The organism is Bacteroides timonensis, from assembly GCF_000513195.1.
Classification (GTDB): domain Bacteria; phylum Bacteroidota; class Bacteroidia; order Bacteroidales; family Bacteroidaceae; genus Bacteroides; species Bacteroides timonensis.
Map to the genome: position 1 here is coordinate 1 of NZ_CBVI010000023.1, position 57,671 is coordinate 57,671.

Annotated in this window: 33 protein-coding genes and 2 pseudogenes (1 of these 35 running past the window's edge); 13 read left to right on the forward strand and 22 right to left on the reverse strand. The window is 42.9% G+C overall.

Annotation, left to right across the window (positions count from 1 at the left end; genetic code table 11):
* On the forward strand, positions 1-538 hold a 538-nt coding region (locus BN161_RS06325), incomplete at its 5' end, for an OmpA family protein (protein ID WP_044264022.1).
* 91 nt (positions 539-629) lie between these two features.
* On the opposite strand, the gene BN161_RS06330 is transcribed toward BN161_RS06325, so the two are convergent.
* The 17 genes and pseudogenes from BN161_RS06330 to BN161_RS06410 all read right to left on the reverse strand — a co-directional run bounded on the left by BN161_RS06330 (position 630) and on the right by BN161_RS06410 (position 33,106).
* A complete protein-coding gene (locus BN161_RS06330) occupies positions 630-1,601 on the reverse strand; it encodes a PCMD domain-containing protein (protein ID WP_044264024.1) in 972 nt (323 codons plus the stop codon).
* Positions 1,602-1,620: 19 nt separating this feature from the next.
* Positions 1,621-2,727, reverse strand: coding sequence for a sulfotransferase family protein (locus tag BN161_RS06335; protein ID WP_044264026.1), 1,107 nt, complete (start codon positions 2,725-2,727; stop codon positions 1,621-1,623).
* A 12-nt stretch (positions 2,728-2,739) separates the two neighbouring features.
* Positions 2,740-4,203 carry a sulfate adenylyltransferase subunit CysN gene (cysN, locus tag BN161_RS06340; protein ID WP_044264029.1) on the reverse strand — a complete coding sequence of 488 codons (1,464 nt, stop codon included), beginning with the start codon at positions 4,201-4,203 and terminating at the stop codon, positions 2,740-2,742.
* A 111-nt stretch (positions 4,204-4,314) separates the two neighbouring features.
* Entirely contained in the window at positions 4,315-5,223 is a 909-nt protein-coding gene (cysD, locus tag BN161_RS06345) for a sulfate adenylyltransferase subunit CysD (RefSeq protein ID WP_044264031.1), read from the reverse strand.
* Between the two features lie 11 nt (positions 5,224-5,234).
* Positions 5,235-5,840: an adenylyl-sulfate kinase gene (gene cysC / locus BN161_RS06350; RefSeq protein ID WP_044264033.1), complete on the reverse strand. Its 606-nt coding sequence runs from the start codon at positions 5,838-5,840 to the stop codon at positions 5,235-5,237.
* Positions 5,841-5,850: 10 nt separating this feature from the next.
* Entirely contained in the window at positions 5,851-7,404 is a 1,554-nt protein-coding gene (locus BN161_RS06355; protein WP_044264036.1) for an SLC13 family permease, read from the reverse strand.
* 21 nt (positions 7,405-7,425) lie between these two features.
* Positions 7,426-8,244, reverse strand: coding sequence for a 3'(2'),5'-bisphosphate nucleotidase CysQ (gene cysQ / locus BN161_RS06360; protein WP_044264039.1), 819 nt, complete (start codon positions 8,242-8,244; stop codon positions 7,426-7,428).
* Between the two features lie 243 nt (positions 8,245-8,487).
* Positions 8,488-10,047 (reverse strand): Gfo/Idh/MocA family protein, encoded by a 1,560-nt coding sequence (locus tag BN161_RS06365; RefSeq protein ID WP_044264041.1) that lies wholly within the window; start codon positions 10,045-10,047, stop codon positions 8,488-8,490.
* Positions 10,048-10,107: 60 nt separating this feature from the next.
* Entirely contained in the window at positions 10,108-13,476 is a 3,369-nt protein-coding gene (locus tag BN161_RS06370) for a glycoside hydrolase family 2 TIM barrel-domain containing protein (protein WP_044264044.1), read from the reverse strand.
* Between the two features lie 79 nt (positions 13,477-13,555).
* Positions 13,556-16,234: pseudogene (locus BN161_RS31005) on the reverse strand (glycoside hydrolase family 2 TIM barrel-domain containing protein).
* A gap of 17 nt (positions 16,235-16,251) precedes the next feature.
* Complete coding sequence (locus BN161_RS06380; RefSeq protein WP_044264183.1) at positions 16,252-17,742, reverse strand: sulfatase family protein; 1,491 nt, start codon at positions 17,740-17,742, stop codon at positions 16,252-16,254.
* Between the two features lie 33 nt (positions 17,743-17,775).
* Positions 17,776-19,002 carry a glycoside hydrolase family 88 protein gene (locus tag BN161_RS06385; protein ID WP_044264047.1) on the reverse strand — a complete coding sequence of 409 codons (1,227 nt, stop codon included), beginning with the start codon at positions 19,000-19,002 and terminating at the stop codon, positions 17,776-17,778.
* Positions 19,003-19,127: 125 nt separating this feature from the next.
* Entirely contained in the window at positions 19,128-20,807 is a 1,680-nt protein-coding gene (locus tag BN161_RS06390) for a RagB/SusD family nutrient uptake outer membrane protein (RefSeq protein ID WP_044264048.1), read from the reverse strand.
* A gap of 14 nt (positions 20,808-20,821) precedes the next feature.
* Positions 20,822-23,596: a SusC/RagA family TonB-linked outer membrane protein gene (locus BN161_RS06395; protein ID WP_044264052.1), complete on the reverse strand. Its 2,775-nt coding sequence runs from the start codon at positions 23,594-23,596 to the stop codon at positions 20,822-20,824.
* Positions 23,597-23,626: 30 nt separating this feature from the next.
* Positions 23,627-25,489, reverse strand: coding sequence for a RagB/SusD family nutrient uptake outer membrane protein (locus tag BN161_RS06400; RefSeq protein WP_044264055.1), 1,863 nt, complete (start codon positions 25,487-25,489; stop codon positions 23,627-23,629).
* 21 nt (positions 25,490-25,510) lie between these two features.
* A complete protein-coding gene (locus tag BN161_RS06405; protein WP_052356191.1) occupies positions 25,511-28,654 on the reverse strand; it encodes a SusC/RagA family TonB-linked outer membrane protein in 3,144 nt (1,047 codons plus the stop codon).
* Positions 28,655-29,071: 417 nt separating this feature from the next.
* On the reverse strand, positions 29,072-33,106 hold the full coding sequence (locus BN161_RS06410; protein ID WP_052356192.1) for a hybrid sensor histidine kinase/response regulator transcription factor: 4,035 nt from the start codon (positions 33,104-33,106) through the stop codon (positions 29,072-29,074).
* 245 nt (positions 33,107-33,351) lie between these two features.
* On the opposite strand from BN161_RS06410, the gene BN161_RS06415 reads away from it, so the two are divergent.
* The 4 genes from BN161_RS06415 (at position 33,352) to BN161_RS06430 (ending at position 40,250) form a co-directional block, all read left to right on the forward strand.
* On the forward strand, positions 33,352-34,791 hold the full coding sequence (locus BN161_RS06415; protein ID WP_081743646.1) for an alpha-L-fucosidase: 1,440 nt from the start codon (positions 33,352-33,354) through the stop codon (positions 34,789-34,791).
* An 11-nt stretch (positions 34,792-34,802) separates the two neighbouring features.
* Positions 34,803-35,912 (forward strand): glycoside hydrolase family 88/105 protein, encoded by a 1,110-nt coding sequence (locus tag BN161_RS06420; RefSeq protein WP_044264061.1) that lies wholly within the window; start codon positions 34,803-34,805, stop codon positions 35,910-35,912.
* Positions 35,913-35,914: 2 nt separating this feature from the next.
* Positions 35,915-37,984 carry a glycoside hydrolase family 2 protein gene (locus BN161_RS06425; protein WP_044264063.1) on the forward strand — a complete coding sequence of 690 codons (2,070 nt, stop codon included), beginning with the start codon at positions 35,915-35,917 and terminating at the stop codon, positions 37,982-37,984.
* A gap of 115 nt (positions 37,985-38,099) precedes the next feature.
* The gene (locus BN161_RS06430) at positions 38,100-40,250 is read left to right on the forward strand and encodes a polysaccharide lyase 8 family protein (protein ID WP_044264065.1); all 2,151 of its coding nucleotides are present in this window, start codon (positions 38,100-38,102) and stop codon (positions 40,248-40,250) included.
* 194 nt (positions 40,251-40,444) lie between these two features.
* Here the strand turns inward: BN161_RS06430 and BN161_RS06435 are convergent, their stop codons facing one another.
* The gene (locus BN161_RS06435) at positions 40,445-40,951 is read right to left on the reverse strand and encodes an SPOR domain-containing protein (protein ID WP_044264190.1); all 507 of its coding nucleotides are present in this window, start codon (positions 40,949-40,951) and stop codon (positions 40,445-40,447) included.
* Positions 40,952-40,994: 43 nt separating this feature from the next.
* A complete protein-coding gene (locus tag BN161_RS06440; protein WP_044264068.1) occupies positions 40,995-41,405 on the reverse strand; it encodes a lipocalin-like domain-containing protein in 411 nt (136 codons plus the stop codon).
* Positions 41,406-41,781: 376 nt separating this feature from the next.
* Here BN161_RS06440 and BN161_RS06445 point away from each other — a divergent pair, with 376 nt between their 5' ends.
* The 3 genes from BN161_RS06445 to BN161_RS06455 are packed head-to-tail and all read left to right on the forward strand — an operon-like array spanning position 41,782 to position 42,657.
* Complete coding sequence (locus BN161_RS06445) at positions 41,782-41,991, forward strand: YtxH domain-containing protein (RefSeq protein ID WP_007214520.1); 210 nt, start codon at positions 41,782-41,784, stop codon at positions 41,989-41,991.
* 32 nt (positions 41,992-42,023) lie between these two features.
* A complete protein-coding gene (locus BN161_RS06450; protein ID WP_025726505.1) occupies positions 42,024-42,389 on the forward strand; it encodes a phage holin family protein in 366 nt (121 codons plus the stop codon).
* A 7-nt stretch (positions 42,390-42,396) separates the two neighbouring features.
* Entirely contained in the window at positions 42,397-42,657 is a 261-nt protein-coding gene (locus tag BN161_RS06455) for a hypothetical protein (protein WP_167332505.1), read from the forward strand.
* 76 nt (positions 42,658-42,733) lie between these two features.
* On the opposite strand, the gene BN161_RS06460 is transcribed toward BN161_RS06455, so the two are convergent.
* Positions 42,734-43,708 (reverse strand): type I phosphomannose isomerase catalytic subunit, encoded by a 975-nt coding sequence (locus BN161_RS06460; protein WP_044264072.1) that lies wholly within the window; start codon positions 43,706-43,708, stop codon positions 42,734-42,736.
* A gap of 200 nt (positions 43,709-43,908) precedes the next feature.
* Here BN161_RS06460 and BN161_RS06465 point away from each other — a divergent pair, with 200 nt between their 5' ends.
* The 3 genes from BN161_RS06465 to galK are packed head-to-tail and all read left to right on the forward strand — an operon-like array spanning position 43,909 to position 47,605.
* Complete coding sequence (locus tag BN161_RS06465) at positions 43,909-45,006, forward strand: aldose epimerase family protein (protein WP_044264193.1); 1,098 nt, start codon at positions 43,909-43,911, stop codon at positions 45,004-45,006.
* Between the two features lie 46 nt (positions 45,007-45,052).
* Positions 45,053-46,396, forward strand: a complete 1,344-nt coding sequence (locus BN161_RS06470) for an MFS transporter (RefSeq protein WP_044264075.1) — start codon at positions 45,053-45,055, stop codon at positions 46,394-46,396.
* A gap of 54 nt (positions 46,397-46,450) precedes the next feature.
* Positions 46,451-47,605, forward strand: coding sequence for a galactokinase (galK, locus tag BN161_RS06475; protein ID WP_044264078.1), 1,155 nt, complete (start codon positions 46,451-46,453; stop codon positions 47,603-47,605).
* Positions 47,606-47,727: 122 nt separating this feature from the next.
* On the opposite strand, the gene BN161_RS06480 is transcribed toward galK, so the two are convergent.
* Both BN161_RS06480 and BN161_RS06485 read right to left on the reverse strand, forming a co-directional pair.
* Positions 47,728-49,710: an alpha-L-arabinofuranosidase C-terminal domain-containing protein gene (locus BN161_RS06480; protein ID WP_044264081.1), complete on the reverse strand. Its 1,983-nt coding sequence runs from the start codon at positions 49,708-49,710 to the stop codon at positions 47,728-47,730.
* 26 nt (positions 49,711-49,736) lie between these two features.
* Positions 49,737-51,224, reverse strand: coding sequence for an arabinan endo-1,5-alpha-L-arabinosidase (locus BN161_RS06485; RefSeq protein WP_044264084.1), 1,488 nt, complete (start codon positions 51,222-51,224; stop codon positions 49,737-49,739).
* Between the two features lie 191 nt (positions 51,225-51,415).
* Here BN161_RS06485 and BN161_RS06490 point away from each other — a divergent pair.
* Positions 51,416-55,670 (forward strand): annotated as a pseudogene (locus BN161_RS06490) (two-component regulator propeller domain-containing protein).
* 468 nt (positions 55,671-56,138) lie between these two features.
* Positions 56,139-57,671: the 5' portion of a LamG-like jellyroll fold domain-containing protein gene (locus BN161_RS06495; protein ID WP_052356193.1), read on the forward strand. It continues 306 nt past the right edge of the window; only the first 1,533 of its 1,839 coding nucleotides appear in the window; its start codon is at positions 56,139-56,141; its stop codon lies off the right edge, out of view.

The window sequence follows — 57,671 nt, forward strand, 5'->3', positions numbered from 1 at the left end:
TGCTAAGACTGAAGGTATTGTAGGCTTAACTGTAGGTGCAACCTATACTTTCGGTGGCAAGAAGTTCGTAGCTTGTGGCTCGAAAGTTGATCAGAATGCTATCAACAACGAAATCAATAAGTACAGAAGTGAACTGGCACAAGCTCAGGCTGACCTGGCTAACGCTAAGAACGCTTTGGCTAACGCTAAGCCTGTAACTAAGGAAGTAGTGAAGGAAATTGAAGTTGCCGGTCCTCGTGCCATCTTCTTCAAGATTGGTAGCGCTCGCATCGATGATTACGGTATGGTTAACATCCAGTTGGCTGCTAAGATTCTGAAGGCTAACCCGGATAAGAAGTACAAAGTTGCCGGTTATGCTGACAAGGCTACGGGTAGCGCTTCCTGGAACCAGAAGTTGTCTGAAAAACGTGCTCAGGCTGTTTACGACGCATTGATTAAGGAAGGCGTTGATAAGGATCAGCTCGAACTCGTTGGATTCGGTGGTACTGCTAACATGTTCGGTAAGAACTATTTGAACCGAGTAGTAATTCTGGAATAAGATATAGGGACAAAGAGTTGTAAACTCTAAACGAAGAGAGGGCGGCTAACTGATGTTAGCCGCCCTCTTCATTTTATACTGAAATAATATTTTAATATACCAGTTTCACATTATCGATCCAGAGTGAATTACCGGGAGAACCTATGTATGCTCCTCCATGGCTGGAAGTAAACTGCAATAATAAATGTGTAGGAGCATCTTCTTCTGTTCCCCATGCTACTTCTTTGACCGGAACACTTTCACCTTTACTATTAATTGCGTAACGTTCTTCTACTTGCAAACGCATCATATGAGGCTTATAAGCAGGATCACCGGTAATATCTCCATACATGACTGAATAAGTAGCATTATTATGCCAATCAGTGGTATTATAGTAACGAACCACCATAGTCCCTACCCGCTTAGCAAAAATATTGCCATCTTTGTCTTCCCAACGCTTCTGCAAAAACAAATTCACCTCCGGGAAGTCTTTACCTTCTACGTCCGTTATCCGGCTAAAACCGGTAGCACGAATACGCTTTTCCCTATCAGACATATTAACTTTATAGTCAAACTGCACAGCGATAGGTTTCTTGGTAAAGGGAATACCGGAATTCAGCATCTTTTGCGGATTCTTTGTGCCCTTAATCGGCTCATTCACTTCCCCCAAAAACATAGAACCTGCGGCAAGTACTGTGATATCAACAATACCCAATACTTTTACGCTTTCCATACGGGTATCCATACGGGCACAGTAGCCATCACCACGCTTCTCGGGAAACACTGAAGTATTGGTTTTAGTAATACCCGTTACACGCGCCATAACATTCGAAGTAGCCCATGGCGAACCACCCATATTCTTATAGGCCTTATTCTCACGAATAGTTGCAGTCGGTCCGATAGCATATACATTCTTCAACGCACCACCGATAATGCCCGACTCTTTAATCTGACGGTCTATCCATTGATCCATGTCTCCGAACGGAATCATTTCCACAGTATGCTGTTGCTGCTGTGCAAGTGCCGTTCCGCAACATAAAAAAGCGGATAGCAAACCGTACATACAAATTTTCTTCTGCATCATCTCATTAGCTTTTTTTTAATTAAAGTTCATATTTCCACTGCTCCAATGCAAAGTTCCAGTTATCCTGAACCAATTGCACGGTGCGATCATCATATCTATATTTATTCTTCTTATATCCCTTCTTTCCACCTACATACTTTTCTATATCATTGCGTGCTTCAGCAAATCCGGGAATAGACAAATCGCGATAAATCTGCTCAGTCATCCCCATAGCATCCGCTTCGAAGTCTTCGAACTTCACTTCCACCAGATTACCGGCAGGAATACAAGATTTATCAGCCTCGTATTTATGATACAGTTTGGCATAAATAGAAAGAATATTCTTTTCAATTTCGTCATTACTGATGTCCTGCAACTTCAACGGCTGGATTGTATTCGTGAAGAAACTTCGGGTACTCTCGAACACCGTATAAGGATTACGCATCAGATAGATAAATTTAGCATTAGGGAACATTTTGACCAGCTCTTTCACACGTCCCGTATGGGGCGGATTCTTACTCAAGAACTGTGTTCCGTTAGTATTCCACAATGATATCTTAATCAATTTGGTAAATACTTCTTCAAAAACCTTCAGTTCCTTTTCCGTTATATCATCGAACAGCAAATATTTATCTGCATATTCCTGCTGATACTTTGGGAGGAACCAAAAGTTATAATAGGTATAAGGCATCATATTGGCAAGTGCAAACTCTTCTTCCTGTGGCAGATCTACAGCAAGTTCCATGTTATCTGTAGGACGCTTATCAGGCATCAGCCAGCTCATGTTCTTCTTGAAGAAAGGCTGTCCCCACATCATCAGATGCGGAAATACAGTTTGGTAAGTAGTATTATAGCCAAAATGCTTGTCGCATGAGAAGACATTATGCACAAAGGTCGTTCCGCTGCGCCAATGGCCAAGAATGAATACCGGATCATGCTCTAGCGGTTGGGATGCCAACCGTTTCTCATAACGTCCGTTCTGTAAAGGAGCCAGTGTAGAAAGCAGACGACATACCGCCTTAGTCAAACGGTATTTGCCTTTGTATGCCGCATCAATTTCCCGTCCTTTCGTAATAGCATTAAATGTTTTCCAATCGGCTCCCACCAAAGTATTTATAGGGAGTTTGTTAAATTCCAGTAAACCCATAATTATGGTACATTATTTGATTATTTTCACTTCAATACCTTGGCGCTTCAAATCTTTCACCGCTTTTTCTATAGCTTCATAGTGTTCGGGAGCAATTTCTAACTTCGGTAAGTTCAAAACCGGAAGATCTTCAGAAAGATGCATATCCTTATCCTCTACCCTATCGATAATCATACCGACAGCACTGGTATTATTGGTAATCGGATCAATCAGAATGAATGCACCTGTTGCCTTATTTTTTTGATAAGGATCAAAGAATAATTCTTTGGCAGTAGTAAGAACAACACGGGCTATCTGATTTAACTGCATAGGCAGATCATCAGGCGTCAATTGTCCATTATCAACGGACAACTGCTCCATCGTATTAACATCTACTTTATATTTAATGTTACTGATGCGTGAACGACTCAAATTAGTAGTCTGCTTGATGAAGAAGGATTTATTGAGATCCATCGGTTCTTCATCCATCCACACCAACATCGCTTCAAAGTTGCGGTCCACAACCGGCAAATTATCAGGATGTACCAACATCTCTCCTCTCGATACGTCAATCTCATCTTCCAGCGTTAAAGTTACAGATTGAGGCGGAAAAGCGTAATCCAGTTCACCGTCATACGTAACAATGCTCTTAACACGTGATTTTTTGCCTGAAGGTAACGCTATCACTTCATCCCCTTTACGTACTATCCCTGATGCAACTTTACCGCAAAAACCACGGAAATCAAGATTAGGGCGCAATACATACTGTACCGGGAAACGGAAGTCCGACAGGTTATGATCGTTATCAATATGGACAGTCTCCAAGAAATCGAGCAAAGAAATGCCATTGTACCATGGAGTGCGTTCAGACCTCTCCACTACATTATCGCCATCCAAAGCGGAGAGCGGAATACAAGTCACATCAGGAATACCCAATGGTGCAATAAACTGTTTATACTCTTTAACGATTTCATTAAAGCGCTCCTCAGAGAAGTCTACCAAGTCCATTTTATTAACAGCCAGCACCACATGCTTAATGCCCAACAAAGACACCAGAAAAGAATGACGACGCGTCTGTGTAATGACACCGGTACGGGCATCTACAAGAATGATAGCCAGATTAGCCGTTGAACCGCCGGTAATCATATTACGCGTATATTGCTCGTGTCCCGGAGTATCAGCAATGATGAATTTACGATTATTAGTAGAGAAATATCGATATGCCACATCAATCGTAATACCTTGTTCACGTTCTGCTTTCAGACCATCCAGCAGTAATGCGTAATCAATGTGATCACCGGCATTTCCCATACGCTTACTATCACGTTCCAATGCATCTAACTGGTCTTCATACAATTTCTTGCTATCAAACAACAAACGCCCGATCAGCGTAGATTTTCCATCATCCACCGAACCGGCAGTCAGAAAGCGGAGTAAGTCTTTCTGTTCGTCTTTATCCAGAAACTCCTTGATATTTAGTTTAGAGTTGTTCTCCATCACTTTTTACTTTTTAATTGTCACCTTTATCTTCTTAAACCTAAGCATTAAAGTTCTAAAGGTCAGGTTTAAGATTCCAATCCTCAGGTTTTAATTTTTAATTCTTAATTCTTAAAAGTATCCCTCACGCTTTTTCTGCTCCATACTGGCATCCTGATCAAAATCGATTACACGGGTGGTACGCTCACTCTTGGTGGTAGTCATCATCTCCTCTACAATTGTCTCAATCGTATCCGCATAGCTCTCTACCGCACCAGTCAACGGCCAACAGCCCAATGTACGGAAACGTACCATTTTCATCTTTATCTGATCACGATATTTTTCAGGCAGGCGGTCATCATCTGCCATAATCAAATTACCATCAATTTCTACGCACGGACGCTCCTTGGCATAATACAACGGAACAATAGGAATATTTTCCAAACGAATGTATTGCCAGATATCCAGCTCCGTCCAGTTACTCAACGGGAACACACGAATGCTTTCTCCCTTATGCACACGGGCATTGTAGATATCCCACAATTCCGGACGTTGGTTCTTCGGGTCCCATTGGTGGAACTTATCACGAAAAGAAAAAATACGTTCTTTCGCACGTGATTTCTCTTCGTCACGACGAGCACCCCCAAAAGCTGCGTCAAATTTATATTTATCCAGAGCACTCAGAAGAGCCTTAGTTTTCATCAAGTCTGTGTGTACTTTACTTCCATGAGTAAACGGTCCTACACCTGCATGAAAAGCTTCCATATTACTTTCTACGATCAGATTCCAGCCATGCTTTTTGGCATACTCATCGCGGAATTGAATCATTTCCTTAAATTTCCACTTCGAATCGATATGCATCAACGGGAAGGGTACTTTACCCGGATAAAAGGCTTTTTCGGCAAGGCGAACCATTACCGAAGAGTCTTTTCCAATACTATAAAGCATCACCGGATTTTCAAATTCCGCTGCCACTTCACGGATGATATGAATAGACTCTGCTTCGAGTTCTTTCAGATGGCTCAATTTATATTCTTCCATTTTTTATATAATCACTTTTTAATCTGTATTTTCGGTAAAATGAGGTCGAGCAGTTGGTTGACTGACTCTTCCAGGCTGAGTTTTGAGGTATCTAACGTCAATGCCGGATGAAGAGGTGCTTCAAACGGAGCGGAAATCCCCGTAAAATTTTTAATCTCTCCCCGGCGTGCCTTTGCGTACAGCCCCTTTACATCCCTACGCTCACACTCAGCCAAAGGGGTACTGACATACACTTCATAGAAGTCCTCCTGCCCGATGATATTAGCCGCCATTTCTCGGATATCATTGTTAGGACTGATAAAAGCAGCAATAGTTATAATGCCTGAATCAATAAAAAGTTTGGAAACTTCTGCAATACGGCGGATATTTTCTACACGATCAGCTTCACTAAAGCCCAAATTATTATTGATGCCGCTACGGATATTATCCCCGTCCAGAATGCGGCAAAGTAAACCTCGCTTATGCAATTCGCGCTCCAAAGCAATAGCTATCGTACTTTTACCGGAACCGCTCAATCCGGTAAACCATATCATCACACTATGCTGACCGAGAAGTTCTTCTTTATCCTCTCTCGACAACATCCTATCAAAAATCGGATATATATTATTGTCTGTCATAATCTAATTATTAAAAGGGCCAAATTAATGGAATAAGGAATATGGATATCAAGAAAGCTATAATATTCAGCGGCAATCCGATACGGACAAAATCAGTGAACTTATAGTTTCCAATACCTTGCACAATCAAATTTGTCTGATAACCGATAGGTGTAGAGAAACTGGCAGAGGCAGCCATACAGATCACTACAAAGAAAGGCATAGGGCTGACACCCATCTGCGAAGAAATGGAGAGCGCCAAAGGGAAAGCTAATGCAGCAGCGGCATTATTGGTTATCAATTCGGTAAACAAGTTCGTAATGATAAATACAGCTGCCAGCAACACCTGAGGACCGTAATGTTCAGTCATACCAATGATATAACTTGCCACTACATCTGCCACACCGGAATTAACCATTGCTTTACTGATGGCAAAAGCACACGCAATTGTTATCAGGATATCCCATGAAATGTATTTAGTGTACTTACGGGCCGGAAAAATTTTAGTCCATGCCATAATGATAGTAGTCACAGAAACAAAGAAAAACATATCCAACTTGATATTCGGGAATGCCTCCTTCACAACCGGCAGCTCGCCTACCGTAGCCCCGGTAATCATCAATATCAGTAATAAAAGGGCAAACCAACGTTTCCCCTTTCCGGGAACCGGTTCGTTATCTTTGCCATTGGCCAACAAAACGAACACGGAAGACTCTCCCCAAGTTTGAACAAAAGAATCATCCGCCATCACCACTAATGTATCACCCTCACGCAAAACCTCATTATCCAGATTCTCAGTAATACTTTGTCCGCTCCGCTTTATTTCCTTAACAGCTGCTCCATAGTGACGCTGAAAATTAAACTCTCCCAACTTCTTGTTAATACCAGGAAAACGAGGACCAAGTACAGCCTCAACCCGATGCAAACCAACATCTTCTTCCGGTTCGTCATCTTGCTTCACAGCATCCGTACGAACATCCGGCAAGAGTTTAGAAGAAAATAGAAATAAATAAATAATTCCTGCTATAGCTATGAAAATACCCACTTTGCCTAATTCAAACATAGTAAATCCTTCATAACCTGCCTCTAATATCATGCCGTGTACTACCAGGTTAGTAGAAGTCCCGATAAGAGTACATATACCCCCCAAAATAGTCACATAAGAAAGAGGTATCAAAAACTTGGTAGCAGGTAATTTTACCGACTCTGCCCAACGCTTGATTATCGGAGAAAATATTACAACAACAGGAGTATTATTAAGAAAGGCAGAAATAAAAGAGATAGTGGGAAGCATACGAAATTGGGCTTTAAACACAGTCGTCTTGCCCTGAGGAAGCAACTTTTTGATAACCTGTCCCAATGCTCCGGACTGACGAATACCCTCACTGACCAAAAACAGCATAGCTACGGTAATCATTCCTTTATTACTAAAACCTTCCAGCATCTCTTTGGGTGTCAGGATGCCAGCACATAAGAACAAAACTACAACGGAAAATAGCACCATGCCGGGACGCATTTTATCCAATGCCAATGCCACCACCATGCCCAAAAGTGCCAATAGCACAAATATTATCTCAAATGTCATACATTATACTGTATCTTGTTACTATTTCATTTGCTTAGGTTCCACCACAAACCACGGATTCAGTAAATTCTCTTTATTGTAACAAAGCGGCTCTTCTTTTCCAGCCTGATAAACTTCCAATCCGGCAGCACGTGCAATAGCATGTCCTGCTGCCGTATCCCATTCCATGGTAGGTGCAAAACGAGGATATACATCCGCCTTTCCTTCGGCTACAAGGCAGATTTTAATGGAACTACCACTAGATATAAGTTCTACTTCCGAGTGTTGGCGCTTCATTTCTTCGATATAAGCCTCCGTCTCCGGAGTTAGATGCGAACGGGAAGCCACGATTACAAATTTACCTCTTTCGATAACAGAAGGCAGACGGGTAGCGGATGCAATCAATTCATCCAGTGAAGCATTTCCGCGAGAAGTTACATTGGAGAGTTTGTATGCCCCAATGCTTTCTTCTGCAAAATAAAGTTCCTGTTTCACAGGAAGATAAATAACTCCCATTACGGGTACTGAATGATTAACCCATGCGATATTTACAGTAAACTCTCCATTTCGTTTAATAAACTCCTTGGTACCGTCCAGAGGGTCTACAATCCACAAAGCATCCCATCCACAGCGTTCTGCATAGGGTAAATGTTTCCCTTCTTCACTCAGAATGGGAAAAGGAGTATCGCACAGAAAACCGGTAATCGTTTCATGTGCCTTGCGATCCGCAATGGTTAAAGGGGAGTTATCCGCTTTTTTTTCTATTTCAAAGTCCGATGCCGGGTCATTATAGATGGAAAGAATGTCTGCACCGGCTTGCAGAGCAGCATCTATTGCGCTTAATATATATTTTTGTTCCATATATGGTATCTATACTTACACATAGTGTGCAAAATTAAAAACTTTTTCATCCTCAAAAGTTTCCGAGCTTCGTTTTATAACTTCTTTTAAACTACCTAATACATTTATAAGCACTTTTCACAATCAATAAATCGAAAAAGGAACTCCAAACGTTGAAGTTCCTTTTTCGATTCAAAAACAGCTTCTTCTCCAGACTGTTTTTATTTTAGATTTGCGCTACTTTTACCTAATCTCTACTTACATCTACTTTTTATTTTCCATAGCTTCACCCGCCCATTCTACGGCACCTTTTTCTTTCAGCTTTGCCGTGATTTTTTTGGCTTTCTCCATGGCAACACTTTCATCTTCAGGGGAAGCATAAGCATGCTTATACCCCTTCACTTTATTCCATTCGCCACGGGTAAAGTCCGGGAAAGCAACGGCTGCACAATTGTTGTCCATAGACAATTCGCCTAACTCGGCCAGACAACACCATTCTGCCAAATCATAGACATCCATATCTAAAGGAAGTCCATTTTGCAGGCAATACACCAAACGGCTATCCATAATAAAGTCCATGCCACCATGACCACCAACCTCTTTTGCCATTTCACCATATTTCTTCAGGATGGGATGCTGATATTTCTGCACTAGAGCTTCCATATCTTTTTTAGGCATAAAACTATGGGAATTCAAGTTATCTACCTCAGGTGCAACTCCCGACGCATTCAGTTGTTTTGCATCCAATGCATAACCTTCTATCGGATATTTATTTGCGAACCCCTTGGTACCGGTCAACTGATATAGACGGTTATAGGGTTGCGGAGTCATCACATCATGTTGTATCTCAATCACCTTTCCATTCTCCGTACGGATCAACGTAGTTGTATGGTCACCGTTACGGAAATTCTCACAAGGCTGTCCCGTTCTTTCTTCTACCAACGACTTACCTACTACCGATTTGGTGTCCATAGCAACGAGTGTCTTCATACGGTCACCACGATGTATATCCAACGCTTGCGCTACAGGGCCAAGACCATGAGTGGCATATACATCTCCCCGATGCTTCATATTATATTCCAAACGCCAACCCAGTTTGCCATTTTCACCATTCTTCCAGTAATGATCCCAAAAAGGTTCCAGATTATGAATATAAGCTCCCTGGGCACGAACGACCTCACCAAACACACCCTGTTGCGCCATATTCAGAGTATTCATTTCAAACCAGTCATAACAGCAGTTCTCAAGGATCATACAATGTTTGCGAGTCTTCTCGCTCATATTTACCAATGCCCAACACTCTTTCAAGTCCATAGCAGAAGGAACTTCGATGGCAACATTTTTATTATTCTCCATCGCACACATAGCGACAGGGAAATGATGCAGCCAATCCGTAGCGATATACACCAGATCTATATCATCCCGTTTACACAATTCTTCGTATCCTTTTTCACCTGAATATATAGCGGCTTTAGGCATAGAAGCTCTCTGTAGATACTTCTGACATTTCTCTGCCCGTTCCTTTTCATAGTCACATAAAGCAACGATTTCTACACCCGGAATATACGTAAAACGTTCTACGGCTCCGGGACCACGCATTCCCAAACCTACAAATCCCACACGAACCACTTCCATTTTAGGTATGGTCAGCCCTATTACACTTGTTTGTCCGGCCGGACGCTCGGGAGTTTCTACAACAATCGTTCCCTTGTCCCAACTCCATTTTGTCCCTTTGTCTGAAACTTGTTGTTCAGACGATGTTTTAGCTGTGCACGCAACCAGCGCAATACATGCGCTCAGCAATAAAAATTTAAATTTCTTCATACATAAATTATTATTGTATTCCCTTAATAAGAGGAATATGTTATTCATAACATTACAAAACTAATAATTATAACGTAGTGACTTGTCTACATCACCCTTTGCCCTCACTGGTACAAATGTAAATCCCCATTCGTAATTTTGATTGGCAGGTATCGTATATCCAGGCTGCACTTTTGCTCCCCAACTGTCATAGCCAGCTACTCCTTGTTGCCTCATATCTACACAAACCTCCACAAAATCCCGAGGAACAATATCATTAATATGAGTCATTTTCCGTATCAGATTTCTGGCTTCATCCACATTATGCTGATTAATTTCCTCCGGAGAACGATTCCTCCATTGATATGGACGCGATGATTCTTCCGAATCAAAATCCTCCACCGTATTTCTCAAAGCATTAAAGCCTATAGTCTGTTTAGCCTGAACCAACAGGCCCCGACCATTTTTATCAGTCAAAGCTACCCAGCGTGTATCCGTACGATGACCGTTTTCTTGTGGACGAACATAATCTACATACATGAAATCAGCAGTAGTCTTGTAACGTCCTACCATACTTCCCGCATTACGGTCAATGTAATTTTCTTCGGGACCACGCCCAAAGTATTCTACTACATTCATATTTTGCGGTATACGGAAACGCACACCAATACGAGGTACTTCGAGCTGATCTTTATTCTCTTTCTTTTTACCGGGAGTATAAGTGGCAAGATGAGTATCTTCTTGAACTTCAGTTCGTATAGCTTCCTGATCAGTTGCAGTAAATTTCACATTCACATTTATTATTCCATCCGGATATATTCTATAATCCATCAAGTATTGGTTGCCAGCCGGTAAATTATATACTACACTCAGAACTGCATTTTGTCCTTCCATACTTATGGAAGCATTACTAATATTAAAATTATGACTTGAAGTTTTCCAAATCAACAAACGTTTCGGATTTGTATTCCCATAATCATTATCATTAGGTGCCCGCCAGAAGTTGGGTTGTACTCCAAATCCACGGTCAAAATACTCAGTTCCATCCACTTTATATGAAGTAACCAGACCTGAATCACGATTAAACTCAAAATAAACCTTAGATGAAGAAACAATCAGATTATTTCCTTCTTCTTTAAAGCTCAAGGCAGGTCCCGCAGCTTTATGTGCCGCTTTATCAACTGTTACCGGAAGTCTGAATTGTTCATATGCTATTTCGTGTCCAACCGGTATCAGGGGTTCCGGCTGAATAGTGACTACACTGAAATGCACAAAATACTCTACTCCAGCTTTTCCCTGCACATTCTTCACCGGAATAGTAAATTCCTTTTCTGCCTGAGGAGCGACATCCAATAATAACTTCCCTTTTTTCAGCACCATACCATTAGCACGTAATTCATATTGGATGGTATACTTTCTCAAATTAGTAAAATAAAATCGGTTGAACACTCGATACTTACCGGAAGTTGCATCAACAACACTAAACATCACATTCTGATGCACATATTTCACTTCCGCCATGGCAGGATGCGGTTTGCGGTCAGGACCGACAAGTCCATTACAGCAGAAATTACCATCACTCGGCATATTTACACCATAATCGCCCCCATACGTCCAATACTTACGTCCATTCTCATCTGTTCTTAATAATCCCTGATCTACCCAGTCCCATATATATCCACCTTGAAGATTAGGATATTTATAAATCTCTTTCCATTGATCCCACAGATTACCATTTGAATTTCCCATTGCATGAGAATACTCCGACGGAACCACTGGCCGGTCAGACCCAGTTTCACCAATATACTTCAGCCATTCTGCGCTGGGATATTGGGGTACATACATATCCGTATTCCATTCCCACTGTGCACGTTCATAATTCACGGGCCTGTCCATGAGTTCCTTATCCTGTCCTTTTATCCATAAATATGTCTGATAGAAATTGTAGCCATTACCAGCCTCATTTCCCAAAGACCAGAATGTAACAGAAGGATAGTTCTTGTTCCGTTCGTACATATTTGCAGTACGATACATATGTGGCTTCAACCATTCCGGATTATTGCCCAATGATCCACCTTTGCGCAAATCGTAATACATTCCATGTGATTCAATATTGGCTTCATCGTATACATAGAGCCCGAACTCATCGCACAATTCATAAAACCGACGGTCTTGCGGATAATGACAAAGACGAACCGTGTTCAAATTATTACGTTTCATCAATTCAAAATCCTTGCGCATCAGTTCTTCCGTTACATAATGCCCCGTTTCTTCATTATGCTCATGAATATTGACACCTTTCAACTTCAAAGGCTGACCATTAATAAGTAATACAACATACGGTTTCCCATTTTTAGCAATCTGATCAATCGCCTTGATTTCAATACGCCGAAAACCAACATTGAAAGGAATAATCTCCGTCACTTCACTTCCTTCTTTCAACGTAATCAACAATTTATAGAGATTAGGAGCTTCTGAAGTCCAAGTTTTTACTCCAGGCAAACTTGCATTAAAAGCAACCGTTTGAGTTTCTGCGCTCTTTACCTCACAATCACTTACACCATTAACTACAACCTTACCGGAAACTTTATCTATCAATTCATAAAGCACCTGCATCTTTTTACCAGCAAGAGCATGATTACGAACATCAACGGCCAACTTGAAAATGCCATCAGTATAGCTGTCGTCCAATGTAGAGATCACCCTGAAGTCTTTTACAGCTACTTTGGGCTGAGAATAGAGAAACACATCACGCTCAATTCCGCTCAGACGCCAAAAATCCTGACACTCCAGATAGGAACCTGTACTCCAACGAAAAATCTTCAAGACCAATGTATTCTTACCATTCCGGAGGTATTTATTTATCAAAAACTCCGCAGGATTTTTAGAATCTTCATTATAGCCTACTTCATTTCCATTCAGATACACATAAACTCCGGATTTAGCGCCCGCAATATGCAAATAGATATCTCGTGACATCCAGTCTTCCGGCACAGTTATTTCCCGACGATAAATACCTACGGGTATATCTTCCGGCAATTGTGGCGGTTGCGGATTAAGCGCTTTGAATTCATATCCATGATTCGTATAAATAGGTGTACCGTATCCTTGTGCTTCCCAATTACCCGGAACCTGAATATCACTCCAACCACTCATATCGGCTACAGTCTGAACAGCATCTCCCGGCAAATTACGATGCGAGTCCGAATAATAGAACTTCCATGTTCCATTCAGCAGTTTATAGTATTTACTATTCTCATATTCCCCACTTAGCGCAGACTGACGGCTATCGTACGTCATAAAGGCTGTACGCGGCTCTTCCCTGTTCACCGAAACAGTTTGTATGTCCTGCCAATACGGAGTTTTAATCGTTTTCACTTCACCTGCCATTACCGTAAATAAAGCACCTAACAGACATACTGCAACTAAACTTATTATATTTTTTTTCATACTATCAGATTATTAAATTTCATCGCATACAAGGTGAACACATTTCAGATATGTTTCAAACGTGTCCCAAATATAGATATTATTTTTTTTCTCCAAAACTTTCCTGTTGTAATTCTACTTCACGCAATTCATATTTAGAAATCCTTCTTTTCAATCGTAAAATTTCCTCTTTCATTGAATTAAGTTCCAGATCGTCTGTCCCGTGAATTTCAACTTTTTTTTTCGGCACTGCTCCGAATCTCAACCGGATTATAAATAAAGCGCATCATAGGCTTCACAGACTTATATTCAAACTCACAAGGAGCAATAGCATGTACTCCTTCTCCCAATACTTCTGCCCGGATATTTATCTTTCCTGCATTTGTTGTCGCACGAATCAAGACAGGGGCACTTCCCCAATGGGCCGGTACAGGATTGCATGCAATATCGCAATCCCCCAACAATGTAGCCTCACCCATAACCGTAAAACGTACAGAAGTATTATTCAGTCTCTTTACCGTACCTTCCTCATCTACAATCTCCGCTATTAACGTAACAACATCTGAACCATCAGCACGCAAAGGCAAACCGTCATCATCTACACGAAGGCGCAGGCTCACTGGCCGCCATGAAGGATACTTTTTATTGGTTGCCACAATCTTACCGTTTACCAGCCCTTCTGCCAATATATATGCTTCTTTTCGTTTTCCGGAACGGGCCAAAGCCTTCAATTCCATAAAATGAAAAGCATCTTTGAAAGTAATAATAGGAGAAGGCATTTTGCACTTATCGGCAGCACGTTGGTAAACGTATTTTTTACCATTCTCAAAAACAGTCAAATGCACTTCTTCACAATTAGAATAAACTGTAACGTCTTCGGGTGAGAAAGGTGTCATCTCATTCGCTACATAGACCATAGGCCCACTCTCTGCCGGAAGTTTGTCCGATTTGCCAAAAGGCCTCTGTGCCATAAACATATAATAAGACATTTTGGGCTGGCGAAAGGCATCCATTATTCCACCATAGAACGGTTGAGGGTGATATCCGCGTTGATGATCAAAAGCATGCCACAAAGTTCCACCCACATGTGCAAGTTGCGAAGCGTAGAGTGTCTCCAGGCACGTATAAGGATAAGCGGGAGAAGCATAATGTACAGCTTGTTGTAACATAGGACTTTCTCCCCACGAACGATGTACCCTACTGTTTGAATTATGGGAATTCCAATCATCTACATTATCCCCGAACTCCCGAGTAAAGTACATGATTTCTTCTTTCAATGTACCGGCATTATAAACCGATTTCTTGCCACCGGACACAGATGTAGGATGAGTGTAAATCACAGGAAAATAATCACTTCCCGGTGATCCCGGATCACAGGCAGAAAGAGCTTGTTCATACGGGTATTCTTCATCGACAGTTTTCTTCGCATTATGAGCATATTCCTTAGGGAAATGTGTTTCATTCAAAACCGGTTCCCACATAAAAGTAGAAGGATGATTACGATCACGACGAACCAGACCACGAATATCAGAGTAGGCTCTTTCTGAAAAAACCGGTTCATCATTCCAGAATTGCCATCCGGCAACAGCCAATATCGTTAAAATACCGAATTCGTCACAGGCATCCAGAAAAGCAGGATCATGAGGGTAATGAATACAGCGCACAACACGAATTCCCGCATCACGCAGTTTTTTCGCATCACGCCAATGTAAAGAATTGGGCAGTGCGTTACCGATAATAGCAAAATCCTGATGACGATTAACTCCTATCAGCTTATCCCGATAAGGTTTATTATTCAAGTACAGACCCTCTCTCCCTCTGTATTCTATTTTACGAATTCCTACTTTCTGTAACATTCCATCAATGAGGATACCATTCCCATCTACCAGTTTAATCTCTAACTGATGCAATATAGGAGAATCAGGTGTCCAAAGTTCCGGACGTTCCACATACAGATTCACATCATAATAATTTGCCCTGTCCTTTCGTAGCGAGAGATTTTTACTCCTCTGCTAATCTCCTTGCCTGAGATATCCCGTAACGTCAGCGTAAGTTTTCCTTTAAACAAACCTGACGACTCATTACGCAAATGAATTTTCACACCTATTTCAGCTTTATCTTCCGAAACAAAAGGGTAATGGATAAAAACACCGCCCCCTGCAATTTCATCTTCATAATTAGCATCCGTAATATGTACTTGATTATGAGCTATCAAGAAACAATCCCTATAAATTCCTCCAAAATAAGTAAAGTCCAAAGCTTGCTGGGGTTTACCAGGCAGAAATGAGGGATCATCACTATTATCCGCACAAATAGCCAATGTATTAGTCGTCTCAAAATTCAATCCTTCCGTTACATCTACGATAATCGGCAAATAACCATTATAATGTTCTCTAAGTAACTTTCCGTTAAGCCAGATTCGCGACTTGCCCATTATACCTTCAAAGTGCAGATAAACTTTTTTATCTTTCAGATCCCCGGGTACGGAAAAGTTTTTCCTGTACCAAGCCTCTCCCTGATAATTAATACTGCCACTGGCTTCTTCAGGAAGCAGTTCGAGTCCATGTGGTATACTCACAGCTTCCCATGAAGAATCATCAAATTCTCTTTGCCATGCATCCGGACAACTTCCTTTATAAAACTGCCATCCCACATTCATATTATATACTTCGCGACCACTACCGGCAAGTTCATAAAAACCTGCTGTAGAAAAATGCAGTTCACCAGCCTGCATGACTGGAACTAAAAGTGCTAGCAAGAAAAATATTTTTATACGCATCAGTCTATTATTTCAGATTACTTACTCTTTTCCAGCTCTAAAATCTTTTGAAAAGCCTTTATTTTCTCCGGGTATCTATCTGCTAAATTATTTTTTTCTCCGATATCTTTCTTCAAAAAGTACAGTTGATCTTGCGGAGCGTTACCTAATTCCGTGTTTGTGAGTTTTTCATAGGCTTTTTTATCACTTGGTGATATATACTTCCACTCACCATCAGATACGGCCAAGCTACCAGCTTGTTCCACCACATAATCACGCCCTTTTTTATCTTTTCCATACCATGTGGATAATTGCTCCCGACTATCTTTCTTCTGATCACATGTAAGAGATATTCCTAAAAGTTCAGACATGGTTGCTAAGAAATCAACTTGTGAGACTAAAGCCTTTGAAACTCCTTCCTTTACCTTACCCGGGTAACTGACAATAAATGGTATGCGTGTTCCTGCTTCAAAACTACTATATTTACCTCCTCGATACGCTCCCCAAGGACGGTGTTCACCCAACAATTCTACCGCCTGATCCTGATAACCATCATCTACAACAGGCCCGTTATCGCTGGTCAATACAATTAATGTATTCTCCCGCAATCCTAACCGTTCAAGGGTTTCCATAACCCGACCGACAGTCCAGTCAAACTCTATAAGTGCATCTCCCCGGGCCCCCATTCCACTCTTACCGGTAAAACGCGGATGCGGAACACGAGGTACATGCACATCATTAGTAGCAAAATATAAAAAGAAAGGATGTTCCTTATTACGTTCTATAAACGCTAATCCGTGAGCAACAATACTATCATTTATATTTTCATCTTTCCATAAAGCCTTCTTCCCTCCTTTCATATAGCCGATACGTGAAATTCCATTAACGATAGCCTGGTCGTGCCCATGATCAGGACTTGGTTTCATCAAAGTCAGCAGTTCAGGGTGAGTCTTGCCTAATGGTTCACCATGAAAAGGCGTTTTATAACTTACATAAATCGGATCTTCCGAATCCAAATCCACAACACGCCCATTCTCTACCCAGACACAAGGTACCCGATCTCCCGTAGCAGCCATCATATATGAATAATCAAAACCAATATCTTTCAGTCCGGGAGTTATCAATTCATTCCAATCCTGTTCACCGGTTTTATCCCCCATACCTAAATGCCATTTTCCTACAGCACCGGTAACATACCCCGCCCCTTTAAACAGGTCGGCCACCGTGTATTGTTCCGGTCGGATAATCATTCCGGCATCTCCGGGTGCTACTCCGGTATCCGTCCGCCTCCAAGCGTAATGCCCGGTCAGAAAAGAATAACGTGAAGGAGTACTTGTTGCAGCCACAGAATGCGCATTAATGAAACGTACACCTTGATTAGCCAACTTTTCCACATTAGGCGTATGTATGGTTTTCTCACCATAACAACTCAAATCACCATAGCCGATATCATCAGCCATAATAACAATGACATTGGGCTTTTTTATCTGCTGCGCAAATAACGCGACAGGTAAAAAGACACAAGTCATCCCGGAAAATATAGTTTTGGTATATTTCATAGCTCACTTTTTTTGCTTACTATTATATCTCAATAATGCTTCCAGATAATAATAATCTGCATATATTAAAGGAACATCTATCTCACTTCCATGAGGTATACTTCCTACACTATGCATCAGAATAAAATTACAGTTTGTTCCCGTTTCCGCCAGATAAGACGGAGAAGAAAGACTCTTCAATATATGTTCAGCCGCCTGACCATACTTTTCCCCATCAGTCGCATAATCCTCCAACTCTAAAAAAGCTGAAGCAGCTATCGCTGCTGCCGAAGCATCACGCGGTACTTCTTTAAACATCTGCGGATCATAGTTCCAATCAGGAACATATCCTTCCTGTCCGGCATTAAAATCCCAATAGGGTACCCCGTCTTCCGGCAGATTTGGATGATTCAGCCAGAAGCCAGCTGTATGGATCGCCATATCCAAGAAATCCTTTCTTTTTGTTTCACGATAAGCCATCGTATAGCCGTAAATAGCCCATGCCTGTCCACGTGCCCAAGCAGAGTTATCCGAAAAGCCCTGACAAGTAGCTTTATGAAGTACCTTTCCGGTCTCTTCGTCATAATTCACTACGTGATAATTACTGTAGTCTGCACGGAACTGGTTCCTCGCAGTAGTTTCAGCATGTGTATTAGCAATCTTTGCATAGATAGAATCTCCTGTTGCTTTCGTAGCAAAATACAAAAGTTCCAGATTCATCATATTATCAATGATTACAGGATAGAACCATTCATCTATTCCGTTCCACGCTTTCCGGTAATTCCATGACTCTATACAACCCGTTTTTTCGTTAAAACGAGTACACAGTGAACGGGCAGACTCTACGAGAACATCTTTATAGGTTTCATTGCCAGTCAGACGATAGGCATTACCAAAACTACAGTACATCAGAAAACCGATATCATGGTGATTGGTCAGTTTCTTCAGCGGTTCAAGAGCTTCCGTCCATTTTATTGCAGCCTCTTTCCAGTTTTCATTATGATTATGTTCATATACATACCACAAGCATCCCGGATAGAATCCTTCGGTCCAATCATTCTTTTTCGTAGTTTTCAATTTCCCGTCTTTTATGGTACGCGGATACTCAGTAGGTTCCGGTATCGCTTTCAATTGAGCGGAAAGTTGCTGTTCCGCTCGTTCAAAGCCACGAGACACAATATTTTCCTCATTCTTTGTGCCACACGAGCAAAGAACAAGCAAACATAATATCCAAAGTTTATTTATTTTCATCCTTAATTCCTCTTACCTAAAATAATGATTATTTATTCAATGTATAATGCGGCTCATTAGCAGAAAGGCCGCTCTAGCTTTTTAATGTAGTGACGGCCTTTCTTTGTTAATATGTACCGCATCTGCTATTTCCAGCCCGGATTCTGTTTTAATTTGTCATTCTTGAAAAGTTCCGTATTAGCAATCGGATAGAAGTATAACTTATCATCAACCGAACGTGTATCCAACAATTGCCTTGCATAATCTACACCTGCTTCTCCCTTGGTTATCTTCACTCCATAAATATCTTTTAAGGCATCCAGTTCTTTCCAGCGACGGAGATCCCAAAAGCGATGTCCTTCAAAGGCAAGTTCAACTCTACGTTCATTCTTCAGACGTTTCAGAAAATCTGTTGGCGATAAAGTTTCAGACAATGCAGGCATCTTTACTCCATCTCTGCCACGCACTAGATTTACAGCTTGCAATGCAGACATACCACATTTTTCATTCGTAAATGTAATGTCATCATAAGCATTGACCATAGCCTCTGCATAATTCAACAAGACTTCCGCATATCTGAACAATATCCAGTTGTGATGAGCCTTTGTAGTGGGTGCGCCCGCTTCGAAGCTTACACTGCTATTGACATATTTACGCAAGTAATACCCTGTTGTCGTAGCATTAGTCAATGGTAATCCATTGCTTCCTCCTTCCCATATTTCCACTTCTTTATCCGCAGGCCACTTCATACTATTATGTACAATAGTCAGATAAAAACGAGGATCTCTCTGAGCATAAGGATTTTCACGCATAGCTTCATTATTCCAATCAAAAGGTTCACCGTTATTCATTTCAAACGCGCTTGCCAGATTGTCTGTCGGACAAGTAGATGTCTTTCCGCCTGTCACTCCCATAGGAAAATTAGAAGCTTCGAAACCATTATTTTCTCCATTAGGACGAGCCCAAATGACCTCTTGACTTTTATTATTCTGCGCTCCGAACAGATTCGCAAAATTCTTATCCAAAGTATATCCCAGAGCAGACTGGTTACCTATAATTTCATAAGCGGCTTCTGCAGCGGTAATCCATTTACTCTTATCGTTATCCGGATTGAACAAAGGACTTGCAGCATATAATGTGGCACGAGCTTTCAACGCCAAGGCAACTCCCTTTGTCACACGTCCTGTCTCCTGCTCTTTTCCGAAGTTCGTATAACTCACCGGAAGCAGATTGGCCATTTCCGCACATTCGGAAATAACAAAATCCAAAATTACATCGGCTGATACAGGCTCTGCATTATTCGCCTCTTCTTTAGTAACAACTTTTGTTATTAACGGGATGTTCCTATAACGTTTCACCAACTCAAAATAAAAGAATGCACGCAAGAAACGAACTTCATATTCATAATTCGGATACTCCTTCATCCAGTCTTCATATTCGTCTCCATACTTCCAGTCTTCAAAAGTCAGTCCGACCATATTTTCCAAATAGAAATTAGCATCGTGAATTCCTGAATAATAGTTGGAAAATTTGTCATCAATCGTAGTATTGGCAGACCAGGTTCCATTTACAAACCTCTGTACCTTTGATGTTCGGTAAACATGTACGGCGTCATCTGTAGCTGCATCCTGCATCGCTCCGTCAATACTACAGAAATCCTGAGGCAAATAACTATAGACATTCGTTACAAATTGCTTAACACGTGCATAACTTCCCTGAATTTGCTCTTTTGAATAATAATCCGACTCGTTGCAGTCCATGAAATCACAGGCAGCAAATAAAAACAGTGACAGAAATATTATTATATATTTATTTATAGATCTCATATTGTTCTACTTTTTTAGAAAGATAAATTAAATCCAAATGCATATTGAGTCATAGTAGGATGCGATGCACCGATAGCCTCCGGATCGCGGATATCAATTCCATCAATACAGAACAAATCATGCGCGCGGGCAAAGATTTTCGCTCCACCCAGAAAACCGGTCTTCTTCAACAACTTTTCCGGAAGTTTGTAGTACATCTCCAATGTTCTCAGCTTCAAGAAAGAGGCATCAGCTACCCACAATGAATTATTGTTGTAATTATTATCCGATCCTGAATAAGTAAGGCGCGGAAGGGTACCGTTTGGATTCGTTTCACTCCAACGGTTCTCATAATAATAAGTAGAAATCGTATTATTACCTACTATAGGGCGATAAATACTTCTTGTATCCAATAATTTGCTGTAATTACCTGTGCCTTGAAACAGAGCATACACACCCAACCCTTTATATTCCGCTCCCAAATCAAACGAATAATAGATTTCGGGACATGTAGAGTTATATCCTAACGCAACCAGATCATAATCATCAATCCGATTATCACCGTTCTGATCTTTAAACATCAGATCTCCAGGGCGCACATCACCCAGGTATTGTTTGACTTCACGATTATCGATTTCTTCCTGTGATTGATAGATGCCCACTACCTCATAGCCAAAAAGTTGATTTAGAGATCCTCCTGTACGCTTCTGATAATCATAAGGACGATATTCTTCATTTTGTTCTATAATCTTGTTGCGTACAAATGAGAACTGCCCACCTACGTGGTAAGTGAAATTCGAAATCTTATCATCCCAGTTCAAAGCAATTTCAACACCTTTATTGTCAACAACCCCGTCATTGGCTTTCGGCACTGACATACCCAATATACCAGAAACCGCATTACTGCCACTAACCAGAATATCCGTACGATGATCATAAAAAGCATCAATAGCCAATGATAATTTATTCCAGGCTTTGAAATCAACTCCGACATTCAGTTTATGAGACTTTTCGTATGTCAGTCCCTCAACTCCCAATTGAGTCAGTTTCATGCCGCTCATAGAGGTTGGAGTATTCTTAAAGAAGTATGAACCTCCACCACCGTAAATGTCTTGAAATAGGTTTACGTCATAATCAGCACGTCCGGAAATACCATACGAAGCTCTTAGTTTCAGGAAGTTCAGCCAGTCGTTCTTCAGAAAACTTTCTTCCGACAGAATCCAGCCGACACCAATAGCCGGGAATATTCCCCAACGATCATCGGGATTGAGTATGCTGGATGCAGAACCGGACAATGACAAATCCACCAAATAGCGATTATTATATGCGTAATGTGCCTGACCTATTACATCCATAAAGGCACGTCCCGTGTTACGTCCCTTTGACTTTATCTTATCCATGGAGTACATGAAAGTAGCATTCAAATCATGCTTGCCCCACTGTCTGGTAAGGTTGGCATAAGCCTCAAAGTTAAAGTGAGTGATAACGGAACCTACACTTTTTGAATAAGAAAGTGTACCTTCATTGGCATGAGTTTTAAATTCTTTCTCTCCCGTCTCCAAATTTAAAACAGCCGATTCGTAACCGAAATTCTTCGTATTGCTGTCCCAATAGGCAGCAGTGTTATCCAATGCGACTTTAATACCACCGGTCAATCCCGGCAACAGAGCCGCCAAGTCCTGTTTCAAATGTATATCAGCAAACAAGGCACGAGTCTGAGAACGCGCATATCCCTTACCTGAAATATTAGCGACCGGATTATTTCCATAAGTCGTAGTACCTCCCCAAATTCCCCTTTCCGTCTTGATGGGAAATGCACCGGCAGGAACCTGATATAAGGCTGTAAAAATATCGCCAACCCCTGTCCCCGGACGATTATGTTCAGAGAAGTTACCCAACAAGTTCAATTGCACAGTCGTAGTAGGTGAAGCTGTAATATCTAAATTTGTACGAACATTCAGCTTGGAATACTTAAGTTGAGTGGAATAACCATCATTATCTCCGGTGGGCTGCAAAATGCCACGGTTATCCAGAAAGTTCAACATTGTATAGTAGCTTACAAACTTACCGCCACCGCGTGCCGAAAAAGTTATATTATCTCCATAGCTGGCTCCTCGCAACGTCTCGTCCACCCAATCTACATTAGGATAAAACAACGGATTGGTCTGATTTTTAAACGCGTCCAGTTCTGCCGACGAATAGCGCGGCATCGAACCATCGTTCTTCATAGCCTCATTCAACGCTGACGCATAAGTATATCCGTCTACAAAATCGGGTAAACGCTTCGGAGTAGCCATATTAAACTCATAAGAGAAATTGATCTGAGGAGAAGTCAGACTGCCACGTTTCGTTTTAACCAGGATTACACCGTTGGCACCACGAATACCGTATAAGCTGGTAGCCACCGCATCCTTCAACACACTGACCGATTCTATTTCTTCCGAACTCAGTTCCTTAAGAGAGCGTTCGAAACCATCGACCAATACAAGCGGACTCTTAGAACTTAAAGTCCCCATTCCGCGCACATACATAGTAGCTCCGTCTTCCCAAACCGCACCGGTATTCTGCAACACCTGTAACCCCGGTAGCATACCGAATAGTTGATTCGTGGCATTAATGCTATTCTTATGCGAAAGCTTATCGCTGGTAGCCGTAGAAACGGCACCGGTAACCTCTCTTGCATCATGAGTAATATTGCGGCCATAGTCTATAACCACTTTATCCTTATGAATCGTCAATGTGTCTACTTGTGCCATCAGGTTGAATGAGCACAGTACACTTGCCAATATGATATTTATCTTTTTATTCATACTTTTGTTTATCTATGTTTTTCAGATGTATTATTCCCAACCAGGATTTTGTATCAATCCATATCCTTTATTAATTTCATTCTGCGGGAAAGCACTCAGATACCATTTCTCCGAGAATCCACCGGGATTCCACCAGGCACGGCTTTGTTCTCCTCCCAGGAGCGGGAACTCTTCACAAATATAGCTACCGTCATTCTTATTCTTATAGATATTCAATCCATGCAGAGGAGAAGAAAAATTATCCTTCATTTTCCAGCGGATTAAGTCGAAAAAGCGTACCTCTTCATAGCCAAATTCGCAAGCGCGCTCACGAAGGAGCTCTTTTCTGAATTCTTCCTGACTCAAGCCCTTCTTCAGTCCTTTCATGCCGACACGTGCACGTACCTTATCGACATAACGATAAGCCTGGTCATTCGGTCCGTTGTTATACTCATTCAAAGCTTCCGCATAACTCAAATAAATTTCCGCAATACGCAGATGAGGCCACTGAATGACGTGACCGTTATACTCGCCCGCACGGTCCAATCCCCATTTCCTGCAAGATAATCCCGTTAATAGAGATTTGGCTGTTACTTGACCTACATTCCAGTCTCTCCCAGCCGGATAATTCTCTTTATCGTCCGGCTTTTCCTTTGTCACGCCAGCCATTCTGTTTTGAAAGAGGTCTCCATCCAGAATGAATGTTTCACTGAGACGAGGATCTCTGTTGACAAACGGGTTCTTTGTATGTTCCGGATTATTCCAATCAAAATTCTCTCCATCGGAAGTCGGGAACATATCAAAATATTCCTTTGTAGGACAGATTGCTCCCCAACGAATAGACTGATTGGTATAGGGTTGCTGATTAGCTTTATAGTAGTTCTCTCTGCGGACTGATATTAAAGTTTCGGTAGTACCACGATCAAAATAAGCAGCACGGAAAGCATAACGATATCCACTGGGATTGACGTCTTCTTTTTCAACCAGTTTGTAGAAACCATTACTGTCAACAGCTTTAAAGAAAGCCTCGCAGGCATCCATTGCATGTTTCCAACGCTCACGGTCATAGTTTCCGAACCAAGTCATCATCGCATCGGAAGCAGCTCCCTGATAGTAAGGTTGATCATTATTAAACAGCGGACTGGCTACAAAAAGCAATACCCTTGCTTTCAGCCCCATTGCACCGGCTTTGGTCAGACGTCCGTCCCAGTTAGACATCTCCGCTTCTGATATATGCCAAGGGAACTCCGGACAATCAATAGCTTCATTCAACAACCTCACGATAAAATCGACCGTCTGCTGCAAAGTGGCCCGGCCAGGCATCTCTGCTTCAGGCGAAATTACCTTATCCACAATAGGCAAACCTCCATAATGGCGTAACATGTGTGCATAATAAACCGCTACCATAGTTTTAGCCTCCGCTTTCAGGCGTTCTTTCTCCGCCTGATCCATATCAGGTACTCTGTCGATATTGGCTACAATTAACCAGGCATTACGGATAGCCGACCACATGTGGGTTTCATTGTCATTAAAGCGAGCTTTAGTAGCCATATACGTTCCTCTCGGTGAGTTTTCCGTACCGGCATTATAGTTACCGGCATAATAGACCTTATTAACCCCTGAGTATCCCAGATAATCCTGGTTCAAATCTGTCAGTCCTTCAATATTTCCCAACCACATCGTATTCCAATAACTATTCGACGTTTCCAGTCCCATCGGTAAATATCGATAACTGTACCACAAAACTCTGCGGGCATACTCAGCAGTTGAAAAGACCGTGTCGATTGTAACATCCGTGCTGGGGGGCTTTTGCAGGAATTTATCTCCGAAAGCCAAATCCTCGCATGCGTTGGTAGAAATCAGCAATCCCAGCAGCAACACAATAGCATGAAAATGTTTCTTTATATTTTTCATATCATTTCTTTTATTTAAGCGTTAAAATCCAACCTTTAATCCAAAGTTTATAACTTTCACCAACGGATAGGTATCTCCGCTAGGATTACTTTCGGGGTCACTGAAACCTAATGAATCAAATGTCAATAGGTTATAACCGGAAAGAGAGATGCGCAAAGAACTCAAATGAATCTTACTCAAAAGACCCTGAGGGAAAGAATAACCGACTTCCAGATTCTTCAGACGAACGTAAGAAGCGTCACGCAACCATAAATCAGAATCTTTATAATTGTTCGGTTTACTGTTTGTCAATGAAATAGCCGGCGCCTTTGCGGAATTTCCCTTCTCCGGTGTCCAGGCATCATCTATCATGTACTTCAACAGAGAGCGGTTATTAGTACTTCCAAACGGATAACGGTAAAAGTCCGCAACCAAACGGGAAGTCTTAAATGCCCCTGCCCACGTCATACTGAAATCCAAGCCTTTCCAAGAAAAGCCCATTGACAGATTGCCCGTAAGCAATGGATAAATAGGATTGCCAATGGCCGAAACATCATTATTATCGATCTTATGGTCTCCGTTGAGATCCTTATATTTCACATCGCCGGCCAAGGGGGTGAAGCCTTCACCATGATCGGGGATTCCCCCCTCCTTCCCTCTCAGCGAAGCATAATTGGCCGCATCCTCTTCCGTAAAGAAACCGTCATACATATATCCGAACTGTTGCCCGACAGGACGACCTGTCCGGCGCATCCATTCGTAAGGCTGAGGAATCTCATCATTAAACACAATCTTGTTCTTGGCATATCCCCAATTGGTCCCGACATGATATCTTACATTCTGGATCTGATCTTCCCAACGAGCCGTCACCTCGAAACCTTTATTATCAACTTTACCCATATTTACGATAGGCAAACTCACGGCAAGATAACCGGGATTGATATTACGGGATATCAGAATGTCCTTTCGGTGTTCAATGAAGTAATCAAAGGATGTTTTCAGACGGCTGTCAAAAAAGTGCAGATCAACACCATAATTCTGTTTGGCAGCTGTTTCCCAAGTTACATTCGGATTACCAATCCTCGATTCTTTTGCACCGACCAATACATTATTAACTATGGAGCCAAAACCATATTTTTCAGTACTGATTGTATAGGCATCGGGAAGATATAGGAATCTGGAACCGTTAGAAACGATGTCATTACCGACAATACCATACGAAGCACGCAGTTTCAGATAACTGATATATGGTTTTAAGGATTCCATAAACGGCTCTTCCGAAATGATCCATCCGACAGAGCCTGCGGGGAAGAAACCGAAACGGCTGCTTTCCGCAAAATTCTCGGAACCGTTATATCCAATACTGAAATCTGCCAGGTAGCGGGTTTTATAATCATAAGTAGCACGCCCTACCAAACCTACATAACTACGGGGAATACCGGGAAATGACTTATCAGAATAGTAATATTTCATGTTTTGATTATACATAAACAAAGCAGACACATTATGAGGTCCGAACTTTCTCTGATAATTTACGGCCGCTTCCAGATACCAGTCACGGGACTGGCCGTATTTTTCATTGCTATACCCCAGGGTTTGCATCTCCTGGTTTTTCTTCAACAAGACTTCACCTCCTTCTCCCAGAAAGGCTTCATAACGGTCAGCACGCCCCTCACGACGCTTTGTTATGCTCACACCACTATTATAGGCACCTTTCACGTGAGCTTTCAACCCCTTTGTAAGGAAGTCAAGTTTCTGATCAAGCACAAAGTCAAAGTTCACCACATTATTATCATACGTATTGAAACCTTTTCCATAGTAAGAGTTCAAGGCATCATACACAGTGCCGAATTTTCCAAATGTCTGCGCATTAACGGTAACCCACTTTCCATCTACAATACCGGGTCCCGCAAAGGGAGCTGTCCAATATATATCCCTGAACAAACTTTTGACATTTGTAGCCGTACCGTTATTGTAATTAGGTTCACGCCTGTCAGTCAGGCGGCCTCCCAGATTGATTTTCATGGAAGTAGTTTTAGTTACATCCACATCCATGTTCACACGGTAGTTGTAACGGTTGTATTTAAAACCGGTCTTGTGGCCGTGCGTGTCAAACGTTTTAAAAAGTCCGTCCTGAGTAAACACACCCAGCGAGGCAAAATAGCGAACGCGCTTTGAACCACCTGAAATATTAAAGTTATGCTGAGTCTGTACTGCTGTCTTTCTTATCAGCATGTCAGTCCAGTCTGTGTCCGAATAGATCAAAGGATTACTGTGCGTGCGGAATGCTTCCACCATTTCGGGGGTAAACGCCAGGTTTTCTTCCGCCACTCCATCACGCAACTGAGCATTATTGTAAGTCGTTGCATAATCATAACTATTAGCGAACTCCGGTATACGGGTAGGCAACTGAAGTGCCATACTGGTAGAGAAACTGATTTTAGCTTTACCTTCCTGTCCGCGTTTTGTAGTGACAAGAACAACCCCATTGGCACCACGAACCCCAAATACGGCAGTTGCCGAAGCGTCTTTCAATACCGTGATGTCTTCAATTTCATTTGGATCCAACTGATAGAATGAACGTTCCACCCCATCCACAAGCATCAAAGGAGCAGACAGACCTTCGGTCAATGATCCCACGCCACGCACATAAATCGTAGCGTCGTCGGCACCCGGCTGTCCACTGGACTGTACGCTGGACAATCCCGGAACCTTTCCACTCAATGCATTAGCAATACTGCCCACAGGCGATTTCATGATTTCATCTGACTTCACCGAAGCAATCGCTCCCGTGACTGTTACTTTCTTAGTAGTGCCGTAAGCAATTACCTGCACTTCTTCCAGCGTGGTAACATTTTCAGTCAGCGTTATCTTCAGTTCCGACTCACCTTTATAGACAATTTCTTTGTCCTCGTAGCCTATAAATGAAACTACAATAGTAACCCCAACCGGAACTGTCAACGTAAACTCTCCATCCAGATTGGTTGCCATACCATTCTGGGTTCCTTTCACAAATACAGTAGCGCCGATAACCGGACCCATATCGTCCAATACAACACCTTTCACTACTTTTGTCTTAGCTTGCTGTGTAATAGCTGTTGACCGGGAATGACTTTCATCCCCCCAAGCCCTGCCTGAGTGCACGACCAATAAAGCCAACGCGAGTAACCATACTTTGTTTCTCATAAAATAGATTTTGATTGATATTTTTATAAACTCTGCGCTTACGATGAAAAGCCCTCGATAAGCACAGCGCAAACTAAGTCTAATTTCCAGACTTGTACTTTCCCTGCATATATGATACATGTGCACAAATTGTATATCGGACGATCTGTGCCACACTTCGGACTTTTTTAACCCTATATCTCTATGGAATAAGCGCGGTAACCGCTCCTCCCCCAAGTAGTATTATCCGTCATCTTACGATATAACTTCCGTTACCCCACAGCGTAATTTCCGTCACTCCACAGGGGAACGCTCGTTACATGCCGAGGTAAAAGCCGTCACAATAAGAGGTAAAGGTCGTTACATCCAGCGGTAAATATCTTTTACATCTCAAAGAAAAATGATATAAACACAAAACATTGATTACCAGAATATTTATCAATTCTGTTCCGAATCCGCTCCTTTCAAAGGTTCCTTCCGATATGCCAATGGAGACACACCGTAAAAGTCCTTGAAGCAACGACTGAAATATCGGGGAGAAGCAAAGCCCAGTTGATAAGAAATCTCCGATATATTATATTGAGGTGCTTCCTGTAACAGCTTCAATGCCTCTTCCAACTTCAGTTTTAGGGTAAATTCATTAGGAGTAAGTCCAACCACCTCCTTTAGGCGGGTAAACATCTTACTACGCCCCATATTCAGTTCGGCAGCCAGCATGTTCATGTCAAAGTCCGGATTATCAAAGTTGCGTTTTATAATCCTTGTTGCTTTATCCAACAATTCCTGATCTGCTACATTCAGAATTCCTGTTTCCGGAATTGCCGTCACTTCAACCTGCGCCGCCTTATCAAGCAACTTCTTTCTGCTCTTCAATAGATTGCCACAACGAGTCAGAAGCAATTTCACGTTAAACGGTTTGGTGATATAATCATCCGCACCAAACATATATCCTTCTATCGTGCAATCTTCTGAAGTTTGTGCCGTGAGCAACACCACCGGCATATATGCCAGTTCCAGGCAGTTCTTTATCTTATAGCACATTTCTTTACCGGACATCACCGGCATCATCACATCACTGACTACAATATCCGGATGCCACTGTTGCGCCATTTCAAAACCCACCTGTCCATTGGTAGCCTTATACACCGTGTATGTGGGTGAAAAGATGTTTGCCAACATTTCCAGTACCTCTTCATCATCTTCTACAAGCAGCACGCGGGGCATTCCTGTTTTATCCTCTGCAATTTCCGTCTCATCTTTCTCCATCGTATCATTCAGCAATGCTATTTCATCCATAAGCATATCCTTATGATCAGAGTAAGACTTCACTGCTTTTTCATATTCCAACTCCTCTTGCGTAAACTGTACGTTCCCAATAGGCAAATATATCATGAAAATGCTACCCTCTCCCAATGTACTGTCCACTTTAATCTCTCCTTTATGGGCATCTACTATCCCTTTAATTAATGCCAGTCCGATACCGCTCCCCAACAGTCCTTTCCTGGAGTATTCGTCTCCTACCTGATAAAAACGCTCAAATATCTTCTGCTGTACATCCCGGGGAATTCCACAACCACTGTCAGCCACCGCAATTTCAACCATCCGTTGCTGTCGCCTGATAGAAACCTTTATCCCCTTTCCTTCCGGTGTATACTTAAACGCATTCGACAGCAAATTAAAGACTACCTTCTGCATCTGCACCGGATCAAACCACAAATCCACTTCCTCCTCCACATGTTCGAATGTATACTCCATATTCCTCTTATGGGCAAAGTCGGCAAACAGTTGATAAATGTCCCTCACGAAAGATATTACATCCACGCGCTCCACCTTCAATTTCATGAATCCCTGTTCCTGCTTCCTGAAATCCAACAACTCCGTTATCAGGAGACGCAGGTTGATCGCATTTTTATGTATTCCCCGCAAACGCTTGTTTACAATAGGAGCCAGCTTTTCCATTTGCAACAGCATCTCTACCTGCCCTATTATTAAAGTCAGCGGGGTACGGAACTCATGTGATATGTTCGTAAAGAAACGCAGTTTCATTTTGTTCACTTCTTCTATACGCTCTTTCTCATTCTTTTCTTCTGCCAAAGATAATGCCAGCAGTCTGCGAGCCATCTTTACCCTCCAGAAACTATAGACAATGCTCGCAATCACAAGGAAATATATAAGAAACGCCCAAACCGTGGCAAACCAAGGACTATGTATCGTAATGCCAAGCATTATTTCCTTAGGCTCCCCATTTTCCATTTTATTCCCGAAATCACGGACTTTCAATATATAATTGCCCGGAGCCAGGTTTGTGTAATTCACTCTTAACTGGTTCGTCAGCACCCAATCTTCATCAAAACCTTCCAGTTTATACTGGTATTCATCTTTTCCTTCCAACTCCACATAATTGGAATTGGAAAAATTAATCATTATATTGTTCTGATCCGCAGACAAATCCAAATGCCTTGTAAATGCCAATGCCTGAGACAACACTCCTAATCCGTCATCGGGTGAAACCTTCATATTATTGATATAAAGACTGGAAAAATAAAACTCGGACATCCCTCTCTCACTCGCCTGATACAAGTCTTTCTCTCTGAATGCAATCAACCCGTCTACCCCTCCTATATAAATCAGATCATCATCCGCCATCAAAATACCACCGCCTTCAGCTACTGCCGAAATACCTCCTTTAAGTCCCAATTCCATAGAATGGACCGAGTCACTAAGAGGAGAATAAATAGAAAAGCCTTCGTCTCCGGTAATCAGTATATTGTTCATATGCGTTTCTGCCAGGTTATAGCAAAAATCACTCAGCAAATGACTACTTTCTTTTGTATAATGTTCCCGATTTCCCGTATCATGATTATAAGAATACACGCCGTCTCCCAAAGTGGCTACATAAACCGTTCCATCAGAAGCCTCCATGATGCGGGTGATCCGGGCATTAGTGACAACACTCCCTTTCAGTTCAACACATTCCAATTGTTTCCAGTCACCTATCTTTATCCTGTAAAGTTTAAAATCCGCCGCCAGCCAGACATATCCCCGCGAGTCAATCTCAAACGTCAGAAAAAGGCGCTCCTTACTGAGCAACTGAAACTCATTCCTTTCCGGATTAATTCTCCAAAAGCCATTACGAGCAGTTACATACAACCACCCATCCTTAAATATAGAGTGATAAATAATATGGTTTGGCCCCTCTCCCGTCCGCTTGTAATGGTCAAAATAATGATAAAAACGATTCTGTTTTCTGTCATACCGGCTTATTCCACCAGTATATGTACCTATATATACCTGGTCGTTTTTTTTATCATAACTTATCGTTTTTATATTATTATGGTAAATAGAGTTCTTTCCGGAAGACGTGTAATAAGTAAAGGTTCCACTTGTCCTGACCAGCCTGTTCACACCTCCTCCATCAGTGCCAATCCACAGATTATGGTCTTTATCTTCGACCATCTGCCCCACAACAGGAAAATTTAAGCAATGATTGTTAGCGTTGTCATAAGGATAATACAGAAATACATCCTTCGACTGATTGAAATAATTAACGCCACCGTAATAAGTGCCTACCCATATAGTGCCTTGCCTGTCCTTATAAAGAGAAAAAACAGATTGATGTTCCAAAGATCCCGGATGATAATCAGGACGGTAGACACGATATGTATCCGCATAAGGATTATAAACCTGCAAGCCCTCAAAGGTTCCAAACCAGACATTCTGCCATTCATCTTCTACAAATCCTCTTATTTGCTGACTTACAACACGCTCTGAAGAGTATTCTTCCTTTGTAATCTTCCCATCTCTGCCTACTCTATACAACCCTTGCATGCGCGAAGCAATCCACAACTCTTTACGGCTACTTACAAATAACTTGAATATCTCAATATCGGGAAGCACACATTTTACTTCTTCTCCCTCCACTACATACAGCCCACTTGCCGCCCCTATCCAGATCTTCCCGCCTGACATTTCCATACACATGACAGAAGCCACATTCAACTTACGGTAAAAACATAATGAGTCCGCATCGGTATCATATTTGAATAAAGTGTCGCGAACAGTACACCAGACCTCTCCATCTAAAGTTGCCAGAGCCCCGACGCCAGCCGGGAGCAGCTCTTTAAACCTTTCCTTGCGAATGTCATACTTAATGAGAGCTCCGCTATTCAACATCAGAATATCACCATTTGAATCGCCTATAATCTGGTTAACCACCCCGTTGATGAGGTTCTTTCTTCGATGTTGACAATCTGTGATATCATAAGACTTATACTTGGAAATCTCTTTGCTATCGTAAACGTTCACTCCTTCATTCGTGCCAAACCACATACGTCCCAAAGTATCTTGATAGATAGCCAGTACCGAAGGGCTGGAAAGTCCGTCCTTCATTGTCAGTTTTTTAAAATATTGCCCATAAAATTCGGCAGGCGACAATATCAGAAAGAGCAGTAGCATGTATTTAAGTCGGTCCATAGTAATACAATTCTCAGGTTATATAATATAAATACGAGTTGTGTTTGCAAAAATATCTAAAAGAGTTCAAATACCAATAGGATATCCTACTCTATTTCATGCTACAGTATGCCAAATCTGTCCGTTTTTACGGCACATTTTGTCCATCCGCCTCTATCTGGAAAATATTGCCTGGAAGTAGTTCAAAAAACATATATCTTTGCTCCAGTCTCAAAACACATTAAATTAATTATTTTACTAACATTATGAAGAAACATTATCCGGCAATCGCCGCACTTCTAATCCTGTTCTTACTTACTTCCTCCATGCAGGCACAAAAGACGTTACCTGCCGATATGGAAATAGAACTGCACTATGGTGCCGACCGCTTAGGCAAACGTCCCGATCGGGCTATGCAGAAATTCAGAGAAAACCGCCTGGGAGCATTCATACACTGGGGCCTATACGCCATACCAGGAGGCGAATGGGAAGGCAAAGTATATAACGGAGCCGCCGAATGGCTTAAGTCGTGGGCCAAAGTTCCCGCTGACGAATGGCTGCAACTGATGCAGCAATGGAATCCTGAGAAATTCAATGCAAAAAGATGGGCACAAATGGCAAAAGAAATGGGAGTGAAATATGTAAAAATTACTACCAAACACCATGAGGGCTTCTGCCTGTGGCCAAGTCAGTTCACCAAGTACACAGTAGCCAACACGCCCTACAAGAAAGATATCTTGGGAGAACTGGTAAAAGCCTATAACGATGCAGGTATTGATGTCCATTTCTACTTCTCCGTAATGGACTGGAGCCATCCGGACTGGCGATACGACCTTAAAAACGAGGAAGATGAAAAAGCTTTCCAACGTTTTCTTACGTTCACGGACAATCAACTGAAAGAACTCGCCACGCGCTACCCCACCGTCAAAGACTTCTGGTTCGACGGAACCTGGGATGCAAGCATCAAGAAAAACGGCTGGTGGACTGCGCATGCCGAACGCATGCTGAAAAATCTCATCCCCGGCGTGACCGTCAACAGCCGTTTGCGCGCCGATGATTATGGCAAAAGACACTTCGACAGCAACGGACACCTGATGGGAGACTACGAATCGGCCTACGAACGCCGCTTACCCGATCCCGTAAAGGACCTGCAAGTAACGAAATGGGATTGGGAAGCCTGCATGACCATCCCCGAAAACCAATGGGGATACCACAAGGACTGGTCATTGAGCTACATCAAAAATCCGGTTGAGGTACTGGAACGCATTGTTCACGCTGTATCCATGGGAGGTAACATGGTAGTCAACTTCGGCCCCCAACCGGACGGAGACTTCCGTGCAGAAGAAAAAGAACTTGCCAAAGTTATCGGTAAATGGACAGCCCGGAACGGTGAGTGCATCTATGCCTGTGGCTACGCCAGCTGGGAGAAACAGGACTGGGGTTACTACACCGCCAAGGACCACCACGTCTACATGGTGGTATTCAATCGTCCCTACTCCGGACAGCTGACCGCCAAAACTCCAAAGGGAACCCAAATTATCAAGGCTTCCCTACTGAACGGAGAGAACATAAAAGTCACCGAAACAGCCCGCAATGAATATAATGTGAGTATACCCAAACATGAATTCAACGAGCCTTTTGTCATCAAACTTGAAATAAAGTCATCCGAAAGTACAACCAATAAATATCGTGAAGCACTCACCTAAAAAAAATAAAAATGAAACGTTTAATTATCTATTCCATCCTGTCCGTTGCAGCCTTGTGTTCCTATGGACAAAGCAATTTTAATAAAACGGAAATAAAATCTATCATGAAACGTGTGGCAGACTGGCAAATAGCCAATCCGGCAACAGGTGCGGAACATGACGACCTGAACTGGACCTATGCCGCACTGTACATGGGAATGATAGACTGGGCCGAATTGACCGAAAAAGAAGACGGTGACAGCCAATATTACAATTGGCTCCTAAAAATAGGCCGGCGAAATGCCTGGCAAATGGGAAAGTACATGTATCATGCAGACTTCATCGCTGTAGGACAAGTCTTCCTGGAAATGTATCAGAAATATAACGATCGCAATATGATGCTTCCTACCCTGGCACGCACGGAATTCGTCATCAACCATCCTTCGGCCAGCACACTTGAACTGGATTACAGGAATATGGCAAGCCTGGAACGCTGGTCATGGTGTGACGCACTGTTCATGGCTCCTCCCGTATATGCCAAAATGTATATGCTGACGAATGACTGGAAATATATCGAATTCATGAATCGGGAATACAAAGCAACTTACGATTACCTTTTTGACAAAGAAGAAGAGCTTTTCTACAGAGATCACCGCTACTTCAAACAGAAAGAGGCCAATGGTAAGAAAGTTTTCTGGGGACGCGGCAATGGCTGGGTGTTAGGCGGACTTTGTGAAATTCTCCAGACACTACCCCGAAATAACATGCACCGCCAATTCTACCAGGATCTCTTCATCACTCTGTCCAACCGCATCGTCCGGTTGCAGGGCAAGGACGGATATTGGCATGCAAGTCTGCTGGACCCCGACTCTTATCCTTCACCCGAAACAAGTGCCACCGGCTTCATTGTCTATGCACTGGCCTATGGTGTCAATGAAGGACTGCTGGACAAAACCGTCATGATGCCTGCCATCGAGAAAGGTTGGCAAGCCCTCGTCAAGGCAGTGGAGAAAGACGGCAAGCTGGGTTATGTACAACCCATTGGTGCAGATCCCAAGAAAGTAACTCGTGAAATGACGGAGGTCTATGGCGCAGGAGCGTTCCTGCTGGCCGGCAACCAGATTTATAAAATGGTTCCATAACTATGAGAAGACCGGTATTCATATTTCTATTATTTTGCCTTTGTGGCATCACCTCGCTGAAGGCACGCGACATCGTGCCTTTCAACGACAAGTGGTTTTTCAAGAAAGACTCACTCTCTACCGAAGTTACCATTCCACACACCTGGAATGCTACGGATATGCAAATAAAGGCAAAAGCCTTTTATGAAGGAAGCGCCAGTTACCGGAAAAGCTGTCTGTTTCCCGAATCCTGGAAAGGAAAACGCCTTTTCCTGCGCTTCGAAGGCGTAGGGAGTTGTGCGGAGGTATACGTCAACGGTAAACTCGCCGGAAGCCATAAGGGAGGATACTCCGCTTTTACATGCGAAATCCAAAACGAAATCAAATTCGGTGAAGAAAACGAAATCAAAGTGCTGGTGGACAACACGGCACGCCCTGACGTTGTCCCTGTCAATCACAATCTGTTCGGCATATACGGCGGTATCTATCGCCCGGTATGGCTCATCATCACTGATAGCTGTAACATTGCAGTAACCGATCATGCTTCATCGGGCGTATACATCTCACAAAAGAACGTATCGCGGCAATCAGCAGAAATCTCGGTAAAGGTAAAACTGGATAATAACGGGCTATATCCCGTTCCCGTAATTTTGGAGAATGTAATCTATGACGTCACAGGCAAACAGATTGCTGCTGAACGCCAATCATTCGACCTGCAATTCCAAGGAATGCAGGCACGTACCAGTCATTTCAAACTAAAACGACCGCACCTGTGGCAGGGACGGGAAGATCCTTATCTGTACAAGGTCACCTCCCGCCTGTATCAGAATGGAAAAGTAATTGATGAAATATCGCAACCGCTGGGACTGCGCAACTATGAAATAATCGCCGGAAAAGGTTTCTTCCTTAACGGGAAAAAGTATCCCATGTACGGCGTCGCCCGCCATCAGGACTGGTGGGAAACCGGTGCTGCTCTCAGCAACGAGCAACACGATACAGATCTGGCTTTCATCATGGATATTGGAGCCACCACCGTTCGCTTCGCCCATTATCAGCAGTCAGAGTACCTCTATTCACGCTGCGACAGCTTGGGGCTGATCATTTGGGCTGAAATACCATTCGTAAACCGCGTTACCGGCAAAGAGTGGGAAAATGCGCACAACCAACTGCGCGAATTGATCCGTCAAAGTTTCAACCACCCTTCCATCTACGTCTGGGGATTACACAATGAAGTTTATCACCCCCATGCCTATACGACACAACTTACCCGCTCCCTGCACGACCTGGCTAAGACGGAAGATCCCGGACGATACACTGTAGCCGTGAACGGCTATGGCCATGCCGAACATCCGGTAAACATGCAAGCTGACATCCAGGGCATGAACCGCTATTTCGGCTGGTATGAAAAGAAAATCCGGGATATTGATGCTTGGGTAGAACATTTGGAAACGGAATACCCCGAAATGAAACTAATGCTGACGGAGTACGGAGCCGATGCAAACCTCCAACATCAGACTGAGTTTCTGGGAGAATCGCTGAACTGGACTAAAGAGTTTTATCCCGAAACATTCCAGACCAAAACCCATGAATATCAGTGGGCAGTAATAGCAAAACACCCGTACATCATTGCCTCATACGTATGGAATATGTTCGACTTTGCCTGCCCGATGTGGGAACGCGGAGGGGTACCGGCACGCAACATGAAAGGCCTGGTTACCTTCGACCGTAAAACCCTAAAGGATTCTTATTTCTGGTACAAAGCCAACTGGAGTAAAAATCCCGTCCTCTATCTGACTCAAAGGAGAAACGACCAGCGAGAAACCCGAACCACCAGTGTCACAATATATTCCAACCTCGGCACCCCGAAAGTTTTCCTGAACGGGAAAGCATTGGACAACATCCGGAAAGGATATACGGCAGTACATTATATCATTGACAACGTGACACTGGCAAATGGGGAAAACAAGCTGCAAGCCGTCATTACAGACCGGAACGGAAAGGAATATGCCGACGAAATAATATGGCATTATCAAGGTGAACAACGCCGGAGCACCGATAACCGTGAAAACCGGAACGAACACTCCGGCTTCTGAATGGAGCCGCAAATGGACAATTATAGCATATAAAACAGATAAAATAATAAGGTCGGTATCAATTTACCGACCTATATTTGCCCCAACTTAAATAATACATTAAACCGAAAATAATATGAAGACCACAATCCGGCTTATAACATTAATTGTCATAGGGAGTCTGATGTCAGCAAAAGCCTATTCGGCCAGTTTTGCTCCAAACACTCCGGATCCCGATAACGAGTATGAAGCGTTAATGCAGAAAATCAGGCTTGACTTTGCCAAAAACCCTTCCATTGATAAAGATTTAAAGACCTACAACGAGGCTGACGGCTCATTCACAGATGTGGATTACGCCAGTATCGAACGAACCAACTGGCCGCCAATGAAACACATTGACCGTCTCTCCGACTTTGCTTTCGCCTATACCAATCCCCAAAACAAGTATTATAAAGACGAAAATCTGTTTACTAAAATTCAAAAAGGGCTGGAATACTGGCATGAACGCAACCCGTGGTGCCACAATTGGTGGTACAATCAAATAGCGGAACCTCAACGTCTGGGCATATTACTGATACAAATGCGTACAGGCGAGAAACAGCTTCCGGCAGAACTTGAAAAGAAGATTTTGGAACGAATAGAGCAGGATGGCGGACATCCTGCCAAATGGACAGGCGCCAATCGTACCGACATTGCACTGCACTGGATCTATCGGGCGTGTCTTTCTAAAAATGAAACCGACCTGAAAATTGCACTCGAAAACGCATACAGTCCCATAGTATATACCACCAAAGAAGGTTTTCAGCACGACAACAGCTACTTTCAGCATGGTGCACAACTCTATATCGGTGGCTATGGAGACGAAATTCTGAAAGGTGTCACCCAAATAGCCATGTATACCAAAGGAACCCAATATGCAATTCCTCAGGATAAACTGGCATTACTGAGCAGATTCATGCGTGAAACTTATTATGCCACCATGCGCGGACAATATATGCTGTTCGATGTATTGGGAAGAGGTGTAAGTCGTCCTGGAGTCACTAAAAAATCCCATACAGGCTTATTCGCCAAACGTATGATTGAACTTGATCCGGCTCACACCAATGAATACGAAGAAATCATCTCGCGCCTGAGTGGAAAACAGCCTGCTGACTATGCTTTGTCACCCAGGCATACCCACTATTTCCGTGGAGATTATACCTTACATATACGTCCTGCCTACACTTTTGATGTCCGGATGGTATCTACACGAACAGCTCGTTGCGAATATGGGAATGGAGAGAATCTGAAAACCTACTTCATGTCCGACGGATGCACCAACATAGTTACCGAAGGAAATGAATATGCCAATATCTTCCCGGTCTGGAACTGGACTCGCATCCCAGGAGTAACAGCCCCACAAGTCCCCCAAATACCTTTAGCAGCCAGTGACTGGCAAACACCCGGCACTTCTACTTTTGCCGGAGGAGTATCCGACAGCCTTTATGGAGCATCTGTCTATTCATACACTGATTCATACGCCGACATCAATACCAGCGCACGGAAAGCATGGTTTTTCTTCGATGAGGAGGTAGTATGTCTGGGGGCAGGTATCCACTCTACGTCTCAATATCCTGTGTATACAACGATAAACCAGTGCCTGTCCACTTCCGGAAAAGCTATATTACGCCACAAAAATAAACAGACTGAAATAGCACAGGGCAGCTTCAACTACACTTCTCCTGAGTGGATCCTTCACAATAAAATAGGGTACTTATTCCCAAATGGTGGAGATTTATTCGTATCCAACCAGCAGCAGACAGGAAGCTGGTATGATATCAATCACACTGCTCCCAAAGATAGTGTGCAAAAGGATGTCTTCACTATATGTTTTGACCATGGCAAACAACCATCAGATGAAACTTATGCTTACATTATCGTACCTGGCATGCAAACAGTCAATGAGGTAAAACAGTATCAGAAGAAAAAGAACATTGAAATTCTATCCAATACAGAAAAACTACAAGCAGTCAGAAGCTATAAATCAGATCTATTGCAAATGATATTTTACTGCGCAGGAGAGTTAACATACAAAGATTTAACAGTAAAGGCAGACAAAGCCTGCGCATTAATGGTAAAAATAAAGGATCAGAATGAAATAAAACTGCATATAGCAGATCCAGGGCAGACGCAATCTAATATAACCATAGACATCCGGATGCGAAAACAATCAAAAACAATCAATTGTGATTACCGGAACAGTGGCATTTATGCCGGATCTACCAAGGCCTTTGATATCGTCCTTTAGTCATATCACAATCAATTGACCTAACACAATATCCACTTTCCCCTAAAGTCTCAATCAGTTGAATAATCAATCTTGATTGAGACTTTTTTCATCTCACAAAAAAGAAGAGTGTATCAAAAATTCTTTTAATACACTCTTATCTTGAAAAGGTAAATTTCCTTATCTATTAATCAAATATTAAATAAAATCTAATATTATTTGAGACGATACAGCAACCAGGCACCCTGGAAATCCTTACGGTTGGAGTATTTAGACTTGAAAGCATCACGCGCATCAGCTGCAGAGGCTCTGTCGGCAAAAGTACTAACAATTACACGATACATTGCTGCATCCGGATTAAAGGCAATCACAGCGCTATAACCTTCCTTATCCAAGAAATCTTTCAGACTTTCGGCATTAGCCTTCACACTAAAGCTACCGCAAACCACACTGTAATCTTTCAAACCGCCCACGCCAGAAACTACTTCCACTTTTTCCTGACGTACACCGGCAGTTGCAACGGGCACACTTTCCACAACCTTCGCTTCAACCGGAGCACTCACTACTGGGGAAACTTCTACCGGTTCAGTAACCTGAGGTTCTGCCAGTTCTTGTTGTTTTGCTTTTTCATATGCTTTTTTATAAGCGCTTTCACTCGATTTACAAGAAGAGAATGCCAACGCAATGCACAATCCCATTCCTAAAAATGCTAATTTTTTCATAATCATATTGTTTTTGTTAGTAATTTCTATAATCTATCTATACTCAGTATCTGCGGAATATATAACGAACTCCCTCGTATTCCAAATGAAGGGCTGAAGAAGTCAATTCTTCCATTGTAAATGTCCGTTCTCCATTTTCCCACCCCATATAGAATGAATAGTTTTCGTCTTCCATACTTTGAGGCAGCAAAATAATAGAAATTTTATCTCCTTTCAAAGAATAATTTCCAAAAAACGTTTGATAGCTACCATTTTTCAGCAAACAAATGGCGGAAAAGCTACCTTTCTGGAAATTATAAAAGATGCTATCCTCCCGTTCAATAGAACCATCGGCATATTGATATTGCCTCAACTGCCACTTATCATCTAAATCGCCGTCAACATTACTACAAGCTACCAGCACAAGTACTATCAACCCGATAATCAGAAATATCTTTCTCTTTTCTATCTCCATGTAGCTAATATTCCGAATAATAGGACAAATGTACGTGGAACAATCAATCTAAAGGGCAGCATTATAGTTAAATTAAATTAATCACGTTTCTTTTCCTAACAGACAAAATCAGGTTCGAACCGTACTCGGGCATTACCTGAGCCGTACCTACTCCGTATCTATACGCTTAGAGTAGCTACGAAGCTAGTACGGACCTGATACGGAGCCAGTACGGAACAGATACGGAGCCAGTACATTCCGGACAGTTCTCGGATTAGTACCGAGTCCGGAACAGAAAAATAAATATTTCGAAAAAAAAGAAGTTAAGCGAACAACTTTATAAAGAAAAATGTTAGCTTTGTAGTATTAACTTCTATAAATAGAAAGGAGAACAATTATGAAAGGATTAAATGTACTTGTAGCTTTTCTGGGCGGTGCAGCAGTAGGTGCAGCCGTTGGTATTTTATTTGCTCCCGAAAAAGGAGAAGACACCCGCCATAAGATTGCGGAAATTCTCCGTAAAAAAGGAATTCGTCTGAACCGTAGCGAAATGGAAAATCTGGTAGACGAAATCGCAGCAGAAATTAAAGGCGAAGGAGCCGAATAAAACAAAACCTACAAAAAAACAGAGCCACTATGATGTTCGCAGACGACAGAAGTATTGAAAATCTCCAGCAATTATTCGTTGAGTTTAAGAAATATCTGAAACTTCAAAAAGAATATACCAAACTGGAAATAACCGAAAAACTCTCAATCCTGCTTTCCGCCTTGGTACTACTATCGGTGGTTATCATTCTTGGCATGGTGGCACTGTTTTATTTGTCATTTGCATTAGCTTATATATTAGACCCGCTTGTAGGCGGACTCATGGTAAGCTTCAGCATCATCGCAGCTTTTCACCTTCTGCTCGTTTTATTAGTAATCACTTTCCGCAAGAAACTCATCATCAATCCAATGGTGAACTTCATTGCCGGACTGTTTTTTGAGAATGATAATGAAAAATGATACCATCATGAATAATATGCCTGATTCCTCTTCCATGACTCTGGAAAGTATCGCGCTACGAAAAAAAGAATTACGGAAGAAATTGCATGTACAAAAAGAAATCATGACGGATACGGCAAGAGAACTGTTTGCCCCCCTTGCACCCACTGCCGACAAGGGCAATGCCATTATGCGCGCTTTCAATACGGGCATGGCTGTCTTTGACGGACTGATGCTGGGAGTAAAGATGATGAGAAAGGTCAGAAGCATGTTCGCCGCCAGAAGATAAACAGGCGTCATAAAGCAAAAAAAGCCGCGTTTTTCCATTGAGGGACGCGGCTTTTTTATTGATTCAATTCCAATGATCACAGGTAGGTTTCGAGCAACTTCACGCCACCGTCTTCCGGAACAATTGTAACTTCTTGAGTAACTGCAGGCAGCAATATCGTTTCACCTGCACGCACAGCAATCTCATTCTGGCTGTCGTCCGTGATACGGCATGCGCCCTCCACACAAATGAAAATCACAAATGAATCCAATTCAGAATAGTCACATGTAATTTCTTCTGTCATGTCATAGAGAGAAGTAGTGAAGTAAGGACTGGCAACCAATTCCACCGGTTCATTCTTCAGACGATCATATTCTGTACGGAAGTCATCCTGTACATCAGCAAAATTAATTGCCTCAGTAGCCTGAGTAGTGTGCAACTCGCGAGATTTGCCTTCCTTGTCTTTCCGGTTGTAATCGAAAATACGATAAGTGATATCCGAAGTCTGCTGAATTTCAGCAACAAAAGCACCGGCACCGATACCATGTACACGACCGGCAGGAACATAGAACACATCTCCCGGTTTTACATCGCACGTTTGCAACACTTCAGCAAAGGTTCCATTATAAACCCTTTCCTTATATTCTTTCGGAGTTATCTGCTCAGAAAAGCCGGAAATCAGTTTTGCCCCCTTATCTACCGATACCACATACCACATTTCATTCTTGCCGAAAGAATTGTGGCGTTTTCTCGCCAACTCATCTCCCGGATGTACCTGGATGGATAAATCCAACTTGGCATCAATGAATTTTATCAACAAGGGAAACTTTGTGCCAAAACGAGAGTAATTCACTTCACCGACAAGTTCATGACGGTATTTTCCCACCATCTCAGGGAGCGTAAGGCCTTTGTCAGGCCCATTAGCGACGACAGACTCGTTGTCTTCTACAGCCGAGATTTCCCAGCTTTCGCCTACTCCGGATAGCGTTTCATTCAATTGCTTGAAAGCAATAATCTTGTCGCCTCCCCAAAGCGTCTGCTTCAGAATAGGCTCAAATTTCAAAGGATACATTCGTAGTTTTTGTTAGAGCTTTAAATAAAAATGTTACATTTTTTTAGATTAACGCGACAAACATACAAAAAATATCAATTCGCCTCGTAAATGTTAAACGCTAAACTTTCCTAAAATGTTCTTCACATTTCAAGATAAACCCTTGGGAGTACGGAAGAATTTCTTTTTATTTGCAAGAAATTTAATTTTATACCATGGATATGATAAACACCGTGTCAACGGAAAGTAACTTGTCGGGTTTGAACAAGGAAGACTTTCAAAAAGATATAAATAACAAGAAGACTGATTTATTTATTCTTAAAAATGCTCAGGGAATGGAAGTTGCAGTAACTAACTACGGATGCGCTATCCTTTCCATTATGGTCCCCGACAAAAACGGGAAGTATGCTAACGTAATTCTGGGACATGACAGTATAGACCATGTAGTCAACAGCCCCGAACCTTTCCTCAACACTACTATCGGACGCTACGGAAACCGTATAGCCAAAGGAAAATTCACTCTTTATGGCGAAGAGCACAATCTGACAATCAACAACGGGCCAAATTCTTTGCACGGTGGACCCACAGGTTTCCACGCCAGAGTGTGGGATGCAGTCCAACCGGATCCGACGACTGTTGTATTCAACTATACATCCGCAGATGGCGAAGAGGGCTTTCCCGGTAATCTGGAAGTAGAAATGACCTATCGTCTGGAAGATGAAACCAATGCACTGGTTATTGAATACCGGGCTACTACAGACAAGGCAACTGTTGTCAACCTCACCAACCACGGCTTCTTCAATCTGGCAGGTATTGCCAATCCCACCCCTACGGTTCTGAACCACACCATTACTATCAACGCTGATCATTATACTCCCATTGACGAAGTGTCCATTCCGACAGGAGAAATCCTGAAAGTGGAAGGTACTCCTATGGATTTCCGTACACCGCACACTATCGGCGAACGCATTGATGATAAATTCCAGCAATTGATAAATGGCGCAGGCTATGATCATTGTTATGTACTGAATAAAAACGAGAGTGGTGAATTAAGCCTTGCCGCTACTTATACGGAACCGGAAAGCGGACGTACCATGGAAGTATATACCACAGAGAACGGAGTACAACTTTATACCGGAAACTGGCTGGGCGGCTTTGCCGGTGCTCACGGAGCTACTTTCCCGGCACGCAGTGCTGTTTGCTTTGAAGCACAATGCTTCCCCGACACACCTAACAAACCATATTTCCCATCGGCCGTATTGCTCCCGGACGATGAATACCAACAAGTAACTATTTACAAGTTCGGTGTACAAGAATGAATATAACTAACCTAATTTTATAACTAATTTAATTAATCAAAAGACCATGACACAACAAAAACAGAACGGTAATCTTGTCGCTATTATTACCATGTTCTTCATTTTTGCGATGATTTCCTTCGTTACAAATCTTGCCGCACCATTCGGTACGATTTGGAGAAACGAATATGCGGGTTCGAATACTTTAGGTATGATGGGAAATATGATGAACTTCCTGGCATATCTGTTTATGGGAATTCCTGCCGGTAACATGCTTGTTAAGATCGGTTACAAGAAGACCGCATTGATTGCAATGGCAGTAGGTTTCCTCGGTTTGTTCACGCAATACCTTTCCAGCTTATTCGGAGCAAATGCCGAAGTTTTCGCATTCGGCGAATATGTTATCAAATTAAATTTCGTTATCTATCTGCTTGGTGCATTCATCTGCGGTTTCTGTGTTTGTATGCTTAACACAGTGGTGAACCCGATGTTGAACCTTCTTGGTGGTGGTGGTAACAAAGGCAACCAGTTGATTCAAACAGGTGGAGCCCTTAATTCTTTGTCCGGTACATTGACTCCGCTTTTCGTAGGCGCTTTGATCGGTACAGTAACTTCCAAGACAGCTATGTCGGATGTTGCCCCTCTTCTCTTTGTTGCTATGGGTGTATTCGTAGCTGCATTCATTATTATTTCTTTTGTAGCTATTCCTGAGCCGCACCTTCAGAAGGGTGGAGCGAAGAAAGAGAAGTTCTCTCACAGCCCATGGAGCTTCCGTCACACAGTACTGGGTGTAATTGGTATCTTCATTTATGTAGGCATCGAAATCGGTATTCCGGGTACATTGAACTTCTATCTTGCCGACACAAGCGATAAAGGTGCCGGAATTATGATGAACGGTGCCGCTATCGGTGGTGCCATTGCCGCTATCTACTGGTTGTTGATGCTTGTAGGACGTACTGCCAGTAGTGCTATCAGCGGTAAGGTTTCCAGCCGTACACAGTTAATCGTTGTATCTGCCACTGCTATTGTTTTTGTATTGATTGCTATCTTCACTCCGAAAGATGTAACAGTTTCAATGCCCGGTTACACTGTAGGCGAAGGTTTTATGATGGCACAAGTACCCGTCAGCGCATTGTTCCTCGTTCTTTGCGGTCTTTGTACTTCTGTAATGTGGGGTGGCATCTTCAACCTTGCAGTAGAAGGGTTAGGTAAATATACGGCACAAGCATCCGGTATCTTCATGATGATGGTTGTTGGTGGTGGTGTATTGCCGTTGATCCAGCAAAGCATCTCTGACTCTGTAGGTTATATGGCCAGCTACTGGTTGATTATCGCAGCTCTTGCTTATCTGCTGTTCTACGGCTTGGTAGGTTGCAAAAATGTAAATAAAGATATCCCAGTAGAGGATTAACGCAATTAAAAGGTATAGGTAATTAATTTATTCACTTATAAATTTGAAAAGATTATGGATATAGAACACGTAAGAAGCCGTTTCATCAAGCATTTTGACGGAACGACAGGAGCAGTTTACGCTTCTCCAGGACGCATCAACCTCATTGGTGAGCATACAGACTATAACGGTGGTTTTGTATTCCCCGGAGCAATCGACAAAGGCATGATTGCTGAAATTAAACCGAATGGCACTGACATGGTAAGAGCTTATTCCATCGATTTGAAAGATTATGTAGAATTCGGTTTGAAGGAAGAAGATGTTCCCCGTGCAAGCTGGGCAAGATATATCTTCGGTGTATGCCGTGAGATGATTAAGCGTGGCGTTGATGTAAAGGGCTTCAATACAGCTTTTTCCGGGGATGTTCCCTTAGGTGCAGGTATGTCTTCATCTGCCGCTTTGGAGAGTACATATGCGTATGCGTTGAACGACCTGTTTGGCGACAATAAGATAGACAAGTTTGAACTGGCTAAAGTAGGTCAGGCTACCGAACATAACTATTGCGGTGTAAACTGCGGTATTATGGACCAGTTTGCTTCTGTATTTGGCAAGCAAGGCAGCCTTATCCGTCTGGACTGCCGTTCACTGGAGTACCAATACTTCCCGTTCGATCCGAAAGGCTATCGTCTGGTATTAGTAGATTCTGTAGTTAAGCATGAATTGGCTTCTTCAGCATACAACAAGCGTCGCCAAAGTTGCGAAGCTGCCGTTGCCGCTATCCAGAAGAAACATCCGCATGTAGAATTCCTGCGCGACTGTACCATGGAGATGCTACAAGAGTCAAAAGCTGAAATCAGCGAGGAAGACTTCATGCGTGCAGAATACGTAATCGAAGAAATCCAGCGCGTACTCGACGTTTGCGATGCTTTGGAAAGAGGTGACTACGAAACTGTAGGCCAGAAGATGTATGAGACCCATCATGGTATGAGCAAACTTTACGAAGTAAGTTGTGAAGAGCTCGATTTCCTGAATGATATTGCATTTGATTGCGGTGTAATAGGTTCTCGTGTAATGGGAGGCGGTTTCGGCGGTTGTACTATCAACTTGGTGAAAGATGAGCTGTATGATACATTCATCCAGAATGCCAAGGATAAGTTCAAAGAAAAATTCGGCAGGAGCCCTAAAGTTTATGATGTAGTCATCAGTGACGGTGCTCGCAGATTAGTTTAAAACTAAAACAGCCCAAACTTAAAAGGGCGTCTCCCCCATCACGGGGAGACGCCCTTATCTTTTTAGCCTTTTTAAATAAACTAATCAACTAACCTAATCTAACCTAACTTTATTCATTAATTTCATCCTTTCTTAAAAATGTAGACAACAAATGTATTGGGTTCGAGCTCTACATTCAATACCTGTCCGTCAATAGAAACCGGAGTTTCCTGAGGCTGGATAGCAGATGGCTGTTCAATCGTATTATCCTTATTGAGATCAGCTGAACGAAGCTTTATACAACGACCGTCAGACAATACATCTTGCTTCTTCAATCCTTCAAACTTCAATGATAAGGGCTGAGCTTTATCGGAAGTATTGGCTACTTTCACTATAATCTCTTTTTTATCCTTATCATAAACAGCGCTTGCAAACAAGCCATTCTGTCCCTCAGTACCTGCTACAGGCTTTTTATCCATAGTAAGGGAAAGTACGTTGGTACCTTTATGGTGTCCGTAGAGTTGCTGAACATAGTAACTTACAGTACGTACCGAGTTCAGATTATCAAACCAGATCATATCCGGACGCCATTGCCATCCTTCCACATGAGCAAACAGAGGAGCATAAGTAGCCATGTGCACAATATCGGCATTACGTTCCAATCCCGTCATAAAAGCAGCTTCAAGCAAGGCAGCATTGAAATGGTTCCACTTCTTACCTTTACCATGACAAGCATATTCACCGGCGAATACTTTCGGACCTTTACGGTCATAGTTATCATAACGTGTTCCCTGGTTCAAGAACCAGTTCTCAGGACGATAGAAATGTTCATCCACCAGATCCACTTTCAGACGCTTCATTTCCGGCCATAAATATTCAAACTGTTTTCCTTCAGAATCAGGTCCCGAACTTCCGATAATCTTGATATCGGGATAAGCTTTACGGATAGCTTTGATAAATGGTTCGAGATGTGCGGGATATTCCGGTCCCCATTGTTCGTTACCAATACCAATGAACTTCAGATTGAACGGTGCAGGGTGTCCCATATCTGCACGAAGTTTTCCCCACTTTGTTGTAACATCTCCATTAGCAAACTCTATCAGGTCGAGAGCATCCTGAACATAACTATCCAAATCACATACGGCCACATGTGCCTCTGCTTCTGAATTCTGAAATTGACAGGCAAGACCGCAACTCAATACAGGCAATGGTTCTGCTCCTATTTCTTCCGAAAGCTGGAAGAATTCATAGAATCCCAATCCATAGCTTTGGAAATAGTCGGGATAGAAACGGTGCGGGAAAGTATATTCCCAACGATTCTCATTCAGGGGACGATTCTCTACAGGACCTACTGATTTTTTCCAGTCATAACGTGTAGCCAAATCTGTTCCTTCAACGATACATCCGCCGGGGAAACGGAAAACACCCGGTTTGATATCTGCTAAGGCCTGTGCCAAATCTTTACGTAAACCATTCTCGTGTCCTTTCCAGGTATCGACCGGGAAAAGAGAAACGTGCTCCAAATCAACAGTACCTTTTGATGCAAGGAAAATACGAAGAGTTGCCTTCGGATCTGTAATACCGGGCTTCAGAATAACCTGATACTTTTTCCATTCTTTCGAATCAATAGTCAATGTTTCTGTGGCAAAAGCATGATGTTCGCCCATAGATTTGGTATTCACCAGCTCTACACGGATTTTTTCTACCGTCCCTCCTTTTGGCAAGCGTGCCCATACAGAAAAGCGATACTCTTCACCGGCTTTAACACCAATACCGAAGAAGCCTTCATTGTCAAGTCCGGTGTGCTTATGAGGATGTCCCGGATCAGACAGACGAACATAGTGAGGGTTCCTTTCAAAAGGGCCATCATCCTGCAAGGTAACATTACCAAAGGTCTTCCATCCCATTAAATTCTGCGGGAGTTCAAACGAACGGTTCTTTACAAGTTCAGCATATAAGCCACCGTCGGCAGCATAGTTTATATCCTCAAAGAACAGCCCATACATAGTGGGTTGAATTTCGGCACCTAATTTTTTGGTCTGTATCACAAACTCATTGGTTTGTGCCTGAAGCGACATTCCTGCTGTAAGAGCCAGAGCCGCCAATAATCCTGTGTATCTTTTCATGGTTTCAAAATAAAAATTATAATTGATTATTTAATCCTTTTTCCCCAGACGGAACGTCCCCGGCTATCCAGACCGGTAAAGAGAACTGTTTCCGTTTCATTTTCCCAATCATGTCCGGCAAATACGATCAAGTCTTTTATATCTTCTCCATCAAGTGTCAACCGCAGAGATTGCTTTGCATCTGTAAAATTCCAGGTTCCTTTATTCTCTCCTAGTTTTCCATCTTTCTCTAAATGTAACAGATGAGACATGTTCCATTCTTCATCTTGCAGCTCACCCTCACCCCACAATATTTGTCCCGCTTCTAACTTACGTTCATACAAAGGTTCCTGTACACGGATAATCTCCCACTCACCAGCTAAGTCTGCAGCGGAGAACTTCCGTGATTTACTACCGGCATAGCGTTCGGGAGATACAACAGGCCAACCCTCTTCTGTAAAAAACACCTGACGTATATGAAGATCCATCATCTGATTGTGCGGAGACAAACGACCTTGATGAGCCATAAAATACTGTCCATCGTCTGAAGTAAACACCGCACAATGCGCTGTTCCGGCCCAGCCCGGGTGATTCTGGAAGCGATAAGGAGCGGTCAGTATCGGAAAGTTATTGGTAGTATCTTTCAATTCCTTACCAAAGTAATCAACGAAAGGTCCTTCCGCTTTGTCCGAACGTCCGACACGCACATTGTAAGTCGTCATCAGCGGATCGTAGGAAACAAACAGGAAATATTCTTTTAAATCAGGATTATAAATAATCTCAGGCGCTTCCAGATTATCCTTCTTGTAATTGGCACGGCGAGCTACCAAATGTCCTCTATCCCCTTCTGCCAAAGGAAGTCCGGTTTCAGGATTCAGTTCCACGCAATACAAACCGCCGAAGTATGAGCCGTAGTGCATCCACCACTTACCGCTTGAAGGGTCTACAGTGATGCTGGGATCAATGGCATTCATGGCTGTCATATCGTCTGTTTTGACCACACAACCCGTCAATGCCCAGGGACCTTCGGGAGAATCAGACTCCGCCAGCCCTATATAAGAGGTCTTCCGCCCGAAAGCCGACACACAATAATAGAGTCTGTACTTATTATTATAAGGAATAATGTAAGGAGCCCAGATATTCGTTGCTCCATGCCCTCCGGCATGAGAGCGCACCCACTCCACCGCCTCTTGAGGAATTTCAGGAAGCACCCAACCGAGGAACTCCCAATTCACCAAGTCTTTGGAACGCCGCATTTGTATAAATCCCAAGGGAACTCCCTTTTCTTTTGCTTCTTTACGGTTTTCACGGAAAATGGCATCCGTGGAATACATGTAGTAATAATCGCCTATTTTACGGCAAGACGGATCATGTACATTGTAAGTTCCCCACGAACGGTAATTCTCCATAGAAGAGAGCGAAGAATAATCATCCGCCCACGGATTGGGCGAAGCGGTAGGAGTAAACACAGGAGGAGTGCAAGCAGCAAAGAAGCCGCTCGTCAGCAAAATAGCTATGCGTAGCAAGTTTCTCATAATATCAACAGATTATAAATTCTGTTGCAAAAATACGCCCGGGCTGGTATGGGAAGGTGGACAAACGAATATTTGAGGTGGACATACGGACATTACAGGTGGATATTCCACCTATCGTTAAAAAAGGCATTGTCTCATTTTTGCAATTTACAGATAATCTCCTAACTTTGCTTTGGATAATACAAAACAATATGAAAAAACACATCTTTCTATACCTTATTATATATAGCTGCCTCATTATGTCCGGTTCTTTACAGGCGCAAGAACGCTTCACCGAGCGATACAACGTCTCTTATATCACGATGGACGACGGACTACCCCACAACTTTATCGATGATATTTATAAAGACACCCGTGGTTTCCTCTGGATATCCACTGCCGGCGGCGGACTTTCCCGGTATGACGGCTACGAATTCATCCACTTCAATCCCAACACTTTCCACTGCAAACTCAAAAGCAATTTCATACGTAATGTGTACGAAGACACTTTCCAACGCCTGTGGGTTGTATCCGAAGGTGGCACAGATATCATTGACCTGTCTACCCTGCAACCCATCGTCCCCAATGATCCTAAAGGTCTACTGGCGGAATTAATCAAACAACCCGCCTATAGCGTCATGCGAGATTCACAGGATTGCATTTGGCTGCAATGTGACAATGCGCTTCACCGGATAACTTTTGACGCAAAAGGCAGTGTAGAAACCTTATCTAGCCTGGAACTACCGGCATTGCACGAGCCGGACCTTATTTTAAAAGATATCGACGAAGACGGAAAGATATGGACCGGCATCAACGGTACAATCTATAAAATCAGCCCGCCCCCCCGAGGGAAAGTTAGAAAAAGCCTCCTTATCAGAACGCCTGACCTTCTGGCCGGAACTCTACTTCAAAGACATGCTGGCAAAGGAAAATGAAGTATGGATAGCCACCCATATAGGGCTGTATCGTTACAACAGAAACAGCAATGCAGTAAAGCTATACGAAAACAATCCCAATGATCCCCATTCCTTGTCGCAAAATTACCTGACCAGCCTTGCCATTTCCAACGACAAGCAACTGATCGCAGGTACTCTTCGCGGGGTTAATATCTATAATCCTATTACAGACGATTTTGAACGCTTCACCCATAGCTCAACCGGCAACGGCCAGCTGAATAGCAATTTCATCAATTGCATCAAAGTAGACGGACAGCATATCTGGTTCGGTACGGAAACCGGCGGCATCAACAAGCTAACTCCCAAACGCTTGTCCATACACAATTACCAACATGACCGGGATAATCCCTCCAGCTTATCTTATAACCCGGTAAATGCTATCTACGAAGATAAAAACGGCAGCTTGTGGGTAGGTACCGTAGAGGGTGGTTTGAACCGTAAAGAACAAGGTAAAGAAGAATTCGTCCATTATAAATGGGAACGCGGCGAATTGAGCCATAACTCAGTGAGCTGCTTTGCCGCTGACAACAGAGACCGCCTATGGGTAGGCACTTGGGGAGGAGGTATCAACATCCTGGATGCAAAGACTCCCCGGCGTCCTTTGCAAGTGATTCATACACATCCAGACACCGGTTTCCCCTTGTTCTTTGTTGCAGTACTTATTTATGACCCTGTCAACAACGGAATGTGGATAGGCACTAACCGGGGGCTCTTTTTCTATGATCTGGAAACCCAAAAGTTCATTTCTCCTTTCGCGAACAATGCGGCGGAAAATGTTCGCGGCTGCCTCGGAGCTGTCATCGACAAGGAAGATAAATTATGGATAGGAAGCACGGAAGGTGTATATATCATAGACCTGCGCTCCCCGAAGTCGGATAAAAGAGAATTCCAATACCGGCATCTGAATTATAAGTTGGACGATCCCCAGTCTAAACTTGTAGAGAAAATCAGTTGTTTTTGCAAAGCGGAAGATGGAACATTATGGTTGGGAAGCAACGGGTATGGCATATACAAACGAGTAGTCGATGAACAAGGCAGAGAGAAATTTATTTCCCACACCACGTCCCATGGATTAATCAACAATAACGTACGAAGCATAGAGGAAGACATCAACGGCAATCTCTGGATAGGAACCAACAATGGACTTTCCTGCTATCACCCCACCGAGAACCGTTTTACCAATTACACCAAACAAGACGGGTTGCCGGACGCCCAGTTCTATTGGAACGCCTCATTCCGTTCTTCAGACGGCACTCTCTACTTCGGCAACGTAGCGGGGCTTACAGCTATTGAAAGTAATCTTCCCGCTACCTTTGTCCAACCCGCCAACGTACGCTTTACCCGGTTGAGGATAGGAAACGAAGAAATTCTTCCGGGCAGTAAATACTTGTCCCAAGATATTGCCGTTACCCAAGAGATCGAACTTCATGAAAAAGAGAAATCTTTCTCCCTGGAATTCTCCGCTTTGAATTTTGAGCCATGCAATACGGCTACTTACAGTTACCGCCTTCTCGGATTTGAAAACAAATGGGTACAAGTTCCCGGCAACCGGCGATTTGCAAGCTATACAAACTTACGTCCGGGCAACTATACCTTACAGGTGAAATACGCCACCGACGGAGGAGAGGGAACAGAGAAAATCACTGAACTGAAGATCACTATCCTACCCTATTTCTATAAAACTACCTGGTTCATATTGATGCTGGTCGTCCTCGCCTCATTAGCCGTATGGCAATTTTACCAATGGCGCATACGGAACTTCAAACGCCAGAGAGAATTGCTGCACCGCACCGTAGAGGAACGCACATACCAATTGGAACAGAAAAAGCAACAATTAGAGCACCAGACCGAAGAGCTTTCACGCCAGAACAAGATGCTGACCCAGCAGAATGAAAAGATCACCCGGCAGAAAGCACAGTTGAGCCGCATGGCACACAAAGTTCAAGAACTGACATTGGACAAGATCGCTTTCTTTACCAATATTACGCACGAATTCCGCACGCCCATAACCTTGATTATCGGCCCCATCGAACGTGCTTTGAAACTTAGCTATAATCCGCAAGTCATAGAACAGCTGAACTTTGTGGAGCGCAACTCCAAATACCTGCTATCCCTCATCAATCAGTTGATGGATTTCCGGAAAGTGGAGTCCGGCAAACTGAATATCGCCAAGACGAAAGGCAACTTCATGAAGTTTATAAGTACGCTGCTCACTCCGTTTGAAGTGTTTGCCGGAGAACGGAACATCTCCATAAAATGCTATTTCCACATGCCGAATCCCGAAATCATGTATGACGAGGAAGCCATGCACAAGGTCATCACCAACCTGATAAGCAACGCTATTAAATTCACCCCCAATGGTGGAAGCATATCCGTATATATAGCCACTCTGCCTGCTAAAAGAGATAAAGGAGAAGCACTCTACATCTGTGTCAGCGACACCGGAACCGGCATTTCAGATCAGGATATAGCACAAATATTCAATCGCTTCTACCAGTCAAAGAAGCAAATGAAATATCCTGTATACGGGCAAACCGGCACAGGCATCGGGCTGTACCTCTGCAAACGTATCGTTACGATGCACGATGGAGAGATCAGTGTCCGCAACAACCCCACTTCCGGTTGTTCTTTCCGCATCTTGCTGCCGCTAACGAAAGAAGAGAGCATAAACGACCATATAATCATTGAAAACAACATATCGGCCTTATCAACTACAGACGAGAATTTGCCGAAAGAAAAAGCGGCACTCAACATTTTGGTGGTAGAAGACAATGCTGACATGAGAGGATATATCCGTTCCATTCTCCGTGATTACTATAATGTGCTTGAAGCCGGCAACGGTGCAGAAGCCCTTGAGGTGCTGAACAGCCAGCCTGTAGATTTCATAATCAGCGACCTGATGATGCCCGTAATGGACGGCATAGAACTATCGCGCCGAGTCAAAGAAACATTTGCCATCTCGCATATACCTTTCCTGATGCTGACTGCCAAGACATCCCCGGAAGCCCGGTTGGAAAGTTACCGCACGGGGGTGGACGAATATTTGCTAAAGCCTTTCGACGAAACCCTGTTATTAGCCCGTATCGAGAACATCCTGGACAACCGCAGACGCTATCAACGGAAATTCAAGACAAACATGGATGTGGAAGCATTGAATATAGAGGAAGAATCCGGAGACAAAAAGTTTATCAACCAGGTTATGGAGGTCGTAAAAGAACACTATAAAAACCCTTACTTCGAAGTAAGCGATTTCTGTGAAGCCGTAGGAGTAAGCAAAAGCCTGCTGAACAAAAAGCTGCAAAGTCTCATCGGGCAATCCGCCGGACAATTTATCCGCAATTACAGACTTAATACCGCCCGGGAACTGATTCTCAAAAACCGGGAGAGCAAACAGATGAATATTGCAGAAATAGCGTATGAGGTTGGTTTCAATGACCCCAAGTATTTCGCCCGCTGTTTCAGCAAGCAGTTTAATACGACGCCAAGCGCATTGCTGAATGAAGAAGAGTAAGGTCGCTGATCTCAACCTTCGCGATTGATTACAAATCCGCCGGAATGGGACAAATATATTGACACTATTAGAATAAAAACAGATGTGCCCCTTGTTGCCAGATGTGCCATTATCCCATTGAGAAGTACCTGTGAGCATGATTAAAAAGGGTGTAGCCTTAAGGTCGGGATGGCTACACCCTTTCCCCTATATGGCTACACCCTTTGGTGGTTAGGGCTACACCCTTTCGATGCCTTCCTTACCAGCATCTTCTCCTGTTTTCATTTTATTTACAGTACAATAAGCCTGAAGTATCGTGATATATACTGAAGCCGAATTTTAATTGTAATTTTCACACTTAATATTCATTTGTCCACCTCAAAAATTCATTTGTCCACCTCTAGAACACCTTTTGAGCGTATTTTTGCACCACTACTTAAAATATGAATGTAGTATAACTAATATTGTTAAACCATTAATATCTGTATTATGAAGAAGACAAGAAAGTGGTCGTCACTTATACTGGCGGCTTTTACAGTCCTTTCTTTAGGAGCTTGTGAGGATTGGGGACAGATGGACCCGCCTGCGGGGAATGATGTTAACCCGAAACTTGAACAGGTAGCCAACGTAACCTTTCAAGGTAATTTCGACCCAACAAGTATGAACTACTATGCTTATGAAGGTGGCGAAGTGGCCGAAATTGTAGTAGATGAAGAGCGAGACACGGTTCTTCACTGTCCTAATGGCTATGCCCGTATGTTCAACCCGTTGAGCAATTACAAAGTTCAAAACGGCGTTTCGCTTACCTTTTGGGTAAAGCAAGCGGCTCTCGTTGACGAAGAAACCCAAGAAGCTTTAGACGATGACTTGGAAGGTGCCCTATTCTCTTTCCAAAACGCAAATGGCACTCAACGTATGTTTATGACTGCCAATGGGTGGCTGAAGTACGAAGGCACCGATGGTGAGTACGAAGCGAACAATCCGAGTAACCTCAAGACTGGCATGTTAACACCCACCGGTGAATGGCATTATGTCGCAATTACTGTTCGTAACGATGGATATAGTGTTTTTGTAGATGGCAATCAGCGCATCGACAAGACCGAAACGAACTTCGACTTCAACAAGATTGTGCAATTCATGGGCAACACCTCTTATATATATATAGGTAGTGGGTCGGATACCGACACCCGGGAGATGTGGATAGATGATATTAATATTTATCGCAATCAGATTACCAGCAAAGAGCAAGCGCGCCCCAGCATGGGCGGAGAAGAGCCCGACTATGGTAACTACCTCTATGTGGGTGAAGAAGATTGTTCGTCAGCATGGTGGACAACATTTTCTCCTACCATCCGAATGACAGGAGACACCAACACCCACTATGGTTTCTGGAACTACGGTAGCGGAGGCGGAAACTGGAATAACTTTGTACTCGTAATTACCAATGGGAAAGAACGCGACGAAAGTGACTACGCCGAGTACGTGGTTATGCGCTCTGATGCTTTCGGATGGGGACAATATTGGGTGGATGGTCGTTTAACCCATAACTTGAATTTCGATACTTTCATCGCAGATATGAATGGTGCATTTGTTGATATCGACATCGTTCGTGAAGGTAATAAGGTTACAGTGAAGACCTGTGCTACAACTTCCGATGGAAGAACTCTCATACAAGAATACTGGTTTGAAGGCGATCTTGCAGAAACAATCGGTTCATTCCTGACTTGTGATGCTTCATACTATAAGATTGATGTAGAAAAAACCCTTGTAGGCGGTAAAGTTTATGCGGAAGAGACTTACACTACCGGAGCACCGGATTGCTCTACAGCTTGGTGGACACAATTCTCTGATCTTTCGGTAGTCACAGGCGATACGGATGTTCCGTTCGTACATGCGTTCTATAATTATACGAACTTGTCAAACAACTGGTGCAACTGGGTAATCGTAATTACCAATGGTAAAAACCGTGACGAAAGTGGTTACGCTGAATATGCAGTTTTGCGTGCCGATGCTTATGGCTGG

Excerpts from the sequence above, each read along its gene's own strand:
- BN161_RS06330 (WP_044264024.1), bottom strand. The coding sequence starts at position 1,601 with ATGATGCAGAAGAAAATTTGTATGTACGGTTTGCTATCCGCTTTTTTA.
- BN161_RS06460 (WP_044264072.1), bottom strand. The coding sequence starts at position 43,708 with ATGTATCCTTTGAAATTTGAGCCTATTCTGAAGCAGACGCTTTGGGGA.
- cysC (WP_044264033.1), bottom strand. The coding sequence starts at position 5,840 with ATGACAGACAATAATATATATCCGATTTTTGATAGGATGTTGTCGAGA.
- BN161_RS06455 (WP_167332505.1), top strand. The coding sequence starts at position 42,397 with ATGAATAATATGCCTGATTCCTCTTCCATGACTCTGGAAAGTATCGCG.
- cysD (WP_044264031.1), bottom strand. The coding sequence starts at position 5,223 with ATGGAAGAATATAAATTGAGCCATCTGAAAGAACTCGAAGCAGAGTCT.
- BN161_RS06480 (WP_044264081.1), bottom strand. The coding sequence starts at position 49,710 with ATGAAAAGATACACAGGATTATTGGCGGCTCTGGCTCTTACAGCAGGA.
- BN161_RS06435 (WP_044264190.1), bottom strand. The coding sequence starts at position 40,951 with ATGAAAAAATTAGCATTTTTAGGAATGGGATTGTGCATTGCGTTGGCA.
- BN161_RS06430 (WP_044264065.1), top strand. The coding sequence starts at position 38,100 with ATGAAGACCACAATCCGGCTTATAACATTAATTGTCATAGGGAGTCTG.
- BN161_RS06445 (WP_007214520.1), top strand. The coding sequence starts at position 41,782 with ATGAAAGGATTAAATGTACTTGTAGCTTTTCTGGGCGGTGCAGCAGTA.
- BN161_RS06470 (WP_044264075.1), top strand. The coding sequence starts at position 45,053 with ATGACACAACAAAAACAGAACGGTAATCTTGTCGCTATTATTACCATG.
- BN161_RS06450 (WP_025726505.1), top strand. The coding sequence starts at position 42,024 with ATGTTCGCAGACGACAGAAGTATTGAAAATCTCCAGCAATTATTCGTT.
- BN161_RS06410 (WP_052356192.1), bottom strand. The coding sequence starts at position 33,106 with ATGGACCGACTTAAATACATGCTACTGCTCTTTCTGATATTGTCGCCT.
- BN161_RS06385 (WP_044264047.1), bottom strand. The coding sequence starts at position 19,002 with ATGAAAATAAATAAACTTTGGATATTATGTTTGCTTGTTCTTTGCTCG.
- BN161_RS06415 (WP_081743646.1), top strand. The coding sequence starts at position 33,352 with ATGAAGAAACATTATCCGGCAATCGCCGCACTTCTAATCCTGTTCTTA.
- BN161_RS06485 (WP_044264084.1), bottom strand. The coding sequence starts at position 51,224 with ATGAGAAACTTGCTACGCATAGCTATTTTGCTGACGAGCGGCTTCTTT.
- BN161_RS06405 (WP_052356191.1), bottom strand. The coding sequence starts at position 28,654 with ATGAGAAACAAAGTATGGTTACTCGCGTTGGCTTTATTGGTCGTGCAC.
- BN161_RS06420 (WP_044264061.1), top strand. The coding sequence starts at position 34,803 with ATGAAACGTTTAATTATCTATTCCATCCTGTCCGTTGCAGCCTTGTGT.
- cysQ (WP_044264039.1), bottom strand. The coding sequence starts at position 8,244 with ATGGAACAAAAATATATATTAAGCGCAATAGATGCTGCTCTGCAAGCC.
- BN161_RS06465 (WP_044264193.1), top strand. The coding sequence starts at position 43,909 with ATGATAAACACCGTGTCAACGGAAAGTAACTTGTCGGGTTTGAACAAG.
- BN161_RS06355 (WP_044264036.1), bottom strand. The coding sequence starts at position 7,404 with ATGACATTTGAGATAATATTTGTGCTATTGGCACTTTTGGGCATGGTG.
- BN161_RS06390 (WP_044264048.1), bottom strand. The coding sequence starts at position 20,807 with ATGAGATCTATAAATAAATATATAATAATATTTCTGTCACTGTTTTTA.
- BN161_RS06365 (WP_044264041.1), bottom strand. The coding sequence starts at position 10,047 with ATGAAGAAATTTAAATTTTTATTGCTGAGCGCATGTATTGCGCTGGTT.
- BN161_RS06395 (WP_044264052.1), bottom strand. The coding sequence starts at position 23,596 with ATGAATAAAAAGATAAATATCATATTGGCAAGTGTACTGTGCTCATTC.
- BN161_RS06335 (WP_044264026.1), bottom strand. The coding sequence starts at position 2,727 with ATGGGTTTACTGGAATTTAACAAACTCCCTATAAATACTTTGGTGGGA.
- BN161_RS06380 (WP_044264183.1), bottom strand. The coding sequence starts at position 17,742 with ATGACTTGTGTCTTTTTACCTGTCGCGTTATTTGCGCAGCAGATAAAA.
- BN161_RS06400 (WP_044264055.1), bottom strand. The coding sequence starts at position 25,489 with ATGAAAAATATAAAGAAACATTTTCATGCTATTGTGTTGCTGCTGGGA.
- BN161_RS06440 (WP_044264068.1), bottom strand. The coding sequence starts at position 41,405 with ATGGAGATAGAAAAGAGAAAGATATTTCTGATTATCGGGTTGATAGTA.
- cysN (WP_044264029.1), bottom strand. The coding sequence starts at position 4,203 with ATGGAGAACAACTCTAAACTAAATATCAAGGAGTTTCTGGATAAAGAC.
- BN161_RS06370 (WP_044264044.1), bottom strand. The coding sequence starts at position 13,476 with ATGAAAAAAAATATAATAAGTTTAGTTGCAGTATGTCTGTTAGGTGCT.
- galK (WP_044264078.1), top strand. The coding sequence starts at position 46,451 with ATGGATATAGAACACGTAAGAAGCCGTTTCATCAAGCATTTTGACGGA.
- BN161_RS06425 (WP_044264063.1), top strand. The coding sequence starts at position 35,915 with ATGAGAAGACCGGTATTCATATTTCTATTATTTTGCCTTTGTGGCATC.